This is a genomic window from Pseudomonas sp. KB_15, from assembly GCF_052114525.1.
Taxonomy (GTDB): Bacteria; Pseudomonadota; Gammaproteobacteria; order Pseudomonadales; family Pseudomonadaceae; genus Aquipseudomonas.
The window spans coordinates 1-57,671 of the sequence record NZ_JBFREX010000021.1; the positions used below are offsets into that span (position 1 = coordinate 1).

General features: G+C 56.7%; 42 protein-coding genes, 2 tRNA genes and 2 pseudogenes (1 of these 46 running past the window's edge). 23 read left to right on the forward strand and 23 right to left on the reverse strand.

All coding sequences use genetic code 11. The annotated features are described in order from the left end of the window. Positions 1-112 precede the first annotated feature (112 nt). The 3 genes from AB4Z35_RS17840 to AB4Z35_RS17850 all read right to left on the reverse strand — a co-directional run bounded on the left by AB4Z35_RS17840 (position 113) and on the right by AB4Z35_RS17850 (position 3,199). Entirely contained in the window at positions 113-1,321 is a 1,209-nt protein-coding gene (locus AB4Z35_RS17840; RefSeq protein WP_442098456.1) for a DSD1 family PLP-dependent enzyme, read from the reverse strand. A 74-nt stretch (positions 1,322-1,395) separates the two neighbouring features. Next, the gene (locus AB4Z35_RS17845) at positions 1,396-2,790 is read right to left on the reverse strand and encodes a D-arabinono-1,4-lactone oxidase (RefSeq protein WP_442098396.1); all 1,395 of its coding nucleotides are present in this window, start codon (positions 2,788-2,790) and stop codon (positions 1,396-1,398) included. A gap of 19 nt (positions 2,791-2,809) precedes the next feature. Continuing rightward, positions 2,810-3,199, reverse strand: a complete 390-nt coding sequence (locus AB4Z35_RS17850; protein WP_442098397.1) for a c-type cytochrome — start codon at positions 3,197-3,199, stop codon at positions 2,810-2,812. A 253-nt stretch (positions 3,200-3,452) separates the two neighbouring features. On the opposite strand from AB4Z35_RS17850, the gene AB4Z35_RS17855 reads away from it, so the two are divergent. Beyond that, on the forward strand, positions 3,453-5,078 hold the full coding sequence (locus AB4Z35_RS17855) for an NADP-dependent glyceraldehyde-3-phosphate dehydrogenase (RefSeq protein ID WP_442098399.1): 1,626 nt from the start codon (positions 3,453-3,455) through the stop codon (positions 5,076-5,078). Positions 5,079-5,122: 44 nt separating this feature from the next. Continuing rightward, a complete protein-coding gene (locus AB4Z35_RS17860) occupies positions 5,123-6,163 on the forward strand; it encodes an FUSC family protein (RefSeq protein WP_442098400.1) in 1,041 nt (346 codons plus the stop codon). Between the two features lie 15 nt (positions 6,164-6,178). Here AB4Z35_RS17860 and AB4Z35_RS17865 read toward each other — a convergent pair whose 3' ends face one another. Further along, complete coding sequence (locus AB4Z35_RS17865; RefSeq protein WP_442098401.1) at positions 6,179-7,072, reverse strand: DMT family transporter; 894 nt, start codon at positions 7,070-7,072, stop codon at positions 6,179-6,181. Between the two features lie 136 nt (positions 7,073-7,208). Here AB4Z35_RS17865 and AB4Z35_RS17870 point away from each other — a divergent pair, with 136 nt between their 5' ends. Further along, positions 7,209-7,646, forward strand: coding sequence for an Lrp/AsnC family transcriptional regulator (locus AB4Z35_RS17870; RefSeq protein ID WP_007987480.1), 438 nt, complete (start codon positions 7,209-7,211; stop codon positions 7,644-7,646). Between the two features lie 56 nt (positions 7,647-7,702). Next, on the forward strand, positions 7,703-8,032 hold the full coding sequence (locus AB4Z35_RS17875) for a YceK/YidQ family lipoprotein (RefSeq protein ID WP_442098403.1): 330 nt from the start codon (positions 7,703-7,705) through the stop codon (positions 8,030-8,032). Positions 8,033-8,092: 60 nt separating this feature from the next. On the opposite strand, the gene AB4Z35_RS17880 is transcribed toward AB4Z35_RS17875, so the two are convergent. Then, a complete protein-coding gene (locus AB4Z35_RS17880) occupies positions 8,093-8,764 on the reverse strand; it encodes a Bax inhibitor-1/YccA family protein (RefSeq protein WP_007995889.1) in 672 nt (223 codons plus the stop codon). Between the two features lie 123 nt (positions 8,765-8,887). Here AB4Z35_RS17880 and AB4Z35_RS17885 point away from each other — a divergent pair. The 7 genes and pseudogenes from AB4Z35_RS17885 to AB4Z35_RS17915 all read left to right on the forward strand — a co-directional run. Next, positions 8,888-8,975: transfer RNA gene (locus AB4Z35_RS17885), tRNA-Ser, on the forward strand. Positions 8,976-9,152: 177 nt separating this feature from the next. After that, positions 9,153-9,403, forward strand: a pseudogene (locus tag AB4Z35_RS17890) (hypothetical protein); the annotation flags it as partial. 92 nt (positions 9,404-9,495) lie between these two features. After that, the gene (locus AB4Z35_RS17895) at positions 9,496-9,648 is read left to right on the forward strand and encodes a hypothetical protein (RefSeq protein WP_442098405.1); all 153 of its coding nucleotides are present in this window, start codon (positions 9,496-9,498) and stop codon (positions 9,646-9,648) included. 537 nt (positions 9,649-10,185) lie between these two features. Beyond that, the gene (locus AB4Z35_RS17900) at positions 10,186-11,403 is read left to right on the forward strand and encodes a hypothetical protein (RefSeq protein ID WP_442098406.1); all 1,218 of its coding nucleotides are present in this window, start codon (positions 10,186-10,188) and stop codon (positions 11,401-11,403) included. After that, a complete protein-coding gene (locus AB4Z35_RS17905; RefSeq protein ID WP_007992499.1) occupies positions 11,400-11,861 on the forward strand; it encodes a three component ABC system middle component in 462 nt (153 codons plus the stop codon). The genes AB4Z35_RS17900 and AB4Z35_RS17905 overlap by 4 nt, the downstream gene beginning before the upstream one ends. Continuing rightward, positions 11,858-13,858 carry a DUF3732 domain-containing protein gene (locus AB4Z35_RS17910; protein WP_442098408.1) on the forward strand — a complete coding sequence of 667 codons (2,001 nt, stop codon included), beginning with the start codon at positions 11,858-11,860 and terminating at the stop codon, positions 13,856-13,858. Before AB4Z35_RS17905 ends, AB4Z35_RS17910 begins: the two co-directional genes overlap by 4 nt. Positions 13,859-14,221: 363 nt before the next feature. Next, positions 14,222-14,459 (forward strand): annotated as a pseudogene (locus AB4Z35_RS17915) (hypothetical protein); the annotation flags it as partial. A 299-nt stretch (positions 14,460-14,758) separates the two neighbouring features. On the opposite strand, the gene AB4Z35_RS17920 reads toward AB4Z35_RS17915, so the two are convergent. Continuing rightward, positions 14,759-16,153, reverse strand: coding sequence for a B12-binding domain-containing radical SAM protein (locus tag AB4Z35_RS17920; RefSeq protein WP_442098410.1), 1,395 nt, complete (start codon positions 16,151-16,153; stop codon positions 14,759-14,761). Positions 16,154-16,192: 39 nt separating this feature from the next. Between AB4Z35_RS17920 and tmk the strand changes: the two genes are divergently transcribed. Both tmk and AB4Z35_RS17930 read left to right on the forward strand, forming a co-directional pair. Continuing rightward, positions 16,193-16,825 (forward strand): dTMP kinase, encoded by a 633-nt coding sequence (tmk, locus tag AB4Z35_RS17925; protein ID WP_442098412.1) that lies wholly within the window; start codon positions 16,193-16,195, stop codon positions 16,823-16,825. Positions 16,826-16,872: 47 nt separating this feature from the next. After that, positions 16,873-19,575 (forward strand): tetratricopeptide repeat protein, encoded by a 2,703-nt coding sequence (locus AB4Z35_RS17930; protein WP_442098414.1) that lies wholly within the window; start codon positions 16,873-16,875, stop codon positions 19,573-19,575. A 361-nt stretch (positions 19,576-19,936) separates the two neighbouring features. Here the strand turns inward: AB4Z35_RS17930 and AB4Z35_RS17935 are convergent, their stop codons facing one another. The 3 genes from AB4Z35_RS17935 to AB4Z35_RS17945 all read right to left on the reverse strand — a co-directional run bounded on the left by AB4Z35_RS17935 (position 19,937) and on the right by AB4Z35_RS17945 (position 24,624). Next, positions 19,937-20,143, reverse strand: a complete 207-nt coding sequence (locus AB4Z35_RS17935) for a hypothetical protein (RefSeq protein WP_442098416.1) — start codon at positions 20,141-20,143, stop codon at positions 19,937-19,939. 298 nt (positions 20,144-20,441) lie between these two features. Beyond that, positions 20,442-22,985: a hypothetical protein gene (locus AB4Z35_RS17940; RefSeq protein ID WP_442098418.1), complete on the reverse strand. Its 2,544-nt coding sequence runs from the start codon at positions 22,983-22,985 to the stop codon at positions 20,442-20,444. Then, positions 22,978-24,624: a hypothetical protein gene (locus AB4Z35_RS17945; protein ID WP_442098420.1), complete on the reverse strand. Its 1,647-nt coding sequence runs from the start codon at positions 24,622-24,624 to the stop codon at positions 22,978-22,980. Before AB4Z35_RS17945 ends, AB4Z35_RS17940 begins: the two co-directional genes overlap by 8 nt. Positions 24,625-24,714: 90 nt before the next feature. Between AB4Z35_RS17945 and AB4Z35_RS17950 the strand changes: the two genes are divergently transcribed. Together AB4Z35_RS17950 and AB4Z35_RS17955 are read left to right on the forward strand one after the other, a co-directional pair. Further along, entirely contained in the window at positions 24,715-25,929 is a 1,215-nt protein-coding gene (locus AB4Z35_RS17950) for an OmpA family protein (RefSeq protein ID WP_442098421.1), read from the forward strand. Positions 25,930-26,039: 110 nt separating this feature from the next. Continuing rightward, positions 26,040-26,651: a hypothetical protein gene (locus AB4Z35_RS17955; RefSeq protein WP_442098423.1), complete on the forward strand. Its 612-nt coding sequence runs from the start codon at positions 26,040-26,042 to the stop codon at positions 26,649-26,651. A 271-nt stretch (positions 26,652-26,922) separates the two neighbouring features. Here the strand turns inward: AB4Z35_RS17955 and AB4Z35_RS17960 are convergent, their stop codons facing one another. Both AB4Z35_RS17960 and AB4Z35_RS17965 read right to left on the reverse strand, forming a co-directional pair. Next, a complete protein-coding gene (locus AB4Z35_RS17960; RefSeq protein ID WP_442098425.1) occupies positions 26,923-28,968 on the reverse strand; it encodes a restriction endonuclease subunit R in 2,046 nt (681 codons plus the stop codon). 48 nt (positions 28,969-29,016) lie between these two features. Then, a complete protein-coding gene (locus AB4Z35_RS17965) occupies positions 29,017-29,901 on the reverse strand; it encodes a DEAD/DEAH box helicase (protein ID WP_442098426.1) in 885 nt (294 codons plus the stop codon). A gap of 537 nt (positions 29,902-30,438) precedes the next feature. On the opposite strand from AB4Z35_RS17965, the gene AB4Z35_RS17970 reads away from it, so the two are divergent. The 4 genes from AB4Z35_RS17970 (at position 30,439) to AB4Z35_RS17985 (ending at position 42,155) form a co-directional block, all read left to right on the forward strand. Next, positions 30,439-31,281 carry a hypothetical protein gene (locus AB4Z35_RS17970; RefSeq protein WP_442098427.1) on the forward strand — a complete coding sequence of 281 codons (843 nt, stop codon included), beginning with the start codon at positions 30,439-30,441 and terminating at the stop codon, positions 31,279-31,281. A gap of 311 nt (positions 31,282-31,592) precedes the next feature. Then, on the forward strand, positions 31,593-32,771 hold the full coding sequence (locus AB4Z35_RS17975) for a hypothetical protein (RefSeq protein ID WP_442098428.1): 1,179 nt from the start codon (positions 31,593-31,595) through the stop codon (positions 32,769-32,771). A 24-nt stretch (positions 32,772-32,795) separates the two neighbouring features. Next, positions 32,796-37,046: a hypothetical protein gene (locus tag AB4Z35_RS17980; RefSeq protein ID WP_442098429.1), complete on the forward strand. Its 4,251-nt coding sequence runs from the start codon at positions 32,796-32,798 to the stop codon at positions 37,044-37,046. A 3-nt stretch (positions 37,047-37,049) separates the two neighbouring features. Then, the gene (locus AB4Z35_RS17985; RefSeq protein ID WP_442098430.1) at positions 37,050-42,155 is read left to right on the forward strand and encodes a hypothetical protein; all 5,106 of its coding nucleotides are present in this window, start codon (positions 37,050-37,052) and stop codon (positions 42,153-42,155) included. A gap of 548 nt (positions 42,156-42,703) precedes the next feature. On the opposite strand, the gene AB4Z35_RS17990 is transcribed toward AB4Z35_RS17985, so the two are convergent. The 8 genes from AB4Z35_RS17990 to AB4Z35_RS18025 form a co-directional block, all read right to left on the reverse strand. Next, positions 42,704-42,816 (reverse strand) — tRNA-Pro (locus AB4Z35_RS17990). Continuing rightward, positions 42,798-43,343 carry a tyrosine-type recombinase/integrase gene (locus AB4Z35_RS17995; RefSeq protein ID WP_442098432.1) on the reverse strand — a complete coding sequence of 182 codons (546 nt, stop codon included), beginning with the start codon at positions 43,341-43,343 and terminating at the stop codon, positions 42,798-42,800. The genes AB4Z35_RS17990 and AB4Z35_RS17995 overlap by 19 nt, the downstream gene beginning before the upstream one ends. A gap of 41 nt (positions 43,344-43,384) precedes the next feature. Then, a complete protein-coding gene (locus AB4Z35_RS18000; protein ID WP_442098433.1) occupies positions 43,385-44,059 on the reverse strand; it encodes a tyrosine-type recombinase/integrase in 675 nt (224 codons plus the stop codon). 515 nt (positions 44,060-44,574) lie between these two features. Beyond that, entirely contained in the window at positions 44,575-45,906 is a 1,332-nt protein-coding gene (locus AB4Z35_RS18005) for a dicarboxylate/amino acid:cation symporter (protein ID WP_442098434.1), read from the reverse strand. A 267-nt stretch (positions 45,907-46,173) separates the two neighbouring features. Continuing rightward, a complete protein-coding gene (locus AB4Z35_RS18010) occupies positions 46,174-47,115 on the reverse strand; it encodes a D-2-hydroxyacid dehydrogenase (RefSeq protein WP_442098435.1) in 942 nt (313 codons plus the stop codon). Continuing rightward, positions 47,112-47,507, reverse strand: coding sequence for a VOC family protein (locus AB4Z35_RS18015; RefSeq protein ID WP_442098436.1), 396 nt, complete (start codon positions 47,505-47,507; stop codon positions 47,112-47,114). The genes AB4Z35_RS18010 and AB4Z35_RS18015 overlap by 4 nt, the downstream gene beginning before the upstream one ends. Further along, the gene (locus AB4Z35_RS18020; RefSeq protein ID WP_442098437.1) at positions 47,504-48,472 is read right to left on the reverse strand and encodes a hydroxymethylglutaryl-CoA lyase; all 969 of its coding nucleotides are present in this window, start codon (positions 48,470-48,472) and stop codon (positions 47,504-47,506) included. The genes AB4Z35_RS18015 and AB4Z35_RS18020 overlap by 4 nt, the downstream gene beginning before the upstream one ends. Positions 48,473-48,486: 14 nt before the next feature. Beyond that, positions 48,487-49,677 (reverse strand): CaiB/BaiF CoA transferase family protein, encoded by a 1,191-nt coding sequence (locus AB4Z35_RS18025; RefSeq protein ID WP_442098439.1) that lies wholly within the window; start codon positions 49,675-49,677, stop codon positions 48,487-48,489. Between the two features lie 117 nt (positions 49,678-49,794). Between AB4Z35_RS18025 and AB4Z35_RS18030 the strand changes: the two genes are divergently transcribed. Further along, positions 49,795-50,697: a LysR family transcriptional regulator gene (locus tag AB4Z35_RS18030; protein WP_007995882.1), complete on the forward strand. Its 903-nt coding sequence runs from the start codon at positions 49,795-49,797 to the stop codon at positions 50,695-50,697. A gap of 28 nt (positions 50,698-50,725) precedes the next feature. Here the strand turns inward: AB4Z35_RS18030 and AB4Z35_RS18035 are convergent, their stop codons facing one another. Both AB4Z35_RS18035 and AB4Z35_RS18040 read right to left on the reverse strand, forming a co-directional pair. Further along, complete coding sequence (locus AB4Z35_RS18035) at positions 50,726-51,835, reverse strand: MFS transporter (RefSeq protein ID WP_442098457.1); 1,110 nt, start codon at positions 51,833-51,835, stop codon at positions 50,726-50,728. 111 nt (positions 51,836-51,946) lie between these two features. Beyond that, a complete protein-coding gene (locus tag AB4Z35_RS18040; RefSeq protein WP_442098441.1) occupies positions 51,947-52,888 on the reverse strand; it encodes a LysR family transcriptional regulator in 942 nt (313 codons plus the stop codon). A gap of 478 nt (positions 52,889-53,366) precedes the next feature. On the opposite strand from AB4Z35_RS18040, the gene AB4Z35_RS18045 reads away from it, so the two are divergent. Continuing rightward, the gene (locus tag AB4Z35_RS18045) at positions 53,367-54,743 is read left to right on the forward strand and encodes an MFS family transporter (RefSeq protein ID WP_442098442.1); all 1,377 of its coding nucleotides are present in this window, start codon (positions 53,367-53,369) and stop codon (positions 54,741-54,743) included. A 92-nt stretch (positions 54,744-54,835) separates the two neighbouring features. Here AB4Z35_RS18045 and AB4Z35_RS18050 read toward each other — a convergent pair whose 3' ends face one another. After that, the gene (locus tag AB4Z35_RS18050) at positions 54,836-55,654 is read right to left on the reverse strand and encodes an alpha/beta fold hydrolase (protein WP_442098458.1); all 819 of its coding nucleotides are present in this window, start codon (positions 55,652-55,654) and stop codon (positions 54,836-54,838) included. A gap of 158 nt (positions 55,655-55,812) precedes the next feature. Beyond that, on the reverse strand, positions 55,813-56,706 hold the full coding sequence (locus tag AB4Z35_RS18055; protein WP_442098443.1) for a LysR family transcriptional regulator: 894 nt from the start codon (positions 56,704-56,706) through the stop codon (positions 55,813-55,815). 105 nt (positions 56,707-56,811) lie between these two features. Here AB4Z35_RS18055 and AB4Z35_RS18060 point away from each other — a divergent pair, with 105 nt between their 5' ends. Continuing rightward, entirely contained in the window at positions 56,812-57,477 is a 666-nt protein-coding gene (locus tag AB4Z35_RS18060) for an RraA family protein (protein WP_442098445.1), read from the forward strand. Next, positions 57,477-57,671 carry the 5' portion of an RraA family protein gene (locus AB4Z35_RS18065; protein WP_442098447.1) on the forward strand. 468 nt of this gene lie beyond the right edge of the window, so the window shows 195 of its 663 coding nt (coding positions 1-195); its start codon is at positions 57,477-57,479; the stop codon falls past the right edge of the window. The genes AB4Z35_RS18060 and AB4Z35_RS18065 overlap by 1 nt, the downstream gene beginning before the upstream one ends.

Sequence of the window (57,671 nt, forward strand, 5' to 3'; positions counted from 1 at the left end):
GAACGCCGCCCGGAGCAAGCCCGCTCCCACATTTGGAATGCACTCCCCTGTGGGAGCGGGCTTGCTCCGGGCGGCGTTCCGACGAAGGCGGTGGCGCATCCACAAAAATCCTTCAGGAATACACCGGCCAGCTATCCACAATCCGCCCACCCCGAACCGCCATCAGATCCCCAAACTGCAACAACACCGATTCCGTCTGGGCAGGCCGCAAAAACACCTGATCCTCAACCGTCAGCCCCACCGCCGCCGAACCATTGACCATTTCCTGGTTCGAGCTGCGGCCATACACCCCATTGCTCTGCAACCCCGGTGGCGATTCCAACTCCGCCATCCAGTTACCGCCATAGATAAAAAACGTCTCGCGCTGATTGGTGTCCCACCAGGAAAACAGCCTGGAGCTGTCATCCAGCGCCGGAATATTCACCGCTCCGGTGCTTTTCAACACCGGCGTGGCGATATAAGCGGCTGGCACATGCTCCACCAGTGACGGCAAATCATAGTGAGTGGGCTTGAGCATTGCCGTCCCCACCGAAACTTCGCTGCTGAGCTGCTCGTGCTCATGCATGCGATAACTCGGGCTGCCGGCCGTATTGAGGGTCAGCCCTTCGTGCCACAAACCGGGGTATTGCTGACGCGCGAAATCGACGCAGCGGTTGTAAATCACCATCACTTTGGCGAACAGCTCTTCTGGCGAGCCCAGAATCCCCGGCACGCCCATGCCCACGAACGGGTCGTAGCCCATGAACCCGGCGAACTCCAGGTGCTGCGGGTGCTGGCTGATCAGCGCCAGCATCTGCCCGAGTACGCCAAGGTCGCTGACGCCACCGCGATGCAGCCCGACATCCAGTTCGATGTTCACCCGTACTCGCGTGCCCAGCCCCTGAGCCAGGGCGAGGTATTGCTGCAAACGCTCCGGCGTATCGAGCAACCATTGCAATTGCTTCGACGGGTCGAAAGGCCCCTTGTGCAACTGATAAAACAACTCGGCCGAACGCACCGGCAGCGGCTTGCCCAACAGAATGTCGGCCTCGGGAAACTGTACGGCGTCATGATTGAGAAACGGCTGGTGAAACGACATCAGGCGTTGCGTGCCGGCGCGCTTGGCGATGTAGGCCAACAGCCCCTGTGCCGGCAGTGATTTTTCCACCAGACGCAGGTATTTGCCGCTGCGCTTGACCGATTGCAGCACCACATCAATGTTGTGATCCAGCCGATCAAGATCGATCAGTATTACCGGTCGCATCGGACCGTGATCCTTGAGTTCGCGGTTCAGCGCGCGGAAATAATCGCTGTACGGCGCACCTCGGTCACCCGGCCGCAGCCACACCCCGACACCCACCAACAAGGCGCCGACGCCAGCGGCTCCGAGCAAAAAATTGCGGCGATTGACGGCCATCAGCTCACCCCCAGAATGGATGACAAATGCGCATTGAGGAATTTGCCGCCGGGGTCGAGTGCCTGCCGCACCTGAATGAACTCCTGCCAGCGCGGGTACAGCGGCTGCAGGTTCTTCGCGTTCAGCGTGTGCAACTTGCCCCAATGCGGCCGGCCGTTGTACTTCCAGAAAATCGGCTCGATGGCGGCGAAGAAGTTGTGATGATCCATCTGGTAATGCTGGTGGACCGAGATCGAACAGCTGTCGCGGCCTTCGAACATGCTCAGTGGAATGTCATCGGCTTTGACGTAACGGTATTCAATTGGAAACCAGGTGCGCAGGTCTTTGTCCTGGATCAGCTTGAGGATCTCGCGCAAACAGGCCGGCCCGTATTCGGCAGGCACGGAATATTCCATCTCGTTGAAGCGCACCGTGCGCACATTGGCGTAGATGTCGAACGAGTCGCCCACCCGGTCATCGAAACTGGCCAGGTGGCGCAGGTTATTGAGCATGGTGCGGCGCAGGTCCGGGAAGTCACTGGCGTACTTGTCGATCATCTCGATCAGCGTGACAAACCCGTTACCGCCCTCCTCATCCGCCGGAACCGGCGGTGTGGCCGGGTCGGTGGTTTCGTTCAGGGCAATCGAGAGGGCGTAGTCGGAGTGGGTCACCACGAGCATTTCCCAGTGCTGGTTTTCCCGGGTGTTTTTGTCCAGGTCTTCGAGCAACTCTTCGGTTTTGGCAATCCACTGGCGCTCCCTCAGGCGATACGCCGGACGGTTTTGCAGACGAATTTTCGTGGCTACCCCGAGTGCGCCCAGCGACACCCGCGCCGCGTTGAACACTTGCGGATGACGCGTATTGTCGCAGTCCAATACCTCGCCAGTGGCGGTCACCAACTGCAAGCCACAGACATGCGCCGAATACGATTGAAAGTGCTTGCCGGTACCGTGGGTCGAGGTCGAGATCGCGCCGGCAAGGGTCTGGTAATCGATATCGGCCATGTTTTGCAGGGCCTGGCCGATGTCCTTGAGCGGGGTGCCCATGCRTGACATCGGGGTGCCGGCGGCGAACTCGGCTTGCAGGGTTTTCGGATCGTGATCGAGCAACCCCGTGAAATAGCTCAGCGACAGCAAGGTGCCGTCGGTGGGCACCAGTGCGCTGAAGGAATGCGCCGAGCCCACTGGACGAATCTTGCCGGGGGCCTGGCGCACCACTTGAGTCAACTCATCCAGATTCTTTGGCGCCAGCCGCGCCGCCGGCAGGCAACTCTGGCCGCCCGACCAGTTGCGCCAGGGAATCAGCCGTGGCGCGCGCAGCAGCTCGGCCAGTGCCGGCGTTGAGCCGAGCGCGGTAAAGGCGCCAATGACACTCGCCCGTTGCAGCAACTGACGCCGTGTTAAATCCATCGTCATGAATCGCACCCTGCCGTTCTTATTGTTGGAATTGCTGGCCGGACATAAAGGCAATCAGCGCCATGAACTGTTCCTGCGAACACTGCATGCACATGCCCATTGGCGGCATGCCGTTGTAGCCGTTGATCGCGTGATCGAGCAGCGAGTCGGCGCCCTGCAGCACCCGTGGCTCCCAGGCCTTGATGTCGCCGGTCAGCGGTGCCCCGGCCGCCGGATTGGCGTGGCAAAGCTTGCAGCTGTTGTCGTAGACCTGCGCCAGCTCGACGTCGGCGGGCCTCGCGGCGCCTGCTTCGCTGCGGGTCGGCGGGTTTTTCGACTCTTCGCCGCACCCCGCCAGCAACGCCGCAAAGACGCCCCCCGCCAAGGCCAAACAAAGGCTAGGCTTTTCAGTTAATCGGCTTGCCCGCATGGCTGTCCTCTCAGTGGCTGCCCGGTCGGCCGGGTGCAGCTTTTTTGTTGTGATCAAGGAGAGCTCAACACTAAGGCACTCCACGCGGGCGGGTTGAGGGCATTGGGGGCCAACAAGGGGCGCTTCTGAGGCCATGACGGAGGGCACCGATAAATCCGCGAATGGCAAAACGCTGTAATGAGTCATGACAAGCGTTGCTGAGGTCTGCTAAAACGATTCATCAGTGCATCACCCAATCCAGAGGGGTAGCGACATGACCACAGCCAATATTCTCGACAATCTGTTCCCGAGCCCCGCCGACATCCCGGAAAAGTACCGCCTTGACGGCCAGACCGAGCAGCGTGAGTACCTGGTCGATGGCAAACTGAGAACCTGGAACGGGCCACTGGCCCAAGTCCGCAGCCCGGTGTACCTGACCGGCGCCAATGGCGACGAGCAAGTGATCCTCGGCAGCACGCCGCTACTGGATGCCGACACCGCACTGACCGCCCTCGACGCGGCTGTCCGCGCCTACGACCGCGGCCAGGGATTGTGGCCGACCATGCGCGTGGCCGAGCGTATCCAGCACGTCGAAACCTTCCTTGGGCGCATGCGCGAGCAGCGCGACGCCGTGGTCAAGTTGCTGATGTGGGAAATCGGCAAGAACCTCAAGGACTCGGAAAAGGAGTTCGACCGCACCTGCGACTACATCGTCGACACCATCAACGCGCTGAAAGAACTCGACCGCCGTTCCAGCCGTTTCGAACTTGAACAGGACACCCTCGGCCAGATCCGTCGTGTGCCGCTGGGCGTCGCCCTGTGCATGGGGCCTTACAACTATCCGTTGAACGAAACCTTCACCACGCTGATCCCGGCGCTGATCATGGGCAACACGGTGGTGTTCAAGCCGGCCAAACTCGGCGTGCTGCTGATTCGCCCGCTGCTGGAAGCCTTCCGCGACAGCTTCCCCGCCGGTGTGATCAACGTCATCTACGGCAGCGGCCGCGAGACGGTCAGTGCGCTGATGGCCAGCGGCAAGATCGACATCTTTGCCTTCATCGGCACCAACAAGGCCGCCAGTGACCTGAAAAAACTCCATCCAAAACCACACCGTTTGCGCGCAGCGCTGGGCCTGGATGCGAAGAACCCGGGCATCGTCCTGCCGGAAGTGGATCTGGACAACGCCGTCAGCGAAGCGGTCACCGGTTCGCTGTCTTTCAATGGCCAGCGCTGCACAGCGTTGAAAATCCTTTTTGTCCACGAAGACGTGGTCGAATCCTTCATCGAGAAATTCAATGCCAGACTGGCTACGCTCAAACCCGGCATGCCTTGGGACAGTGGCGTATCCCTGACGCCTCTGCCGGAGTCGAGCAAGGTCGACTATCTGCACTCACTGGTGACGGACGCCGAGAGCAAAGGCGCCAAGGTGGTCAACCCCAACGGCGGCGAGGCCCGAGCGTCGTTTTTCTACCCGGCGGTGCTTTACCCGGTCACGCCGCAGATGCGCGTTTATCAGGAAGAACAGTTCGGCCCTGTCGTCCCCATCGTGCCGTACCGTCATCTGGATACCGTGATCGACTACGTGCTGGAATCGGACTTCGGCCAGCAGTTGAGCATCTTCGGCACCAACCCGGTCGCCGTCGGCCGGCTGGTGGACACGTTTGCCAATCAGGTCGGCCGCATCAATCTGAATGCCCAATGCCAGCGTGGTCCCGACACATATCCATTCAATGGTCGCAAGAACTCGGCCGAGGGTACCTTGTCGGTACATGACGCACTGCGCGTGTTTTCGATCCGCACCCTGGTCGCCACCAAATTCCAGGAGACCAACAAGGACCTGATCAGCGAGATCATCAGCGGCCGCAGTTCGAGTTTCCTGACGACCGACTACATCTTCTGAGGAGCGCAAGCCTGAGCACATCCAGAGCCCATTGGCTGCCACCGTTGCTGCGCCGACTGCTGCGTCCGTTGCTGGACCCGTATCGGCGCTATCGCCACGCCCGGGTGATTCACGCCGTACGCGTGTCGCTGGGGTTGCTGGCAACGATCCTGCTGACCACCGGCATCCATCTGCCCCACGGTGAGTGGGCGTCGGTAACGATGCTGGTGGTGATCGGTGGCTTGCAGCACCACGGCAACATCGGCAAGAAAGCCGCCGAGCGCGCCATTGGTACCTTGATCGGGGCCGGCGTCGGCCTGGCGTTGGTGGCACAACAGGCCTGGCTCGGGATGCCCTGGCTGACCTATTTCGCAATGTCGGTGGTCTGCGGGTTTTTCTCGTATCACGCCATCGGCAAGGGCGGTTACACCGCACTGCTGTCGGCGATTACCGTGTTCATCGTCGCCGGGCACGGCGACAACCCGGTCACCGATGGCTTGTGGCGAGGGGTGGACATCCTGATCGGCATCGCCCTGGCCCTGGCGTTTTCCTTCGCCCTGCCGCTGTACGCGGTTTACTCCTGGCGCTACAACCTGGCCGATGCGCTGCGAGATTGCGCAAAAATTTACGGGCGCATCATTGACGGCCAGGCCATCACTGCCGAAGAACACCTCAAACTAATGACTCGCCTGAACGCGGTGATGGTGCAGTTGCGCTCACTGATGCCTTCAGTGTCCAAGGAAGTGAAGATTTCCATGACTGACCTGGATGCCATCCAGCGTAACCTGCGCATGTGCGTCAGCACCCTGGAAATCCTCGGCAATACCCGACCGGACGCCAATGACCCCGAGGCGATGACGCTCTTGCAAACGGCATTGAAAGCTGAACACCGGCAGATTCGCGTGCAATTGATCGGCATGGCCCGGGCATTGAAATCCGGCGCCTGCCAGCGGCTCGATCGCCCCATCAGTTTGTCGGCTGTCAGCCTCGACGCGCCGGTCTACAACACGCTGGACGGGTATCGCTTGTTGACTCAACAATTGGCCGCCAACATCGGCGAGATGCGCCAGCGGCTGGTCAGGAGCGCGCCGCACTGGAACATCTGATGCCTGTGTAGCGGCTTACGGCGTCACCGCGCGCCGAAATCTCAGCGACCACCCTTGCTGCATGCCGGCAGCGGCCAGCAGAATTGCCGCGACCCCGATCCATTGCAGCGCCTCCAGGCGATGGCCGAAGGCAACCCAGTCGACGAAAATCGCCGCAATCGGGTAAATGAAGGACAGCGCGCCTGTCAGCGCAGTCGGCAGTTTTTGAATCGCGCCGTACAGCAACACGTACATCACACCGGTGTGCACCATGCCCAGCGTCACCAGGCTGGCCCACGCACCCGGTGCCTGCGGCAGTGTCGAAAAATGCGCGAATGGCGCGAGCAACAACACGCCGGTGCTGACCTGGATCAGCGCGATCAAATGCGGCGGGGTTCCAGTCAGGCGCTTGATGATCAGCGCGGCAATCGCGTAGAGAAACGCCGCGCCCAACGCCAAGGCAATGCCCATCAGGTAATCGCCGCCGCTCTCGCCCTGGCTGCCATGGGCGCTGACAATGGCCAGCATCCCGAGAAACGAAACGCCCAGCCAGGCAAGTTTCTGCGTGGTGATTTTTTCATTGAGGAACAGCGCCGCCAGCCCTACCAGCATGAACGGCTGGACGTTATAAACGGCGGTGCCGATGGCAATTGACGCCCGGGAATAGGATGCGAACAACAACACCCAGTTACCGACAATCGCCACACCGCTGAGCACCGCCAGCAGGAAGGTCGTGCGAGTCAAAATGCCGGGGCGCAGAAAGCCGAAAACTGCGCAAATCAACAGCAAGGTGCCGGCACCGAACAGGCAGCGCCAGAACACCACATCCAGCACCGGTTGCCCGGACACCAGCACGAACCAGCCGATGGTGCCGGAGATCAGCATGGCGGCCGTCATTTCGAACGAGCCGCGGCGTAGGGTTTTGTCCATCATCAGACTCCTGTATTTGTGGCCAAAGTATGCCAATGCACCCGGACGCCATTCCAGAGCAAAAAGCAGGCTAAACTCTAGATCTGCCTTTTTTATCAAGGCTGTTTTGAAAAAATGCCTAACAGAGGTTTTCGCCATGACCGATGACATCGACCAGGTGCTGATCACGGCCCTGATGGAAGACTCGCGACGCTCGCTCAAGGCCCTGGCGCAAATCAGTGGTCTGTCCTCCCCCAGCGTTGCCGAGCGCCTGCGCCGCCTGGAAGAGCGTGGCGTGCTCAAGGGCTACACCGTTGAAATCGACCCGAAATGCTTTGGCTATCAACTTCAGGCCATCGTGCGTATTCGCCCGTTGCCGGGGCAATTGCAGGAAGTGGAACGGCAAATCATGGCGATTCCCGAATTCACCGAGTGCGACAAGGTGACCGGCGATGACTGTTTCATTGCGCGCCTGCATGTGCGCTCGATGGAACAACTGGACACCCTGCTCGACCGCCTCAACACCCACGCTGAAACCAATACGGCGATCGTCAAGAAAACCCCGGTCAAGCGCCGGTTGCCGCCCATGGCGTGAGTGATATTTGTTTCAGACTGAAGTAGATTGACTGTTTCCGGCGAAGGATTGACGGTATGAAAACTCAGGCAATGCTACTGGTGGCTACGATGCTTGCGGGTTGCGGCACAATTCAAACGGTTGTGCGCAGCGACGAAGTGGCCGCAAAGGGCCTGAAAGACCAAAAGAGTTATTGCGGCGCGGTACCGCGAATCTACAGCGGCGTGACCTACGACTTCTGCTACCTCAACGCGCCCCTCGAAGAGGGTCGGGATGCGCAGGTACATGGTCCCGCCCCCGCCATCGTGCTGCTCGACGTGGTCGTATCCGGGGCGATGGATACGTTGCTGCTGCCCTACACCATCTACCGGCAACAAGCCGACGGCAGCATTGTCATTACGGAGTAACCCTGGATTTCCTGTAATAAAAAACCCGCCTGAGCGGGTTTTTTAATTCAAGGCCGACGATCAGTCATCGCGACCCATGATGCCGAACAGCTGCAACAGGCTGACGAACAGGTTGTAGATCGATACATACAGGCTGATGGTGGCCATGATGTAGTTACGCTCGCCGCCATGAATGATGGCGCTGGTCTGGAACAGAATGCAGACCGAGGAGAACAGCACGAAACCTGCGCTGATCGCCAGTTGCAGGCCGCTGATCTGGAAGAACATGCCCGCCAGCGTCGCACCCAGCAGCACGAAGAAGCCTGCCGTGATGAAACCGCCAAGGAAGCTCATGTCCTTGCGGGTAATCAGCACATAGGCCGACAGGCCGCCGAACACCAGCGCGGTCATCGCGAAGGCCGAGCTGACCACTTCAGCGCCGCCCTGCATACCCAGGTAACGGTTGAGGATCGGGCCAAGCAGGAAACCCATGAAACCGGTCAGGGCAAATGCCGACACCAGGCCCCAGGCCGAATCACGGAGTTTGTTGGTGAGGAAGAAAAGACCGTAGAAGCCGATCAGCACCACGAAAATGTTCGGGTAGCCAACACGCATCTGCTGGGCAACGTAGGCCGTCACACCGCTGAATGCGAGGGTCAGGGCGAGCAAGCCGTATGTGTTGCGCAGGACGCGGCTAACCTCTAGCTGCTCAGCCTGCACGCTGTTATTAACTGCGTAATCCTGTTCGCGCATGGCGACACTCCTGTTGGTTTGAAACGTTCAGTCGCAAAGATCATAACAGACGCTCTGTAACTAGCTATGCAGAGAGTTTGACAGTGTGTTTCATTCAGGTATTATGGCGCCCGCAACGCAAACGGAGGTGTGGCCGAGTGGTTTAAGGCAACGGTCTTGAAAACCGTCGACTGTAACAGGTCCATGAGTTCGAATCCCATCGCCTCCGCCATCTTTATACGACAAAGCCCTGATTATTCAGGGCTTTGTCGTTTCTGGCTTTTGGTAATAACCTACCAGCCCATACCTTGGCTCTTGTCTTTCCATAGCTGTACGTGGAACACAAAACACAAAACAATTCATAATCGACTGTTTTTTAAGTTATTTTTTCGCACCAAATAAAATGCCGGGCGCGGCCATGATGCAGGCTTTGGGGGGCAGCCTGGACGTCGTCGACCGCGGCCAAAACCATGTGCTGGCGGGCTCGCGGGYGAGGCGCCATTACCCGCATCACGACTATGCCGAAGAGAAAAATGTGCCTAGAACCTGTTGGGTGATCGACTCAGTGCGGTACTGTCCTCAACTTACGAGCACGCGCCAAACACGTCGATGTTGTCTTTTCCAGCGTACGCGGCAACAGAGACGCGGGCACCCTCATAGGGCTGTTGCACCCTGCGTTCTCCGGAATTTAACGTCCGCGACAACCCGGTGTTGTGACCTTGAATTCGCGATGAGCAAAAGTGACAGACCGCATGTACATATTCGTGAGCTTCACCGTTGCGGAACTGTTCGACAAAGTAAGGCAAACGCCCATGGTCAAATTGACCCACGACATTGGTGCTTCCGACGTCGCCGTCGCCAAAGCTTGCCGCAAAGCCGGCATCCCTATCCCTCCCTGGCCGTGACCACTGGGCCAAATCGGAAAAGCAGCGACAACGCAAACCCGAGCCTCCTCAGGCTCCAGGTTCTCGACGTGCCCCCCCCGCCCTGCAAGACTGGAACTGATTCGAACTCACCAATAACCCGGCGTACGATTGCCCCCCCTTTCAATTGACTGAGCCCGAGGCGCTGAAACCACACCAATCTGATTATGACAATCTGGCTCGCTAGTTACCGCTCAACGGCGTAGCGCAAGATGCTGCGTGGCGAGCACACGGGATCTGAAAAGACGTGGTCCGCTCTGCATCCCTTGACCTGGCTCTGGCGGCGGAAAAGTTATTTGACGGTCGCAGAGGCATATTGATCGAGAAGTCTTTCTAACCTTTTCGACTAAAAAATAACGGCATGACTCAATCAGATGGCGTTTAGCCAGTTTGGATTGATAAGATTGCGCTCTGAAAGCATTTAACCTGTATATAAATACAGTATCGTGGATTTTCCTGGCCAGGATGGCGAAGTTAGCTACTCACTGGCCAATCTTGTTTTCCAAGATTGGAGTTGCTGTGAACGCGAAGCTCGATTTTGACGCATCAAAGCTCTACGAAGCCCTGAAGTACCAAATCCACGTAGCGATCGACTACTGCCATACCCTTGATAAGGACGATGTCCTTTGGATCGAGGTGTTTGGCGATGTCACCGTCGAAGGCCGTGATCAGGTTGAGGTTAAGGAGTACAGCGACAGCCTGACCGACAGCCATGAAAACCTCTGGAACACTCTCAATAATTGGCTAAAGCCTGATTTCAATCATCAGCAATACGCCAACCTGATCCTGCTGACGACTCAAGCCTATGGTGAGCGAGCAGCTATCAAAGATTGGCATCAGTGGAATGCTGATCAGCGTCTGGCTGCGCTGGAAAGTATCCTCCAGGATGCCGAGGCTCGCTTCGAAAAGGCCAAGCAGGAAAAAGAGGCAACTGCTGACCAAAGCGAGGAAGGTGGTACAGGAGGAAAAACTCCTGGGCCTTCTAAGGCGCTGACCCTACAGCGTAAGGTGATGGCAAAAGCCATGCGTGAATCGCTGATGGAGGCCCTGCCCAAGGTCAAGATCATCACCGAGCAACCTGACCTGCTTGGCTTGATCGCCAGGTACAAGAGAGCCCATCTTAAAAGTATCCATGAGCATCGCATGGACGACTTCTTGAATGACCTCTTTGGCTTCATGACCAGCGCCGTCAAGGTCACAGAAGGATGGCGGTTCACCACCGCGGAATTCGACAGAAAATTCACAGAGCTCACCGCCCGCTACCTGATTGGCTCGGTGAAATTTCCCCGTGTCAACACTGAGGAGATCGAGCGGGAAGCTGCTGAGATGAATGTGCGTGACCGCATTTACGCCCAAAAGCTAGATGAGATCGGCGGCGAGGAGGAGCTTATTCTTGAGGCAACTGCCGATCTGCTTCATGCCCACGAATACATTGCCGAGCTGATCAAGGACTGCACCACGTCACAGAGCGACGTGGAAAGCTACAGCAAAAACCATATGCGCACCCATAGTGCCAGCAGGGCAAAACTGATGATCGGTTGCGACGAAACCTGGTCGGTTTCGAAACTGAAGCAGGAATCCCTCAAGTTCTACTACGCGCGCTGTGAATTGGATGTCGTGGGCTTCCGAAACTACGAAGACACGCCCGTTGAATTCCGCAATGGCATCTACCACATGCTCGCAGATGCAGTGCCCGCAAGCTCAGCGAAGGAGTTTCACTGGAGGCTCTGGAAATGAGTGCAAAACCCATTGAACACCTTTTCACGCTTCAGCGTTCCCCCATCGCACTGGCACCGGTGATCCACAACTTCTTCGCCCATTCCGAACCTAGGGAACGAGACCTGCTGTTGAGCTATCTGGTTCTGCCCATGGTGCTGTACCCGGCCATGCAGACGTACCTGCTGGCCGTGAGGAAGACCAGCAACCTGCGCACGCTCTGCAAAGAGCAGTCGCGGCTGGTAGGGCTCACCTACAACACCCAGCAGTTCAAATCCCTCACCAACGCCGCTCTGCTTGTCCTTCAAGCAGAGCAAAGCATCGAGATCACCGACGACCTAACTGTGAAGTCGGTCGGGGACGTCAGGGCCTCCAATGCCAACCCCAAACAACTCGAAGCCGCCCGCCGTCTTTCCATGGTCTGCGCAGAGGCAGACGTCGTTTCCATCTACAGGACGTTAGGATTCAAGTCTCTATGAAATGCTTTCTGCGGTACATCGGCGTAGTCGACACTCAAGACAAAATTCACAAGGTGCGACTGGAGCCTGGGCTCAACGTCATCACTGGCAAGTCATCCACTGGCAAAAGTGCGATCTTGGAAATATTCGACTATTGCCTCGGCAGCACCGAAGACACAATTCCGGTGGGCACGATCACTGAGCGCGCCGAGACCTTTTTCATCGCGTTGCAATTTCCCAGCTACTTCATCGTGGCCGCACGCAAGAAAAAATCCGACCGATGCTTTTTGCTTGAGGTGCAAGGCTCCGACCCAGATCGATTGCTCCAACTAATCGAGCAACCAAAGGCCTTCTTCGATCCCAAGCACTACATGCCACTGGCAGACTTCAAGAAAAGCCTCGGGCGTTATTTTGCGATCACGCTGGAAAACATCGATGAAGACCCGTACCTGAAAGCGGCCGGCCGCAACAAATCTGCCACTCCATCGGTACGCAGTTTTTCCTCCTTCATGCTTCAGCATCAAAACCTAGTGGCCAACAAGCACGCGATTTTCTACCGTTTCGATGAGAAGGAAAAACGTGACCAGGCGATCAATCACTTCAAGATCCTGATGGGTCTTGTGGACGAAGCTTATTTTGATCTGTACCGGGATCATGAGGTTGCCAAGCACGAACTCAAAAAAATCCAGGCGCAGATTCCCAAGCAAGCGCATCGCAAAGAAGCTGCGATAGCTCGCTACAACCGTTACCTGACCGAGTTCAAGTCCTTGGCAGGTCTTCCTCTAATCGATGCCACGGCTGAGGACATCTACAGCAAACCCGCGACGATGCTGAAGATGATTTCCGGGCGCTCCGTCAAAATCGACGTGCTCTCAGATCAGGTCRAAATGCGCCGGGCTGAACTTCACGCTCAACGAATTGCTGAGCTCATCGAGAAGCGCAAGCTGCAGGGTCAGATGAGGCTGGTCAATGAGTCTCTGACCTCTGCAACACAATTCAGCTTGAGCATGACAGCTGAGACACTGCCCGATTCCATTGAGCTGTCCGAAGCTCATTGCCCGCTTTGCGAGGCTCACACCAGCACCCCCGCCATGGAAGCCAATAAGCTCGTAGGCGCTATCGAGTGGTTGAATGACGAGCTCAAGCTGTCCGCCTATGCCCGGGAGAGTTTCGCTGCAGAGCGCCGAAACATTCAGGAAGCGCTCGATAAGGTGAACGCAGAGCTGCGTCGTATCCAGACCGACATCCAGCCACTCGATGAAGAAATTGCCAAGCTCAAGACATCCAAATCGATCGATGAACAGGCCACCAAGGCCAAGCTTCGGCTTGAAATCGCCATTCAAGATCAGTTGGACAAACCTGAGTCGGAGCTGGCCACTGAAGAAAAAAATCTGCGCTCGGAGGTTGATCGCCTGGCTGGTTTACTTGAGAAATACGACATCAAGGACAGGTTGAAAACGCTAAGCAATGAGATCGACGCCAAGATGTGTGAGCTTGGCAACCACTTCGATTTCGAGGAAACGTACAAGCCTTCGAAGCTGCGCTTTGACGTTGAAACGTTCGACCTGTGGTATCAGCAAAATCATAATACCCGGGTCTATCTGCGCTCGATGGGAAGCGGTGCGAACTGGTTGTACTCCCACCTCGCCTTGTTCATGTCCCTGCACTACCAGTTCGCAGCGCTATCGAACAACGGATGCAAGATCCCTCCAATCCTGTTTCTTGATCAGCCCACCCAGGTGTACTTCCCTGCCTCACTGGATGACGCAGAGGATTTCGATGCCCAAGAGCTTTCAAAACAGGCCAAGCGTGAAGACGCAGTCGACGCAGACATGAGTGCTGTGACCAACATGTTCACCCAGTTGGCCAAGTTCTGTGATGAGACCGGCAAGAAGACAGGCGTAACTCCGCAAATCATCGTCTCGGATCATGCAGATAGGCTGACCCTAGGCGATGGTTACAAATTTCCGGATTATGTCCGGGCTACATGGAGAACGCGGGGCTTCATCGCCGACTAGGAGTCTTCATCCTGAGGGGGGGATTACTCCCCCGTTTCCTGATCAGGCCACAGTGATTGGTGCATCAATCATTACGCCTGAGAACGGTGGGGACGAAGTCCCTCTCATCCCGCTCATCGATACTCGGCCTGCTACCAGAGCTGACAACTTGTCGACAAAGTCCAAACGCGGCGCCTGGTGTAATAACGAATATTCACCGACTTGACACAGGCGTGCTTGCGACCGGATAGGACAAAAAAATGAGCTAGCCCACACGCCGACGTGCCGGCCACCGAGCTTTTCCATTACTTTGCTCTTCAGACGTGTTGACCGGCTAAATCCAGTTTTTTGAGATATTCGCGCAGCGGATCGGGCCCAGATAGATACCCGACCTACTTACCTTTGGTATCCGTGGTGCCCGCCGCCGTATTGACCAGCGGCGGCAGCGCTACCGTCATCATCACAAGTGCCCTGCTGGATGCGCTGATCGCCCGCCATTACTCTGCACAATTACTGGGCGATTACCGAAATATCTGCTTCATATATTGGTAATGTGCTTTCGATGGCGATCAGTACGGTGCTGATCGTTCCCTTTATAGATCTCCTTACTGCTTCAGGCTAATTGCGGCCTAAGCCGCGTCCGCGGTAGCAGCTAGCTCTGTAAAACCATGGCTTACGAAGACTGCTAATACCATCGAATTCGGCGAGCGAAACATCTAAACGCGCACGCTACTGATTTGGCCAGCCTGCCGCCTCCGCACTAAACCCGTCCGTGTACTCCCGCTTGGGCGCATTGCTATCTCTCATCTCGACTCCCTATACATCTGAAGCTTCCAACTTGTTGCCGTACGTGGAATCGAGGCAGGATCAGTTTGTTCACGCTCAGCGATACAGATGCCTGCCCATCGATATTTCCTCCAGTCAGGACGGGAGACGTGGAAAGGCGCGAAACGGCAACTGCGATGTATCGCCTGCCGCAACATCACGATCAAAGTCCGCACGCGTATAATCGCGCGGGTAATAAGAGAAGCTCTTCAGGTAGAAATATGCGTCTGCATCCATGTAGCGCCTAGACAATTCCAAGCTTGCGGCCTCAGCCGACTTTGCGTCGAAATCATGGCTGAGATGAATCATTGATATCCCGCTGTCGTTCGCGCTACTTGGGTCGACCGGCGCGGCACCGCTCCTCGACCATTCACATAAAAGAATGTCCGCAGTTTTCGGTGGGCCATAGGCCACGACCGGGCCAACCGAGACTCCGGTAATCGAACCCTTGTGCTCATCGAGAAACGAACGCGTTTCGTCTAAAGTCTTGGTCGTTTCCCCGGCATAAAGCAAGACATTGACCTTGGCGGCGATGCCGTGATCGCTGCATGCCTTGAGCAAAGTAGACGCTCGCTCTAAGTAGCGATCCGGATTGGGCGATTTGCGCATGTTCAGGATTTGCGTCGGTGACGCCGTTTCGAGCCCGAGATCGAGTACCTTCATACCTGCCTCGGCGAGACAGGCGATCGTTTCAGGCGTGAGCGCATCGACGCGGCTTTCCGTCCGCCACTGGACATTGAGGCCCGCTGCCCGAAAGGCATTCGCTAGGCCTGTTCCCCATTTCTCATTAGGCGCGAACATCGATGACTGGAAATAGGGTCGGATCTCGCTGTCGCCATACTGGCTAGCAACCGCCGCAAATGCACTGGCAATCTGCTCCGGCGCACGTAGCTTCTCAAGCCGGATATCTCGCTCCTCACAGAAGGCGCAGCCCATGCCGCACCCGCGCGATGCCTCGATACTCGGTTGATAGCGCTCGAAACCTGATATCAAGGGATGCTTCAGGACGAAATCTGGTGTTGGCGCAGGCAGGCGACGCAAGTCCGGCGAGTTCGTAAGGAGGCTTGCTATAAGCGGTTCTGCCAGCCCTGGGACGAGCAGGTTCGCCTCGGGCAGTTTCGCATGCAACCAGTCAGGATCCGGCCCAACTACCCAACGTCCCCCAACAATGATTCTGGCGTCTGGATCAACGCTACGCACTAGCCGGCAAAAAGTCTGCGCCCACGGAAGGGCATAGAAGCTGGGGATGGATAGCATTATTGGCAACCGAGACGGAAATACGCCTTTATCGAGCAGCACGCCAAGCACGTCGGCGGGTTCGCTGTGCTCGCCATGCAACAGCAGGGTCTCGGTCCCCATGGCATCTAGGATCGTTGCCAGCGATAATGCACCGTAGTTGAGATATAGCTGCCGGCGCGCAAGCATATGATCGCGCTTCTTCGGCGACAACATACCGGCAGATACGAATGCAACTGTATTCGAACGCTTCATTAAGTACCACTTCCTTGTGTTTGAGCAGAAAGGACGCACATGCCATTTATAAGTATCGAGGGCATCGACGGTAGCGGGAAGACCGAGCAGGTTAAGCTACTTGTTGAGCACCTGAGAAGCGCCGGTCAATCGGTGCTACAGACAAAGGAGCCGGATGGTGGACAACTGGGTGCGGAAGTGCGGGCGATCCTGACACGGCCCGACCGCCGACTCGACCCCGTAGAGCAGCTCTTGCTGGTAAGCGCTGCTCGATTTGATCACGTACAAAGTATTATCCGGCCAGCATTAGCGAATGGCCAGTGGGTCGTCTCCGACCGCTTCATCGATTCGACTTACGCGTTTCAGGTTGCGGTGTCCGACGTCGACCTGCACCAGTTGTTCCGGTCGACCCGCGACATCGTCGTGGGATCCACACTCCCGGATCTGACGATCATCCTCGACCTTCCGATCGAGGTCGCAAAGCATCGGCGGGGCCAGCGTCACGACGGCGTTGCCGACCCGGCGGAAGCGACGCGGGATTTCGCGGCCATCCAAGACGCGCTACTAACGGTGGCACTTGAGCACCCGAGACGCTGTCATCTCATCGACGCGGACCAGTCGCCAAGTGCGGTTGCGCGCGATATCTGGCAATTGATCGAATCTTTGCTGCGAGACTCTCGGGCAACGCGCTAAGCGGTCGTGGCACGTCGCCTCAGATCTACTAATACCCGGAACACTTCATGAATCCGCAAACCCGCAATCTGCTCATCCAGCGTGTGATTGACTCGCTTGGCATCTTGGCACCTGGCTCTATCTTCGAGCGTTTTGGGGTCATCCTGATTGAGCGAATGAACGATGTCAGGTTGGTGCAGCGCGGTTCGTCAGTAGGCGGCAGCCCCGTCGGGGGAGCGCTGGATGCCGTTTCCGAAGATGGCCGGATCGTCGTCGAGGCGTCGATCGTGAAGGGTTACTTTTCGGGCGCAATGAAAAAGCCTTGGAGCGATCTCGACCACACTCTCGCGCTGGCACCATTGGCCGAAGACATCTATCTGCTGAGTTCGCAGCGCGCAGAAACTGGCGCAATCGAAGCGATGGTAAATGCGGCCCTCCAGCAGGATCGCATGGTCGGGCGACGCCTCCACCTGATGGACAGCCGCGCTATCGCCGAGGCCATCATTGACACGCTGATGCTACGTGACGACGCGATCGACGACCTGGCCCAGCATCTACCCGTCCTAGCCGAGATCCGCGATGACCACCCCGCGTCATTGAACGCTCCACCGCTGAGCGCGCTTTATGTTAAGAATGAGGCGATTGACGCAGAACTGGACCGGCTCCTAGAAACAGCGCCGTGTGTCGAGATCGGCGGCATTGGCGGCATTGGCAAGTCACAAGCCGCAGCCGCCTGTCTACTGCGTAGCGAACGCCGTTTCGAGTACAGGTTCTGGGTCAGCGGTCGCGACATCGACAGTGTCGAACGGCTCTCGTCGGTTCCGGTCCAGCGCGGCGGTGCCGAGCGTAACGTCAGCGCGCTGCTGCGCAGGAACCGCACATTCCTAGTCGTAGACGATGCAAACCCGAGCCTCGTGGTCGAACAGTTAGCCGCATTATGTGGACCGAACTCTCGGATTCTGATCACACGGCAAAACCCGTCACCTGGAGCGTTCGCTATGCCTACTATGAAAGAGCTACAGGCTCGCGAATTGCTTGGTAAGGGGCTTGATACCCAGCCGTCTATGGGGGAGTTCCAGACGATCTGGCGCGCAGTCGGCGGTCATCCTCTTAGCTTGGTGATGCTTAATGCCGCCGCGTACGAGGGCGTGTCGTGGAACGAACTCGCCGAGGACTGCGCCAATGTCGCTAATCTACCGGTTGGCGGCGCACGACTTGCTGACCGTATTCTCGGACGGCTGAAACCGGCACTAGGGGAAGAGCTGTGCCTGTTCCAGTGGGCGGGCCAGAGTCACTGCGATCGCGCGTTCTTCAAGTACGTTGTCGGACCGCTGCGCTTGAGAGCATTCGAGCGTCATGGACTGACCGCGCCCGAGAGCGAAGCGTCGATCCGCATCCACGATATCGTCTTTACGGCCCTGAACTCGTTGAATTGGCTAACTGACGAGAAGGCGCGACAATTCGACGCTAAGCTCGAGGCGTTCATTCTCCAGCAGATCCGCGAGGACGGACATGGCCTACAGCTGATCGCATCGCAGTTGAAGGGCAAGATCGCCAGCAATGTCGAGACTGGTAATCGACGTCCGGCCTTCCTATACGCCTTGTCGATGGTCTGGATGGGCAGCGCCATTAAGATCCATTTGCTGCCCAACCCACTGGAAGAAGCACAGCGGCTCAAGTCGTTGAGCGCGGCCAACAACGACGTGGCCATCCTGGTGGTCCTCGAGTCGATCGAAGCAACGGAACGCTATCTGCGGCAAACGGCAGGGAACGCGGCTGCCGTCAAATGGTTGGGAACGGTCGTGCAAGCCTATGGCGACCTTGCAGCCATGGCTAACCTTGGTGCCCGTCAAGCCGCTGAAATCAAGCACCACCATGCAAAGACGCTACGCGGCTTGGGGAAACATGCTGAAGCCGAACGCTTGTTCGAGGAGGTGGTAGCCAGCCATTCGCTGAATGACGCCAAACTTCAACTGGTACGGTTTGCCGGTTTCAGGAATCAAAGCTATGAGACGGCTAAGCGATATGCGTCAGAGATCATCGCTGAGAAGCTGGACACCGGCACCGTGTCTCCCTCACTGCTGATGGCACTAGGTGATGCGCTCAATGGTGCGCGTCAATCCTGGGCGAGCGACCTCATCGAACAGCATGAGGAGCTGTTTCTGTCGGAAGCGCTGTACAGTGCCGCAATCGGTATACCGCAAGGCTATCACTCTGTCGCGAGCTTCGTCCGTGCGATGGTCTGGCACGCACCGGAGCGGGTCGAAAGCGTACTGGCGCGCCTACCCGAACCAACACCGTTGATGCTGGACGATGACCAGAGCCGCGGTTCGTATGCGGAGATCATGCTGCTCGCAGCGGGCGTCGACGACAAACCCGTTTACCTGAACCGTGCTCTAGAAGCTTTTGAGACGCTGAAAGCGCCGGCCCCCTATCAGAAGCGCAAATGGGGCGAGACGCTTTATAAACTTGGTCGCTACGCGGAGGCAGAAACTATCCTCGAAACGATCAAAGACAAGAGCGGCCGGATCTGGTTGGCTCATAATCTGTCACAGGTGAAACTCGAACTGGGTAAGTTCGAGGAAGCTCTTGCTCTCGTTAACGAGTCCGTTGCGGGGGCGACCGGCGTGAACAAAAAATACCGCAGCAGCTTCCTTCTGCAGCGCGTCAAGGTGAAGATCAAGCTAAAACAGGATCCAGCCGGAGATATCGCCGAGGGCCATCGATACACAACCAACCCTGGCCTTCTCGATCAGTTTTCCGTGTTCTAACCTAGGCGTGCCCGAACTTTGTGTAACCAGGGTTGAACTCAGTTCAGGGAATAGGTACTCCGAGCTGGATGGTAAATCGAGCGACCACGCTGCGCATACCGCCGGAGTTGATGGGCGTGGTGCCGCAGAACGCAGGGGGGCGTGACGTGACGCGACTCAGGCATTGACTATAAATTAGCTTGAGCCAAAGCAGGCGAGGCTGCTGCAGATCAATGAATGGCTGGGCCAAGTAGTAATCTGCTTTACCCCGTTCGAGGTGCATGACGGCAACGGAAACTGAGCCAGCGTAGACAGAAACGCCGCCCTCTTTGGCGGCTCGTTTCGGCGAGGCTCTGCGATAGAGGCCTAGGTCCGAGGCACCTTACACTGCAACCTCTTCCTCGGCTGTGGTTCCGCACCACTCACAGCTGTCGCCGAAGGACTCGTCGTAGGCTCCCCGGCTGACAATTTGACTATCCTCCTTGGCCAGGGAGTCCTGTTCGACGCATTCATTACACAAGGTCACGGTCGGGTATTGTTCGGCGGCACGATCGGACTGCATATCTCCAAAGACGGTACATGTTTTCATGGATATGGCTCCTAGATCGTGATGGCCCAGTGTAGCCACATTTGCGGCTTCGAGGGCACCGGGCTTTGAGAGTCTGTTGTAACCCATTCGCGTCTACCTTCTGCCGCCGGTTGGGTATCACTAGCGAGTCTTGCGCCAGAAGATTAGGCTAACGACCGCTCTTGGCCGATTCTGTTGAAAACAGTCGGGCTCGCCCAAACGGCCTGGTCATTGACTGTTAAAACGCCTTTTTAACGCTGCTACGTGAAATCTGAGTGCTCACCAATCACATTATAAGCAATTTCGCAGCCTCTCCCACTTAATGACCTGGCACCACTGCAACCACATGTTCCCGCATGAATTTCCGCTCTTGGTCAAAATCCCAAAATCCCACCGCTAGTTGAGTAACCTCCAAGACTACCCGTGGTTCCTCGTATAAACCTTTCACTCTGCAATACCCACCCACCTTCATCTCCTCACACTCCTGTGCACCTACCGACCAAGAGATACCATAGGCCATATGCCGCCTCAACCACTTCTCTGCCCGCATTGAGGCAACTGGAGTGCTTTGGATTGTTCGTTGAATGCTGTCATGCAGCCCCGTACTGGCCTGTCTGTCAGCCGCGATAGCCGGCATAAGTGCCAAAAACATAGCATTGGCCTGCAACATGGGAAGCCTTTCGTATGAGTCCCAGATGCGATTTGCATGATCCGTCAGCTCGTCCCCCAGATCCCACGCGAGCCAGACAAGCAGCGTCCGCAACTGCATTGTCTCATCAACAGAATCACCAGCGGCCTCGTCTATCGCAGCAAGCAATCGTGATTGCGAACCCAGCAGATACTTGAGGCTTTCATCGAGCAGATGGCGGCGATCGCACACTTCGACAAAAGTCAGCCCCGTGGCCGCCCAGCGTTTCTGCTTGTCCAAATGGCGCAACTCTCGAATCAGTGCTAACACCGCTATCAACTGAATTGGAGCAACGATCTGTCGCGATGTATCCCGACTTGCCAGCTCTAACTGCTGAACCATTTTCCTGCACAATGACCGTGCTTTTTTCGCGACAATAAGCGCGATGTCAGCATCTGAAAGCTTGGTCTCTTCAGTAGGGACATCAGCATCATCGTCTGACGCTTCATCCTCTTGCCCTACCTGTTCTTCTTCGGTTCGTCCATGGTGATCGACCACATTGCCTTGCACTTCGAGACCTTCATTCAAGCGTCGAATCAGCACATCGATCAGATAGGCCAAATCACCAGACTTCAGCAGACGCTGTTTGTGCTTGCCTCTTGCCATGTCATTGATACTGATCGACAGCGTATCCGGAGACGCACCAAATGCAGAACTGTCCGTCCTTGTACGATGTTCACGGATAGCTTCCACGATCTCGTGGTTCGTCTGCTCAGCAAAAATGACACGCTCAACACTCGCAATGAGTTGGGAGATATCAGCATCACTAGACCCCAACTCGCTGAGCGCTGAACGGACCAGATAATGCCTGGAAGATTGTGCAGTCGTTTCGATGACGGAGGGATGCAGAATCATCGCACGAGCAACAGGGCAATCATCTACCTCCAGTAGACAGGAGCGAATGTCAGTAAGCTCGACTGTCGCTCTGAACGCAATTTCCTCGCCGCTACAGTCGATCACATAGACCCGCTCCAGCTCTTCTTGGTTAGGACCGAGTAATACCGCAGTGGTGACAACGAGGGGAACTCCTCGTTTAGCAATACGTATCTGACCCTGTTGCGGGATGGAGTAACCAGAGAGGATCGGCCCCCCCCCCTCTTGATACGTGTTCTCACTGGGCAAATTCCGCTGACGGATCTGGGCGAAGGCCTCAAGGCTTAAATCAGGCAGATCGAACAGGCCATTCATCATCGTGGTCTTTGCGATCTCGCGGGCGCGATTACCGCTCTGTAGTAGAACGACTTCGACGTTGCCATGCCCCTCGTCGCTCATCCAGGCAGGACTACTCGGGTTGGCACTCCCACTGACAAATATATCGTCACCCGGATCGTAGCACTCGAAGTAGAAAACCTTCGCATGCAGATAGCCGACCTGCTTGATCCACAACGAACGCGCATCAACGTGCCGCGCCCCTTTGACATCACAAATGCCGGGATGCTGGACCGTTTCGGGGTCAATACCAACTACGACTTGGGCCTCAGGCCAGCGATTCTTCAATTCGTGAATCAGAAGTAGCCTGGCATCAAAGAAAGCACCCAGCACTGCAATCCTCAGCACCGGTGCCGTAACAAGCGCGGCAACTTGATCAATGAGCGATGGAGAACCTGCTCCCTGCCCTAGCACAGCCGGCGTAGTAACCGAAGGCTTGGTTGTGGCGATCAAAGGCGTGACGAAGCGATTGATCGCCAGTGCCGATTCCAGAATCGGCGCAGGCACCTTGCCATGCTCCAGATTGATCCATTGCCGAAGCATCTGCCAGAGCGATCTGAGAATAGCGGCACCCTCTCTATCCTTAACGCCATCCACCTCAACCCAATTGGTAATCTCGCGATTAAAGCCTAATCCGGACAGAGTAAGGTTGTGACTTCCAACTAGGATTGAGGCTTTCTTCGCCCCCAGCAACAGGCAGATCTTCGGGTGGAAGGCCCCATTCACACCAATTGGCAATAGCGTGTAAGCATGTCCAGCCAAACGAGGTCGGGTCGCCTGACTCTCCCAAGCAACAGCACATTGCTGTCGATCCATGAGCACCACGTTATGCCGGCATCCAGCACTCACTAACTTACGCAGCAACACTTCCTCGTAAAAGGGGAGTGTCGCGTTGAAGGTGGTGATCAGCGAAGCTTCGTACCCTCCCCGCTTGATCACGTCCAGAATCGAGACGGCTTCAGACACTGGCCGCCTCCATCAGACTCCTGCCCGAATCGGTGAGTCGTGTCTTACCTTCATCATCACGAATCAACAATCCCAGATCGCGCAAGATGCGTACTGCTTGCCGGAATCTCGGCGTTGTATGGGTGGGGGGTGGAACCTGATCGCACACAACTTCCAAACCAAGCTCCGATGGATGCAACTGGAACGTTGATCGACCTGACTGCCGAAGCTTGCGCAATGCCACACGCAGATGAGTATCCATGCACCAAAGCATCAACTCGCTCATCACCTGTTGAACGGACATCGTCTGCCAATTAGCGCAACGATTACGGAAGCTCACCAAGTTAATCGGGTAATCCCGCAACGACTCCGAAGTAATCGCCAGTCCTGAATACGGCAACTGAGTCGGATCATCGCGAGCAACGAGCATGGCCAATAACTCAAGGCATTTAGCGAGCAATAGTGTGATTTCCGCTCCACCCGCCCACCCAACAATCAACTGCTTGCCGAGTTGGATTTCATGTCCCATGTCTTCCCAATCAGCTAGGCCCGACCCTAGCTCCCTTGAGTGAGCTACAAGTTCCTCAAAGGTCTCCTGCCCTAGCACATTCAACACTTCATCCATCTTTTCCGAGCGAGCAAACCAATGAGCGAACGCTTCGATCGAGCCGAACCCCCATCGCTCATCGGACGTCTGTGGCTGTAGCTCCTGTAAGCAAACCGCGAGGATCGTCTGAAAAGCCACTGACAGAAGATCGTTTCGTACGTATACGACCCAATGTGCGCGGGTACTCTGCAGCGCCTGAGGTATAGTCCAAGGCTCACCTGCGGGCAATGCGCCGGTATAGACACAAGCACGAAAAACCCCCTCAGTGAGATCCTCGCCATCCGGAAGAGCATCCGCCAGTTGTTGGATCAGCGCCAAACTGCGGCGGCGCTGCTCGCCTTCCTCTGCATACACACCTTTACTGTCGAAAAAAATATCGGTGAGCTGCTGGCACTCCGCGCGGCTCGAAGGAATGTTGCAAGCGCAAAACTCACTCAGTTCATCCAGATTCGTCTGGGTGACTTTGTCCCCTTCCACAATCTCCCAGAAACGCTTGCCTGGAATGTAGGTATCGAAGTTCTGCGCAAGCAGAGTGCCGTACTCCTCGCTGTATCTGGCCCATGACGTTGTAGAAGACTCCATGATCAACAGATTGGCCAAGGTGCCAGCGTAGTACTGAGAAAGACCACCCAACCTGTTCACAAAGTACCGGTCCGCAGAGTTTTCGGTCGTTGCGTACTGCGACAAACATAGAGACTCACCAGCCTTCAAACGAGCCAATGCCGGAACGAGCTTGATGCGGCCAACCATCGCGATGCCATGCTGCTCACCTTCTTGATCACTAACCTGCGAGTGCCGCTCGGCAATCAAAGTGAACAGGCAATCTGCCCGCCGGAAACGCTCAACAAAATGGGCATGGTCGTCTTTCAAATAGCGCTGGTCATAAGACCAGACCAGCCAAGGGTAGAAAGAGTAGTAGCGCGCCCGATCAGTAACGTTGGTGATGCCTGGAAGCAACTGGCTATAGATCATCCCGCAGGGCGCCTGAGTCCCCAGATGATCGATTCCGGTACTGGCATAAGGCGGTTTCAACCAACCAGTGGTGAGCTTCATTGACGATTAATCCTTCAATACGCCTGGTAGCTTTCAAGGAGCGAACGGTATAGTGGCATAGCGCCACACAAAAATGACAAGGAAGTACCGTTGAAGTATCTGCTCGACCTGTTCAAAACCTATGCCACCACACTGCTACAAGTCACCATCACCCTTGGCGTTATAGTGGTTTTCGCCTACTGGGCTCTCATCATCAATTTTTACCCGACCGGCATAACGATAAGTGAAAGCTTGCTCTTCGTTTTTGCCGCCTTGATGTTCGGACTTTTCTACGGTCTCTGGTATCTGCTCGCACTGGGTGCAGTTCACGGCCTCTTCCATTGGCGCTCGGATCAGATCAAGTTCGACAGTGGTATCTTCATTCTCGGCATCGCGCTGGCATCCGTACTCGGCATCGCCGCTTGGGCTGCCCAGAATGTGAAAATATTGGCTCCACTCCTGGGTGCGATGATCCTTTTGATCATTCCCTGGTACTGGACGCCCCTGCCGCTTTACACACCAGTGGCGCAAGTGCAAAAACACCAGCGCCTAAAAATTCTGATCGTACTGACGGCAATCATTTTGCCAATGGTCTTCGTACCCGACCTCACAGCGAACATCATATCCAACTCCATGCAACGCCTCGGCTTCCGGCAGATGGATGTATCGCTGAGCCTGGATACGGCCAACCAAAACATCATAAAGAGCTTAGTGGATGAGTTAGATCTCACGCTACATAGCTGCGRCAACAGTAGTCACCCTGAACAGGTTGTGCACCATGTCAACGTCCTCTGGCATGGAATGGGCGAGCGCACTCTGATCGAAATGCCATTTCTGACCGACAGCAGCGGATCGGCATACCAATTCGAACTGAACAGATCGGGAGTGAATGTCGTTCGCCGCCCGGACAACAAGGCCGGCATTCCATTGTGCTTTACGCTAGGCAATGACTTGCTGTTCGAAAGTTTTGCTTCCACCCTGACGCCAGATAGCGACGCGGCTCTTACAGCCTTTGCAGAGAAAGTAAAAACCTATCTGGAAGAGTCCAAGCGCAAAGTCATCGCAGTCACCGTCACCGGTCACAGTGATCGGAACCCGCTGCTTGCTTCTAACGATAGTAATGAGAAGCTGTCACGCCGCCGGGCTGAGAGTGTCGTCGAAAAACTCAAAACCCTTGGCCCCGAATTGCAGTTAAAAATCAAGGCGGCAGGCTCTCACATGCCGATCTCAACCTGCGCACGCAATCTGCCCAAACAAGAACTCAAGGAATGCTTGGCGATGGATCGCCGCGTGCAGATCGTTATCCAAACGAAGGAGATACAGTAACGGGCTTGAAAAATTAAAGGGCGGGCAATCCCCGTCCCATAGATTCTGCGGGCGCGGGAAGAACGCTATCGACGAAGCGCAAACCTTTGACTCCGTAAAATAGGGAACACATGAATAAATGGTTGAAGAGCCGCGCTATGTGGCTGACAGCATTGCCGGCTGTGATAGTTCTTGTATCGGTACTGGAGACGACAGCCACCATCTCTGGCCCACTTCTGCCATACCTGTTCCCACCTAAATCACCCGACGACATCAATCCTGCACTGCTTGGAAACTGGTACCAGGAGTTCGAGTTTCCAGACCGTGGTTTCATCGTCCATTTCCAAGGCACCATCCAGTACTTCACGAACAAGACCTACAGGGTCATCGGCGACTTGAAAGCGACCAGTACCGTACCGGGCATTCCATTCGTCATCCACTACGACTATGACGGAAATGGAGAGTGGCAAGCGACCGACACTGAACTCGTGATAAAAGCTCTAAACGTAAAGGCTCCAGCATCTCGCGTAGACCGCGGAGGAACGACCATTCCAGCCAGCGATATTGGACTACCCGCAGACAGCCCTGCGCTGGACCTTGGCCCAAAAATCATGCTCGCCCAGTCACAACGATATGACATTCGCAGCACAACGAAGGACAAGATTGTCCTAGAGACCAATGGTCTGTACGAAGATACGTTCATGATCAATATGACGCGTACCAAACGCACCTACCTGCGATAACACATATACGCCAAGTAAATAACTGTCGCCGACTGACGTCGCTGAAGCATTCTCGTATTTCGGCTAGTGGAGCGAAAAGCATTGTGATCGGCCTAGACAAAATCCCGCATTGATCACATGCTGGTAGCACGCGACTGTCTGTAAAGACTGCAATTTGGAAATGCGAAGAACCGAAAGTCCACCCGGGGAGCTAAACGCTAGGCAAATCTAGGTCATCCACGATGGCGAAATACAAGAAGCGGCCGGCGTACTCCTCAGCCGCTTTGTGGAATCAATTCTCTGGTTCGTTGACCAGCCAGTAAGCCTTCGCTGCCCCTCCCTGCCTCGCGTAACTGATACAGAACGCCATAAGATCACTCAGGTGAGCATTGATCGCCGAGCGGCGAATCCCAGGCTGAACGCCGATCACGGAAAACGTGAGCTTGGTGGCCGGTGTAGTTTTCAACAGCTGAGTAACGTCGGCTCTGTTGCCGCGAACAAAGTAGGAGGGTGATGTGTGCCTTGGAAGCATCCTATCTTCCATGTGCTGAACAATCGTCGGCACGTTGCAGTAATAGACCGACTTGACCAACTGTCCTGCCACCTCGTAGACATCACCCACACGGCCTCCACTTGGTGGCCCACCCGCACCTTTGCAGTGGTAGAAGCTGACGTTAACCTCATCCTCAGCATTCTTGGTTACGCAGATATAATCGGCGGCCTCCCCCGCCCTGTGGTCGTAGAATAGTCCTTGAACATCCGGCAGGTTGACTAGGTGTCGCTCCAGGTGCTCCTGCACGGTCAGGTTTCCGGCGAGCAGGGCTCGCTTTCGCAATGTCTCGGGGGATTGATCCTGGGGTAGAAATTCGATGTGTATGCCACAGCCCCTCCAGTCGATGATCTCTGCATCGCCAGGAGCCAAACGCTCGGTTTGCAGCAACGGTGCGGCCATCAAATTCATCCCCTCAAAGGATGATTTGTCGGCGGCGTAGAACACTGGACTGTGCTCGCAGAGCCAGTCCGCCATTGCAACCCAGGAGTCGTGGGCAGACTCGATCTCGATGGAGACGTCAGGATCCAGACACGTCACCATCCGTGCGTTTGCCAAGTGAAATCGCATTGGCACCACGCCGAAGGCGCTAACCAGTAAAAAGGATAATTGCCCCGCCTGTAGGTCGCACTGAAAGTTCTGGATGTCCCATTCAACCAATCTCGAATATTGAACGCGCTGCTGGGTGGCAGCCCGAAAGCGGACTTTCGGGTTGTTTTTGAATCCGCTTTTAGGCCAGTTCGCCGCTATGACCACATCTGGTAACCGACTCAAAGGCTTGCTAGAGCGCACGATGTCTAACTGGGTTGCGCTAAAGGGTGCATTACCGGAGAGGCGTCCGTTCAGGGTTTGCACCCACTCAACGAAATCAAGGATCGAGAGGCGCTGATTGCTCCATATCCGGGAACTGCTGCTTGCGCCAATCGTTTCCTTGACCTGCCCATTCATACCGCTGCCGAAGAAGTGTCCTTGGGAGAAGACTCGACTGTCGCCGGCTGTCACTGCCCTCTCCGCCTGGGGGCCAGTGAGGGTTCGATAAGTCTCTCCCTGCGAGTTGAACGTCGTGTTCTTCAGCCCAACGTTGTAAAACTTGACCTCCTCCAAGCCCGCGCGCGCCCTGCTGGTCTGTTGGTAGCTGAGCGGTCTGCAGCCACCGGGAGAAATCGTATCCATGATGCTGAGGTAAAGCTTTTCCGTTCGACGGGTCGACCCTATGTAGCAGAGCTTTGCCACCTCGAAAAACATCAAGAGAAATACGTCATGACGCACATCGATCAGAGCATCAGAGATGGCCCAATTGGGAGACGTCTCGTCTGCCGTCAAAACCAACGAGATTGTCCCGTCTTGAGTTCCCCACTGCTTCACAATCCGCAAATGCCGCCCAATCGTGGAGTCAAGGAGCCCAAAATTCGGTGGCTCGTCACACTCGAAAACACGTACATGGGCATATAAATTAAAAGACAGTGGCGAGACAGATTCATAGTCAGATTCGGCAATCTTCCTCACGGGGAGCCTTTCCATAAACTCCTGCTCCTCCAGAGATCCCGCGAGTTGAGCGATCGCAGCCTCATCAATCATCTGCGCAAGATTTACGCCTTCCTTGAGAAGAGACGCAGTTGCCTCCTTGATACGGAAAGTTGGTGCAATCAGCGTTGGCGGGCCTGTAGTTTCGTCCATACGGGCGAAGCGTCCAATGAATTGAATTGTGGGCACCAGAGACTGGTGGGGAGCATGGAGCGCCGCCACCTTGAGTTTCGGAAAGTCATAACCCTCCCCGAACATGTCCACGCAAACGATCGCTTCCAGCGCACCGGTGCTCAGCCTTTCCTCAATCGCCTACTGCTGACGCTTCGTAAGTTTGCTGCTGATGGCCTCGACCGCTATGCCCAGGCCTTGATAGAGTGGCACTAGATCCTGCGCGGCCTTGATAGTCCCTGCGCGTATAAACAGCCTATGATCGAACCCGTTTGCCCTGTCCTCGTTAAGCTGCTGAACAGCCGCCCGAGCTATGGCTTGATCAACATGTTCATCATCGAGTTCGTCCTCGATCGGCGCCGCACAGAAGTTAATTGGCTCAAAGGCCCCCTCATCGACAGCCCGCATTACGGGATATCGATAAACGAGCTTCCCTGGAATGATGCGCCCATCTCGTCGAAAGGGCGTTGCCGTGAGAAACAAGAACCGAGCTTTTGTGAAGTGTTCGACGTAGGCCATCCAGGAATCGGCCGGGGCATGATGCGCTTCATCGAAAATCACAAAATCGAAGAGATCCGGGGGCGCACCAGGGGCTAGGTCGGGTGATGAGCTTGAAGGTGTCGAAACGACAACGTCGTAGGTTCGAAGCGATTGCCATTCTTCAAGGGACTGAGGACGGCCGATATGCAGGTGCACGTAGGGAAGCGGACAATCTTCAGACAGCGCACCAATCCGGCGCAGCGTGGACATGACCGAAATATGTGAATGCACCTGTTTTCTCAAGGAGCTTGAAGGTTCCACTATCAGTACACGCGCCGGCCCCAGCAACATGGGAAGCGCCATCATCAAGGAGGTCTTTCCATAGCCTGTGGGCAAACAGACGATGGCAGGGTCGTCCTGTACGGAGAAATGCGCCAAAACGGCGTGCAACGCACCCAACTGTCCAGGTCTGAATCCATGATTGGGAGTACGCTGCTGTTGAAACAAATTCAGCGTCCCCGCTTGCTCAACAAAAAAATTCGGCACCGCAACCCCTCCTTTGGATCCGATTGAAGCGTACCCTGGTGCCGTTTTTGTGCAAGTGATAAGGGGTGTGGATGGGTTGCGGGGCAAGTGAATTCAGCACCGACGACGGATTACCAGCGGTCTGCAAGGTTCTCCACTGGTTAGCGTGCCTGAGTTCAAGTAAGCCGAAAATCCGACTTTTTCAACAGAGTCGGCCAATAGCTGCCTCTTGGAACCGATTGAACCTAACCTAAGGTGGCCAGTCGTCCACAAATCTAGGAACAACACCCCGGACCGAGTGGCGCCTGAACATTACCGGAGGACTATTCCGTACCGATGCTGGGGCATGGCTGCTACGAGGTGCTTGCATCGGCTTGAAACACAGAGTCGAGCGGTGTGTCGGCGCGCTACGGTGGATTCTACTCTTTCCGAATCGCTTGATGGATCAAGCCGGCCCAAATACATGGTTACTTCAAACCATCTCTGGTAGGTCTTTTTTTGACCAATCGAAAGGTTCGTCTACCATCTACCAAACATTAAGGATGAGAGGAAAAAACCATGGCTGGATATGAGCTTTTGCAGCTTATCGTGATCGGTGTCATTGCCGGCGCATTTGGGCAAGGGCTACGCACGATCGTCGGTCTCAAGAAGGCGAGCGATGAAGCAGCGGCAGAAGGAACGACACTTCGCTCGGAAGGGCTGGACGTTTCTCGTTTAATCTTCAGTCTCTTTATTGGGGCGATCGCTGGCGGCATTGGCATCCTCACCATAACTGGTTTCCAAGCAAGCGCCGCTGTCAATATCTCTGCCGAGATGTTCTTCGGTGTTGTGGGTGTTGGCTATGCGGGTACCGATTTCATTGAGGGATTTGTCCGCACACAACTACCGAAATGGGGGGGGCAACCATTTGTCCCGACCATGAGTCCGCGCTCCCTGCATTCTACTACCGAGTTCTTCACCACCATCTCAAGCACAGACCGAATCAAGCAAAGCTGCGAGAAGCTTTTGAAAATCCCTGAAAACGCTTCCGATTGCTCAGGTTTCGCCAAGGCAGTAGCTCAGGAATTTGCAATCACATTGACCGGACAGGCCAATGACATTGTCGGTCAGTTGACCTCAGCCAATGGCTGGACAGAATTGGGATCGGATGCTCAGGCTGGACAAAGAGCTGCTGCAGCTGCCGCAAGAGGCGAGTTCGTGATCGGAGCGCGGAAGGAGACGGGTAACGGACACGTTGTGGTTGTTGTAGAAGGCTCCCCCCTCGCACACGGAAAGTACCCGTTTGCCTACTGGGGCAAGCTCAATGACCCGGCGAATGCCGGATTCAACAAGACAGTGAACTGGGCCTGGGATCAAGCTTCTCGCGATAGTGTTACCTACGCCAGTCGGGGCGTTGTTTAGGTGGGGCGCATCCGACGTTTTATAGGGCCAGGTCTGGTTTACATCTGAGAAGTGCAGTCCTCGAACTGGATTGCAAAGCACATTGGCATAGATTTACAGACAAGGATTGGCGTCGTCGCTTACTTTTTAATATTGCGCAGCGCTAGAAAGAACAAACCCAACAGAGCAATTTCATCCGTATTTCGTTGTTAGAAAACGACTGCCGTTCTTGGTCGGTTTACACAGACATCAATAACAGCCTGACCGAAGCTTGCCCGCTATTTAGAGAAACGATGGTGGCGAACATTTCCTGAGTTGGAACGGAGGCGATAATGAAGAACGGAGTTCTTTTTGCTGTGGTCATGGCAGTGGCTTTGACCGGATGCACAGCAAGACTTACTGGTGGAGTGGATGCACTGAATCAGCGCATCGCTTATCTGGGTTTGAACGACAAGAACTGTTGGAACCCCGACAATCAGGAATCAGCGCGCTCCTGTCAGCTTGATGTTGGAGCCGGGATGAGGATCCGCCTCGACTCAATTGCCCTCCCCTCCGGAAACGAAAAAGTAGAGCAACAAACCCTCCCTTCGTCGTACACCTACACGTTTCCTGATGTGGATGGAGCAATGACCGACGGCCTCGCTCTTGGGCGCGAAAATGCCTTCTTCATGACAACGTTGCTCTCGATGTCCGAACAGGATCGCGATGATCCGGGCGCGTGGCAGCTCATGTATGGCAACGACAGCGAATCCTATTCCAGTCGAGTGAAGACTGCGCCAGGAACCTATGCCACCAGTATTCTCAAGCCATTTCTGGAAAAAATGCGTGTCGACTATCAGTTTGTAGAGAAGAGCGGTATCCCGAGGAGAACCACGTCTCAACTTGCAAAGCGCGTGTTCTGCTCCGCCGATGCGCGAGACCATACGATAGGGAACGGCCTTGCGAGCCGGACTTTGCATGTGACACTCCCCTCCGAGAAAGACGGTACACGCACTATTGCAATTGGATCGGACGACTGGTTTTACGCCGATCAAGTTGGTGTCATCGATGCAAAACGGGGAAGCGAATTTATGAGGTACACGCTCTCTACGCCCTCGCGCGCGCGCAACAATATCGAGCTAAGTATCGCCGTTCGCCTGAGCAGCGAGGAGGGAGTACGTTATGTCCCGCCATGCACCACGGTCGCGGATATAGAGCGCATGTTCGGAGTCGAGATTGTTGGCCTCTGGCGAGAACAATCCAATTTTGCGTTAAAGGGCAAAGAGGGCGACGCAACCGCTGACGGACTCATCACTTTGAGAGGGAGCGATAAATCGACAGTGAGCCCCGACGGTTATTACTCCATCGAGCTGCGTTCTGGCGCGACAGCCGCACCCGGCGGCAAGCTGGTCGACGCAACCAATCTCTGCGCAGAGATGAACTCTTGCCCGGAAAGCGTGCTGCTCGCACACCGCGACGTCCTGCTTGTAGGCCATCGCAAACAGATCCTTGGTTCCTTCTGGGCTCAATAACGCACGGGCGGGGAAAGGAGTTCTATGTCCACTATTTCACTTCTCGGTCTCGATCTCACCGTCGAACAAGACGGAACGGTCACCCCCCCTGCGGTTCACGGCCTCACGGTGAACACTTGGGCCGTCCACATCGCCGATAAAAAACTCCAGACCGACCTCGAACTCAAGGTCCAAGCCTCATCCACAAAAATCATCATGCGCGCCACGATGCGTGTCGTGAAAAATGGTGGTACCTGGCGTCTTGAGGATGGCGTTCCGGAGTCTGTCAGTCGCCTGACGATCGAGCAAAATGGCCAAGGAAGCGGCACCCTTTCTCTCTTCGTCGCCCCACTGCAACTCGCAGGAGATGCGGCGGCAAAGAATGCAGTTACCGTGAAGGGGGGCTGGATCGGGCAAAGCTTTGGCTCGGCGGCAACCCACATCCTGAAGCCCAGCGAACTACCCTTGGAGATAAGTCTGGAGAAGGGCCGAGCCGTGCCCAACCTCGGCGCGATGTGCATCCAGCTGGAAGAAAATTTCTGTGCCGCGCAGACAGGGATCGTCGCCAAGCGTCCGGACGGTATACCTGACTGGTTGTTCGAGCGCACGCATATCTCTCGCGCGCATACTCTCGATCTATCAGCCTCCATCGGAACATTGCAACTCGAGTTCGATTCGCAGCCGGCCAAGTTCGGGTTGCCGCTCAATGCGGATATCCACGACCGGGCAGACGCTGTGTCGGCCGAAAATCCAGTATGGGTTCCGATTCGGGCGGATAACTATCGGCTGATCATCGATCTGGAGCGCAACGGCAGCGGCACGATTTTGTCGGCCGCCACGTTGGCCGGATCTGGCGGAGCCGGTGGCCCGACGATGACACTGTTCGGGCTTTTGTCGGCGGACAACAAACCGATCCAAGTAGAACTGAGTCAGCCGCTGTACTTGTCGGCCAGGCTGCATCAAAACAAGCAGATCGGCTCATTGCTGCTCGCGGCGTCACTTCCCACCGACAAAGGTGTTCGCGTCAAGCTGGTGTGCGGAGCGGTTCACGGCTTACTCGCCAAGGCGCGCGTAGAGTCGAAAGGAGTCGCCCATCTCTGTTGTGAGCATGAAACGCAATCCCACGCGTTCCCCGGCGCAGTGTTTCCGCCTGTCGCATCGCGGATGCTGCGCGATGTCACGTTGCCGTGGATCGAGTTCGATACCTGTCTTGAGCACCCCAAGGCGGGCGATGCTTACACGGCGGGTTCTGAATCTGTAGACGTCTGGAAGTTCGCGGACGGCAAGATCGGCCTCGCTTTAATTGCGGACAATCTCGCTCGTCACGCGGTAACCACAACGAACGATGTCCGCCAACTGTACTACGCCCACCTGAATGCTCGCGCCGCCACATTGTCGCATCAGCTGGGTTCTGCCAGGCACGATACCTCACTGATTGAGCGTCCGGCAGGTGGCGCACAAAGGATGATGCTGACTCAGCTCTTCGCGCCAGGAATACATTCCGCGGGAACAGTCGCAGTCGCGTCCGTGAACATTCAGGCAGACGGTTTGCAGCCCGCTGCCTATGAGGTCATTCGCGACTACGGCTTGTTCAAGGTTGAGGTAAAAATTCCGGCGGGAAAAGCGCCCGACTACCTGATTCTCCGAAAATCAGGCACTGCCGACTTCACAATCCACCCACCAGCCAAATCCTTTGCACCAGACTCGCACCGATTCCCTGAGTTAAAAGTCGGAATGCCGGTGGCTCACGATGAGCCCGAAACCGATCTTCCGCTCGCCGTGCTGAAGCTCAGCGAACGCTATTCGCTTAAAGAGATTTTCGAGCGCGAAAGCCTCGGTCTCAAGCCAGTACACGATCTCGAGATCCAAGGGCGTTCAGCAGACTTTCTAAACGACGTGGTCGATCAACCTATCAAAGCCAAGGCCTGGCTCGGACTCATCCTCTTCAACCTGGATTTCGTTTTTTCCGACCACCCAATCATTCGGTCGTTGCTGCCCGCTCCCCCTCCTGGCAGCCCCCCAACTCTTCGTTTCCGCTATCTCGCCCTGACACCGTCGAAAACAGGGGATGGGGATGGCACCAGTCTTAACGGACGGGTCTGGTACCAGAACCAAGAGGATCCGAAACTACCTGTCCAGCGGGACGACGACGAAACGACCTACAGGTTCGACTTTGTCGACGCCTTGTGGCGCGACAGTCGGCTCGTACGCTTCGATGCCGGAGCAACGCTATCTTTCCAAAGTGTCTTCGGTATGCAGCACCCGAAACATCAGGGCCAGCCCAAAGAATGGAGCAGTGTCAAGCTGCGTGGGCGCCTGGAAGTGCCACCCAGGAACGAGGGGGAGCCCCGCATCCGTTTCAGCGGCGAGATCGATCAAGAGATCCCGCTTCTTCAGCCGCGCAATCCACCTGGCCTTATTGAGCAGATCTGGTTCAAGGGGGCCGAAGTCGTTTACGACCCGGCCAACGGCTCGCGGATAGATTTCGATGGAGACATCAAGCTTGGCAAGCTTGATCTTGATCCGAAGTTCAACGATTTCTTCAACGTCGGCTCGGGCGGCAATGGCCGGATCTCATTCGAGAAGCTCGGTATCGGCCTGCCCGAAACAATGAGCCTGAACCTCAGTTGGTTACAGATCAGCTACCCCGCCATCAAGCTCGACGTCAACGTTCCGCATTTTCAGTTGTTCAACCTGCCGCAGCTCGCCCTCAAGATCCGCAGCATCGGAGTCGATTGGGAGAATAAGTTTGGGTGGGGAAAGACATTGGTTTTGAAAGGTTGGAATGTCCCCGATCCAAAGCGCATCTTCCTCGTCGACATCCGCCTCACCGCCGCCGATCTGCCAGAACTGGCAGGCAAACTTTTCGACAAACTGAACCTCGACTTCTCGCTCGGCCTTGGACAGTTGCTGTCAGGGCCCAATTTCGGCTTTTCGCCCGACGCTTTGCAGATCGGACTCTCCGCCGCCGGCTTCGATAATTTCCATCTTGATCTCGCCCGCATTATCGAACTGCATATCACGAAGCTGGCACTCGAGAAGAAAACTTACAAGGACKGCACCGAAACGCCATGGATCATCATGGAAGGCGTCGAGCTGAAGATTCTGGATAAAACCATCATCTCGGATCTCACGCTTGCATTCTTCTCAGTGCCAAAGACCGGACGCCGTGGATTTGTCTGTTTCTTCGGCAACCCCCTGGATGGAACGGCGAAACCTCCGCCGCCGGGGAACAATTTCCTGGACTTCTCCTGGCTGCTCGTCGGTAACAATTTGACGCTGGATAAAGCGCTCGCGAAGGATCTGATCAGCATTGATACCGATACCAGCGAATGGAGTACTCCGGCCGAAACCAGAACCAGAATCGCGGAAGCGATACAAGACGAAAGGATCTTCCCGCTCGACATCAATCAGAATGCGGAGCCTTGGTTATTCGCCGCCGGTTTTTCGGTTCTGAAAGGTCTTCTGGACGGCAAATTCCTGTTCCAGGATCGGGCTTTCTACGGCCTGATGTTGCGCGGCACGCTGTTCGATCAATGGTTCGGCTACCCATTCGCGATTTCCTGCCTCTATTTGAAGCGCGAGCGACCCGAGGAAGACAGCTTCATCGTTTCCTTTACGGTGCCGGCGGTCCAGACGGGGTCGTTTCGCTTCATGGGCGGTGTGGTGTCGGTTGAGATCGCAGCGAATGGCAGCTTTGTACTCGACGTCGGTTTCCCGTGGATGACACCCAACGGAATACGTGCATGGAACCGGACCTTCGGCGCGATCTGCACGCCGTTTCAGGGTTCTGGCGGCCTCTACGTTCGATATCGCAAGACAACAGTCGTCCACACTACCGACAAGCACCTCATTTTCGCTGGCGGCTACGCGCTGCAGGCGGGTCTGGGAGCAAGCTTCGGCGGTGGGATTTTCGAAGTCTGGGTGAGAGCGGGGATTTACGTCGTCGCCGAAGGCGCCGTGGTGTTCAACCTTGACAACAAAGCTCTCGAAGGGCTCCGGCTCGTCGGTGCAGTCGGCATTCTTGTAGAAGGTCATGGATCTCTACGCTGGTGGATCATCTCGGCGCATGTCTCCGTGATTGCTCAGGCGGAAGCGCGTGCGACCATTCGCTGGGGAATAGATCCGGAAAACGTCAACCTCCCCAGAGTTGACGATGTCGCCTTACAGCTCGACTTCATGCTTTCCGCGCGCGCGTCAGCAAGTGCTTGTATCGGCTCAGGCTGGTTCAAGGTTTGTCGCGGCATCAGCACTTCAATCTCGATGCCGTTCAGGCATCGCCTCGTTCTGAGGTAAAAAATGAGCCGCCCTCTTCTTCTGATCGCCTCAGACCTCTTCTTTGCCGACTGGGGGAGCCCTGTCCGCGGCGGGTTGTGGCTCTCTTTCCGGCCGCATGTGATCATTGGCGACGTCAACCATCCAGAAGCCTTCGAAGAACACTTCAAGGACTGGATCGTCGCCGGCCATACCGGCAATGGCGTCGACTACAAGATGGTCTCGGAAGTCGTGGTGCCCTACCATCCAGCACGCTTCCAGCCGGTTACGTTTCCCAGCGATGTGGACATAAAGGTTGCCATTCAATACGACGGCGGTGCGTGGTCGGAAATCGACATTGTTCAGCGATCGCAACGCCTGAGCGTCGTCGATCCCGACGAGCTTTGGCAACTGAATAAACCTGGTGTCGACGGCGAAGGCGAGAACAACATCACGTCCGCCCCCCCTCGGCCTCCGGAACAGGGGAAGCCGTTTGCCTATGGTTACATCGAGAGTCTCAAGGATGCTTTGAGCGAGAATGCGCCGCTTGCGACCCTCGCCGACGAGATGATGCGCGCTCAGACACTCGGACGGACATTTCTCGCGACCGACGCGATGATCTCGGGAGTGTCGACAGACACAGCCATCATTCCGATTACTGCACCGAGTGAAGGATTAACGGCTGCGAGCCTTCATAGCCTGCTTGGCCATACATTACGCCTGGGGTCACGATCCGACCTCGCGAAACTGAAAACCGTCACCGACCTCAAGATCACGCTCGAAAGCGCTGGTGTGGCATTGAAGGAGTTCCGTTTTTCGGCCCTCGTTACACCAGGACAGGACAGCATCGCAAGCTTCTTCGCCACTCTCGATACACAGTATCCCGGCAAGGTGGAGCTGAACTGGATGCCGGATCTTGCCAACCGCATCTACGTAAACGACGGGCTGATGACATTTCCCTATCGCGCCGCCGGTGAATGTTTCGTGCGCCGCCGCGAAGCCGCGCCCGGGATGCCCGAGAATGACCTCTCTCTGGCTGATGTCCGGCGCTTGAGGGTCGATGTCCGTTTGCCGGACGAGTTGAGCGCTAGCACACCATCAACTGCATCCGGGCTCTCGGTGATTCCGCCTCTGTTGGAGTTTCAGCCATTTGTTGCACTGCAATGTCGGCTACGCCTCTATCGCGGTTTCCCCAAGAAAGCTGGCCCGAATGGTTTCGTGCTCATGCGCCTGGTACCACATGCCGAGGATCGTGCCGATTTCCTCGCGGAGCTGGATCGCGTCACAAAAGGCCTGAGTTGGGCCGCGCAACAGGCGAGGCTACACCAGCTCTTCACCAATGAGGTTCGCTGGGAGGACGAGAACGACGTCCCCTTGGGCGCAAAGCCCGAGTTTGTCTTCTGGGGGTGGCTGCTTTGGGATGGTGTCGACGGCGATGCATTGCCGACACTTCTGTTCTTTGTAAGGCCGAAAGCAGACTCCGACTTGAACGGCAACGGGGTCACGCTACTTATCGGCAGATCCATACGACTGACCGCACAGCAGCGCTCTGCTGATCCGCCCTATTGGGAAACTCGATATCCGGTACCGCCCGGAGGCCTCGATAACACGGAAGAATTTCATCGTCTCCAGCTTGTCACGCTCGTGCCAGAAGACGAACGAAAGTACCTGATTCCGTCGATCGGATTGGCGGGGGACATCACTTTCCATTTCGCACAATCGTCAAGCCGTGTCGAGGCCGTGGCAAAGGTCACTTATCCACTCATCCACGACAATCACGATGCGATAGAAGCGGTCACGCCGTCCGAGGAGTTCCAGGACGATCTTGTGAGTTTCGTCAATTTGCGGCTTACCGGCCGTGCTTCAAGCGAACCGATTGAGGATCTGACCGGCCGAGGGAACCTCTATCCCGTCTACCAAGAGAACATTGCGGACGCGGAGTGCCGATTGCACACCTATCATTTTTCGACAGCGGCCAGAGCGATGGCCACAGATGGAAAGAAGTTGGATCTCCATTCGATTCCAGACCATTTCAAGGCGCTCTATGACCGTGCATCGTCTCTGCCCACGGCCTACACCTTGTCGCCGCGTCTTGCCCACGTACTCGGGCCCGAGCTAGTCGGACACAACGACATCTCCGGCGCAGCGAACGTCATGCTTCCAGACCTTGACGTCGCGCGCCCGCTCGACTTCCCCATCAACTTGGCGACGACTGTCCGCACCAAGGTTCAAAGCGGCGCAAGTCAGGAAGCGCTCAAGTTCCTGACTGTAAAATTCTCGAGTCCGGCAGCCGAGCCATACACGGAGGACGAGATCGCCACGCTGATTTTCAGACAACGCTTTTTGAAAGCAGATAACGTTGGCGCGAACACTGATCGGCAGGCACTTTTTGTCGAGGCCTGGAATGCGGTGGCGGAGCTTTGCGCGGCGGACAAAATTCTTCTCGCCCCTCACCTCGTCCGCTACGATTTCCGTTTCGGTCTTGGCCCGGAGGGCAAGTTCAGGTTGGGAGACACCCTCCAGCCGGTGGCGCCTGGCCAATTCGTTCATGACATCAAGACAGCGGTGCAGAGCAAACTCTCCAGGCTCTACAGCATTCGCAACGACGCCATCCCGGAAGATGATCTGGAAGTCCAGGTAGTACTTAGTCGTAGCGGTGACGCGAACCGCATCTACCGGCTTTCAAACGCGGTCGAGTTCCGGCTCAAAATCGAGCGGCCGGCGGAAAAGATTCCCGCCGGGGGGCCGTCTTCCTGGACGCTGGTGCGTCTTGTGACAACGAAAGATGACGGTAAACCGTTGCCGTTGGACGACACTTACGATCATGAAGGCCGATTGGTGCGCAACATCGATACAACGGACCCGGATGATTCGCGGATCAAAGCAGGGTTCGCAGCCTGGCTTGGCGATCTCAAGAATCGATCGGATGGCATCGACGCAGACAGCTCAGAAACGGCCGAAACACGGGTTTTTCGCAGTCTCATCGGCGGAGGCGCGGCGAGTAACGCTGATACCAGGCTCTTGCCTCAAGATGTTGTAGACGTTGACGACTGGATCGTGCCCGAGGGGCCGGTCGACCCGGCACCAGGCAAAGCGGAAATCACGCTGATGCCGATCGGATTCCGGCCACTCCAGTTTCATCCCCTCTTTGGCGCGAAAACCGACACGATGTACCGTCGTTACCTGCAGTGGATTGGATGCCTGATCAACTGCAGCAACATAGAGCTCGCGGGGGCCAACACGGCGTCAGACTGGTCGCAATACTTCAAGGCGCTTTATGACTACGGCCAGGATGCTCACGGCTATTCAGCACTTATGGATAATCTCGCCGTGCTGGCGTGGCCGATGCACGATCCGGCTTCCGCTGACCTCCAGGGCAAGCCGATTTTTCCAACAGCCATTATCGATCTTGCACGAGCAACGGCGACCGGCGGTGTTGTCCGGGCCCAGTTGGTCGCGCGTATCTCAATGGACTTCAAACGCGATCCAAGCGTATTTTTCGACTCCAAAGCCTATCTCTACTCCTGCCTCGCGGGTGATGAAGCGGCTAACAAAATACTGCCCGCAAGTTTCTTTCGAATGTCGGCTTCCAGGCAGATCGCGAAAGAGGATGGTCCTACGGCAGCCGTCGAGGATCAGGTCACACTTTCTGTGTCAGAAAGTTTTTCCCCAACCGTCGAGCAGTTCGGCTTCCTCGAACCCTTGTCCGATCGCCGCTATGACGAAGAATTCACAGTGGCCTTGCCGGTGCTTCAAACCTTCGAAGCCATCATCGATAAGTCGCTCGGCCAATTTGATAAAGACTCACCGACCGTTGCGATTCCCATCGCGCAATGCACGATTCCGAATGGGGTAATGGGAACGGCCACTAAGCCATCCATTTTCCTGGCGTCGCGAAAGCGAGTCGAGATGCCTCAACTGCTGGCGACGTTCCCGATCAAAATTGAAGAAGTGTCGCGTTGGACCAACCTCGACAGGACGAAGGTATTCGGTCTCACGGCGCTCAAACGCGGCCGCCTCGAGGGTAAAGACAAGGATGAGAACAACTCGTATCGTTGGATCGGATCCTCATCCCCAGTCACCCTGAGCAAACGACTCGACGATCCGATGGTCGCCCTCATCATGACGATCGAAGGCGACGAAGAGACGCTTATGGAAAGCCTGAACAGCGATTCCCTGCGAATCAATGTCGGCTCCGCAACGCTGGATCAACCTGAAAACTCATACCTCGCCCAGAAGACCGAAAGCGATTTCGCCAAACGGCTATCGGACACAGTCGATTTCAACGGTGCCAAGGAGGATTTCGATCTCGCAATATCCCCTGGCATCTTCAAACAGATGAGTGAAAATGCGCTGCCTGCACCAGTGCCGTCGCTACAGGAAAGCGACAAGTGGCTCGCCCTCAATTTCAAAACTTCATCGGCCGGCAATGCAATTGACATTGAGGTCGTCCGCAACGAGTGGCCGCACAAGGATGGAGGGGTGACCGCCCATCTACTGCGCAATGACACAGACGCGGCCGCACGTGTTTTCATCCTGGTCGTTCTTGCGGAGCTGCCGGTGTGGGAGAGTTACCAGGTCGAAGCCCTGCAAACCCGTAACTCGATGACTCCAGGCAGAGCTGCACCGGGGCGCATTTTTGCGCCGGACTTCGGGATGAGCAGCGAACGGCTTTCGAACACGGATCCACTGTCAATCGAAGCGGTGGTCGATGTCTATCAGAACGAACCCATCAAGTTGGCAGCAAGCTCGCTTACCATCGAGCAACTAGTCTCAGAGCTTCTGCTTACGACACACGACTTCACAAACAACAATGGCCTCAACGGCCTACACGCAATACTCACGGATGGAAGCCAGTGGCGATCACACGATCTCAGCATCACGATATCGCAAGAACAGCGCGTCGAGACACCACAAGCCTACTTCAGGAGCGATGGAAGCGAGGCTTCATCAGTTGATGTGGCGCTACCCGCGAATCGCCCATTGTTTCCATTCAGGAACGTCAACATCGACAAAGACGGGCCGGTCAATCAATTGCGCGGCTGGTGGGTGCCGGGGGTCGTCGACTATCAAGTCGAGTTTCACTGGTCCTCAACAACCAATCTTCGTTTCTTTAGCATCAAAGGAGTAAGGTGCCGAATTGAACCGTAACTGCGCCGCTCGCACTGAATTTCCTGCGCGCGCCGAATCCCCCTGCATGTTTTAGGGAGCCAATCTGAACTGGTCAAGTAATCCACAGCCAATAGCGGTCATTCATGAACGGCCGCTTTCGGGCGTTCGTCCGGAGACTGTTTCAGACCCAAAGCCCCGCGGTCCCCAGTTCGGTCACTGGGACTGCAGAGCGAAATCATTCCAGTGCTGATCATCGAACATCCAAAGCTCTATAGGCGTGAACCCAAAGTTACTTACCCTCCTCGCTACAGTTCGGTGAACTGTGAGTTGCGCAGAACATATCTTATCCGAGGTGCTATTCAGTGCGTCGGCCACCTGTTCTTTGAGTGCCTGATCGATTTACAGCATAACGTTCGGACTTGGGGCGAACCTCGAGTGGAATTTCCTACGCGCCCCCCTTTTTCAGCCGTTCCAGAAACTACGCGCGACCTAAGGCTCCACCGAGAGCCAGTCGTTTTGTAGGGGTGAAAACGCCTTAAAAATAAAAAGGGGTCGCGAGATAAAATCTCGCAACCCCTTGRATTATGTGGTCGGGACGGAGTGATTCGAACACTCGCCCCCTAGCACCCCATGCTAGTCACAACCGACCGACATCAGCAGGGATTAGTAGGAAGCTGTGCCTCAATTGGTAGCCGTCCCACTGTCTTGTACTTCCTGTATGCCACACACATATCGTGACCAGTGATCCATTAATATTTGCCGCTTGCCGAAAAGGTCTCCACGGCGATAAGCCGCCTCAACCGCACTGTCTACTGCATGTGCCAGTGCCTGCTCGCAGACCTCTCGAGGATAGTGGGTGACCTCACTCGCCCAATCCCTAAAAGTCGAGCGAAATCCGTGAGTCGTGAGATCGTTGCGCTTCATTCGACGCAACACCATCAGCATCGCCATATTGCTCAGCGGTCTCCCCTTTCGAGCACCCGGAAACAGATGATTGTTCCCCTTTACCCTTGGAAGAGCGATCAGTAGATCCAACGCCGCTTGTGACAAAGGAACCCGGTGCTCTTTCCCTGCTTTCATTCGCGACGCCGGAATGGTCCATATCCCTGCCACGAGATCAATCTCCGCCCAGGTAGCGTCAAGCACTTCACTGGTTCGGCGGGCTGTCAGGATGGTGAAGCGCAGGGCTTTGGAAATCAGATCTTGTGCTTTCTCAAGAGTTGCCACAAACGCTGGAAGCTCGATCCATGGAATGGCTGAATGATGTTTTACAGCGCGCACCTTAGGCGAGGGGGCAAAAGTTTGTCCAAGTGCCCCCGCCATCGAGCGGGGTTTTCACCATCGCGCAGCCCTTTGGCCTTTGCTGCATCAAGGACCAATTCGATTCGGTTTCGCAACCGGCTGGCGGTTTCAGGTTTTACTGTCCAAATCGGCTTAAGGATTGTCAGCACATGCTCAATGCCTACCTCCTGCGTAGGAAGCTCACCTATGACCTTGAACGCATAGGTAGCCAGCGTGTTCTCCCACTGCTGTGCATGCTTGGCATTTTTCCAGCCCGCCCTGTGGGCAGCAATATAGTCGAGAGCAACGTCTTTGAAGGGGGTTGCCTTGGCCTTGGCTGTGGCCTGAGCTAAACTCTCGGCTTCTTTTTCCAGCCGTTGCCGTTCCAACTCCTCATCCCGATGGGTGAGCGGATCGACGCCTGACTTGCTCAGCTTTCTGGCCTCTGCTGCTTTCTCACGAGCTTTCGCGAGACTTACTTCGGGGCTCCCGCCCAGGCCCATGTCTCGGCTCTTGCCAGCAATCTTGTAGCGAAAGATCCAACTGGCGCCACCGGAGCGGCCGACTTTCAAGTAGAGGCCGTCGCCATCATTGGTCATTCCAGCCAACCCGGCCTGATTATTTTCTCCACGGTTTTTGTCGTCAGTGATGCCATCTGTCACCTCCGATTTAAAGGATGATGACTGAATCTAGATGAGTCTCAGCCCATACTCCAGCCCATACCTTGGCCCCTGGCTTTCCGTGGTTGTAGGCGGAACACAAAAGACAAAACTCGTCATAACTGACTGTTTTTGCGATTGTTTTACGCTCCCAATAGAACCTTAATGGACGTCAATGAACATCAAAACAAAAGACATCGCCTCCGCCATCTTTATACGACAAAGCCCTGATTATTCAGGGCTTTGTCGTTTCTGGCTTTTGGACAAACCTGCCAGCCCATGCCTTGGCTCTTGGCTTTCCGTAGCTATACGTGGAACGATTAGCAGATTTCATTGAGTGCTTGCACGGGTCGATTCCGGCCCGTCGTGACCGGCAGAAATCGGCCAAAGCAGACGGTCAACCTGCCAAATTCAGTCGGTCGGTTTTGCGAACACCTTCAAACCACCCGATTTAGAAACCCAAAACCACCCAGCTTTCGTGGACTGAGTGGTCTTGGGGCTGTCTTGCGACAACTCGTTCAGGGCTGTGTTTCTAGCTCACGGGCACAACCCTTGTGCAATTCGGCCGCCAGTTTCTCTTCGTCCAGCGCCCCTTCCCACTTGGCAATGAACAGCGTGGCGACACCATTGCCGATGACGTTGATCAACGCCCCGCCCTCGGAAATGAACCGGTAGACCCCAAGTACTAACACCAGTCCCGCCGCCGGAATCACATCCAGGCTGCCGAGGGTGGCCGCGAGGGTAATGAATGCACCGCCGGTGACACTGGCCGCGCCTTTGGAGGTCAGCAGCAGAATCAACAACAACGTGACCTGGTGCCACAGGTCGAGGGGGATATCCAGCGCCTGGGCGATGAAGATCGCCAGCACCGTCATGTTGATACAGCTGCCATCGAGGTTGAAACAGTAACCCGAAGGTACCACCAGCCCCACCACCGATTTCTCGCATCCCAGGCGTTCAAGCTTGCCCATCAACCGAGGCAATGCCGACTCCGAAGATGAGGTACCAAGTACCAGAAACAGCTCATCACGGATGTACTTGAGAAACTGCCACAGACTGAAACCGGCCAGGCGCGCAACCAGGTTGAGAATCACGAACACAAAAAACAGCGCCGTCACGTAGTAGCAGATCAGCAAGTTGCCATACGCCCCCAGGGAACCGACGCCGTACTTGCCGATGGTAAAGGCCATGCCGCCGAAGGCCCCCAGCGGCGAGACATACATCACGATCTTGACCATACGGAAGAACGCCTGGGCCACCAAGTCGATCAGGTTCAACAGCGGCTTGCCGGCGGCACCGAGCATCTGCAAGGCAAAGGCAAACAGGATGGAAATGAACAGCACCTGGAGAATATCGCCTTCGGCAAAGGCGCCAAACACGGTACTGGGCACGATATGGGTGAGAAAACCCACCACACTCTGTTCATGGGCCAGCTTGCTGTAACTGTCGATGGCATGGCCGTCGAGGGTCGCCGGGTTGATGTGCATCCCCGTACCCGGCTGCATCAGGTTGACCCCGACCAACCCGATCACCAGCGCCAGAGTGGTCAGCACTTCAAAGTACAGCAGCGACTTGAAGCCGACCCGGCCGATGCGTTTGAGACTTTGCATGCTGGCGATACCACTGACCACGGTGCAGAAGATGATCGGTGCAATCAGCATCTTGATCAGCTTGATGAACGTGTCGCCCAAAGGCTTCATTTCTTCGCCGAGGCTGGGGTAGAAATGGCCAAAGATGATGCCCAGCACGATCGCCAGCAGCACCTGCACATACAGGTGGCGGACCACTCGGCGCAGACGCGAATGGCTCGGTGGTTTTTCGGCAATCGAGGGTGTAATTGTTGTTGTCATGATGGCTTCCTCGCAGGCGTGATGCGTTTCCCCAGGCAGCCGATCGCCCTATCGCTGCGCGACCGATCGCCAGGGAAAGATTGTTTCGGGTGATGGTTACTTCTGGACGTACCCGGAAATCTCGATCAGGTTGAGATAGGGCTCACGCCGGTACACCGAGCGAGTGGCCCCGGGGACAACGCTGCAATGAACAACGAGACAAGCTGGCGGACCGGTGTGATTGTTATTGTTTTCATGAGTGGACCTTCTTGTTGGGTGGTGAAACATTTACGACACGAGGTTGATCAGGTTCCCCGAGTGGTAGCCCTTCAGGTTTCCAAGGATGCCGTCGGCCAGCCGTTGCAGGCTGCTCTGGCTGGCCCAGGCCACGTGGGGAGTAACGATCAGGTTGGCATGGCGGCTATTGAGCAAAAGGTGGTCGGCCGGAGGTGGCTCCTGGCAAAGCACATCGAGGGCCGCGCCACCGAGGCGGCCGCTGTCCAGCGCATCGAGCACCGCCGCTTCCTCCACCAACGGTCCGCGAGCGGTATTGATCAGCAACGCGCCGGGTTTCATCTGCGCCAGTTCAGGAGCCCCGATCAGGTGTCGGGTGTGCGCTGTCAATGGACAGTGCAGAGAAATCACGTCGCTTTGCGCCAACACCGTTTCAAAAGCCTGATAACCCTTGCGCACCGGGATCACGTCACGGTGTTCGGCAAACAGCAACTGCATACCCAGGGCGCTCGCCAGACGCGCCGTGGCCAGGCCGATACCACCTCGGCCGATGATGCCCAACACGCTGCCCTGAACATCCCGGATCGGCGCGCGATGGACGCAAAAATGTCGCGAACCTGGCCAGTCCCGCAGCGCAGCGGCCTGGTAGACGAACAGCTGTCGACGCAGGGCGAAGATTGACGCAATCACCGACTCGGCGACGCTTTGCGCCGAGTAGGCCGGGACGTTACACACCGTCACGGCAAAATCGCGGCAGGCCGCCAGGTCGATGCAGTCATAACCGGTGGCCGCGACGCAAATGAATCGCAGGTTCGGCAGTTGCTCAAGTTCAGCCCGGCCGATGCGCACCTTGTTGGTGATCACGGCATCGGCATTCCGGGCGGCGTCCACCACTTGGTCCGGCGTCGTGTCGGGGCGGTCCTGCCAGTCCGTAACCCAGGCCGGCCGGGCAATGCTAACGGGCAGGCTGTCGCTGTCGAGAAACACCACTTTCATGCTGCACGCTCCGGCTGGACGGGTTCGGAAATTTCGATCAGGTTCAGGTCCGGATCACGCACATACACGGAACGGATCGGCCCGGTGGCACCGGTGCGCAACACCGGGCCTTCGATGATTGGCCAGTCGACACGGGCCAGGTGGGCAATCACCTGGTCCAGGGGGATCGAGGCGATAAGACACAGGTCCAACGCTCCCGGCACCGGCAAGTGCGCCTTGGGCTCGAACTCGCGGCCACGTACGTGCAGGTTGATTTTCTGCTGACCGAAAGCGAACGCCTTGCGCCCACCGGCGAAGGTATGCACCTGCATACCCATGACTCGCACGTAAAAGTCCTCGGCAGCCACAGGGTCGATGGTGGTCAGCACCAAATGGTCGAGATGGTCGATCATGGGCGCAGCTCCTGGGTTCGGACCGACGGCACCTGTTTTTCCAGGCTGGCGACGTGGGCGGGTATCGGGTGCAAGTCCAGGCGTTTGCCGGCCTTGAGGATCTGGCTGGGAATGTCGTGGCCGACCAAACCCGGCAACTGCGCGGCAACTGCCAGCACCCGGTCCAGATCAACCCCGGTGTTGAAGCCCATCAACTGCAGCATGTGCAACAGGTCTTCGGTGCACACATTGCCGCTGGCCCCCGGCGCATAAGGGCAACCGCCCAGGCCACCAAGGGACGAATCGAAACGATCGACCCCGGCCTCGATGGCCGCCAGCGCATTGGCCAGGCCCATGCCACGGGTATTGTGGAAATGCAGGGTCAGTTGCAGCGCCGGAAAACGCTCACGGACTGCCCGGGACAGCACCTCGACCTGACTCGGGTACGCCATGCCAGTGGTGTCACACAAGGTCACGCCGCGAGCACCCAGGTCGGCGAAGCGCTCGACCCAGTGCAACACCTCCCCCACCGGCACATCGCCCTGCATCGGGCAGCCGAACACCGTCGACAACGACACATTGATCGCCACCGGCCCCTGACCGATGACGCTGACCACTTCGCTGAGCTGGGCAAACGACTGCTCGCGGCTCATGCGCAGATTGGAACGGTTGTGCGGTTCACTGACCGACATCACCAGGTTGGCTTCATCGATGTTGCACGCCAGAGCCCGCTCGGCACCACGCACGTTAGGCACCAACACGGTGTATTCCACCGCCGGGTTGCGGCGGATGCCTTGCATCACCGCTTCAGCATCGCGCAGCGCGGTAATGGCCTTGGGTGAGGTAAACGAGGTGACCTCGATCTTGGCGAAACCACACTGACTGAGGGCGTCGATCATGGCGATCTTGTCGACGGTTTCGATAAACCGCGCTTCATTCTGGAAGCCGTCACGGGTCGCGACTTCCTGCAAAAAAAGACGTTGCATGTTCATTCTCCGGTTCAAATGATGCCGCGTTGGCGCCAGTCGGCTTGCTGCGCAGCGTCGATGCCAAGCTCACCAAGAATCTCGGCGGTATGTTGGCCCAGGGTCGGTGCCGAGCGAGTCACGCTGCCAGGCGTGGTACCCAGCTTGGGGACGATGCCGGGCAAGGTCACCGGCGTGCCGTCGTCCAGCTGGCTATCGAGCAGCATGTCGCGCGCCCGGTAATGTGGGTCCTGGGCAATGTCGGCAGCGTTGTAAATCCGGCCGGCCGGGATGCGCGCTTCAGTCAAGATCGACAAGACTTCGTCGAGGCTGAGCCGCGCGGTCCATTCGGAGATGGCGGCATCGATGCGCTCGACCTGCAGCACTCGGCCGTGGTTCTGCGCGAGCTCGGGATCGGCCCCCAGATCACGGCGACCAATCACTTCCATCAGGCGCTGATAGATGCTGTCGCCATTGCCGGCGATCAAGGCAAAACCACCGTCACGGCAGCGATAGGCATTCGTCGGGGCGATACCCGGCAAACTGCTGCCGGCGGGCTCCCGAACGACGTTGAACACCGAGTATTCGGGCAACAGGCTTTCCATCATGTTGAACACCGACTCGTACAGCGCCACGTCGATCTGCTGGCCGTCACCACCGTTCTGCTCGCGATGACGCAAGGCAAGCAAAATCCCGATCACCCCGTGCAAGGCCGACAGCGAGTCGCCAATGGAAACGCCCACCCTGACCGGCGTGCGCCCAGGCTCACCGGAAAGATGCCGCAACCCGCCCATCGCTTCACCGATCACGCCAAATCCGGGGCGGTCACGGTAAGGCCCGGTCTGGCCGTAACCGGAGACCCGCAGCATGATGAGTTTCGGATTCAGGGCGTGCAGTGTTTCCCAGCCCAGCCCCCAGCTTTCCAGGGTGCCTGGGCGGAAATTCTCGATCAGCACATCCGCATCGGCCAGCAACTGGCGCACAACCTGTTGGGCTTCACGCTGGCGCAAGTCGAGGGTCAGCGAACGTTTGTTACGAGACTGCGCGGCCCACCAGACGGAAGTACCGTCATGCAGCAGGCGCCATTTGCGCAATGGGTCACCGGTGACCGGAGGTTCGATCTTGATCACGTCGGCGCCAAATTCACCGAGCATTTTCGCCGCAAATGGCCCGGCAATCAGTTGACCGAGCTCCACGACCTTGACACCTTGCAGAGGTAACCTCATGACGTTTCCCGTTCTTGTTGAGTACTTGTGGCATGGATAATCGACACAAACCAGGCAGATGAAAATTTCATATTTCGCCACTACCCTTTCCAGAATGGAAAACCTTGGATCCTCTTGATGATCAATCCCCTGCATTTCGATCTGCTGTCGTTACGCCTGCTGATCTTCGCCGCCGAATCCGGCAACCTGACCCGCGCCGCCGAAAAGGCCAACATGACGGTCTCTGCGGCCAGCAAACGTCTGGCCGAGCTGGAGCGAACGACCCAGTGCCCGCTGTTCGTGCGTCTGCCAAGGGGGCTCGAACTGACTGCGGCGGGACAAGGGATCGTTGAACATGCCAGAACGATTCTGGAAGGTGTGAACCGGATGGCGTGCGACGCCAGTGATTACGCGGTCGGGGTGCGTGGGCATGTGCGGTTGTTCGCCAACACTTCCGCCGTCGTCCAGTTCCTGCCGGATGACCTCGCGTCGTTCCTGCGGGCGAACCCGAACGTGCGTATCGGACTGGAAGAAGCACTCAGCGAACCCATCATTCAAGCCGTGGAAAACGGGCGTGCCGACATCGGCATTTTTGCCGATAACGTACCGGCTGAGGGTCTTTACAAACTGCCCTATCGTGACGACCGACTCGTACTCCTGGTGCCGGTCGGCCATGAACTGGCCAATGAGCGCAGCGTGTCCTTTGCCGACACGCTTGGCTTCGATTATGTAGCGCTCAACCAGGGCAGCTCGTTGCTGCGCAGAATCACCGATGCCGCCGTGAGTGCGGGCAAAATCCTCAAGGTCCGAATCCAGGTCAGCAGCTTCGACGGCATCTGCCGCATGATCGAAGCCGGTTTGGGCATCGGGATTCTGCCGTTGTCATCCGTACGTGCCGAACTGCTCGGTACCCGCCTGATCGCTGTCGACTTGAGCGATGACTGGGCGCACCGTACCTTGTTCGTGGGGGTCACGAGTCAGGCGCAACTGACGCCGGAAGCGGCCAAGTTGTTTGAGTATCTGAGCAACGTGCATGGCTGACCCTGTCGCTGGTTCAACGCTGTTCTTTTCACACCAGCCGAATGAGCAACAAGACCAACAGCACATTCAATACGGCCAGAGAAGTCAGGCCAGCCAGCACACTGCCAGCACCCCAGGTCTGCAACAGGTAACCGCCCGCGATGGGGGTCAAGGCTTGTCCAATGAGCGAAGGCCGCGCCATACGCCCCATCAGCAAAACATAAAGGGTGGGCGACATCAGGGTCAGTGGCAGCAGGCCTCGAACGATCGCCCGCAAACCATTACCCGCGCCGTAGATCACCAGACCTAGCGCGGTCATTGCCGGCGCGATCGTCACCAACAGCAGACCGATTGCCACGAATACCACGGAGATCAACGTCGTCCAGATCGGGTGTCGCTTTCGCGAAAACACTTGTAGAACGCGCGAACCTACCTGGCTCGGCCCCAGCAAGGCGCTCAGTCCGATGGCAGCTGCAAGTGAGTAGCCCTGCCCCTGCAACAATGAAATCAGCTGGACCGACATCGCCGTCATGATCACTGCACCCAGCGCAAAAATCAGCGTGAGCAGCAGGTAGATCCTACGATCGATTGAGAGGTTTTCATCACCCATTGCCTGGCTTTTTGCGAGAGGCCCCGCACCTCGCGCCAGCACCCAGAGATAAAGCGGTGCCACGGCAATGACCAATAACACCCCATACGCCACGCACGTCGTGCGCCAGCCAACGTGCTCGATGACCAGTGCAACCGCGGGCCACGACAGTGTTGTCGCAAACCCTGAAATAAGCGTAATCCCGGTAATCGCACTACCCGCGCGCTCCCCGTATAGGGAACCTAAAGCGGCGAATAGCGCTTCATACAGCCCCAGCGCCATACCGACGCCAATCACTGCCCAGGACAAAAGAAACATCGGCAACGAGGTCGAGCTGGCCATCAGAAACAACCCGATGGCGACGCCCAGGCCGCTACTGGCCAGGATGGGGCGGCCACCGTAGCGGGCGATAAGCCGACTGGTCAATGGCGCCAGCATCGCAGAAACCAGAATGCTCAGAGACAGTGCGCCATACACCCATTGGCTGGCCCAACCGGTCTCTCTCATAATCGGATCGGCCATGACGGCCATCAGGAAGAACGAACCTCCCCAGACCAGAACTTGCAGCATCCCCAATATAAAAATGCCGAATACGCCAGGCAATCGCGTTTGTTGGTTCAAGACAGTGTCATCAGTGGTGAGAAACTATTACACGGAGGGGCTAACAGATCGAACGAGAATTCAAAGCATGTGTCCGGCCCAAATCTTGCGATTGACCAGGTCTGCAGCAATTTCGATGAAGACATCTCCGACGAATTTGGCAGCCGGACTGACCCGTCTGTCTGCAGGAAAGACCTGAACCAATTTGCGCATTGGAACGGGGTCGACCAAGGGGGCGGCACTGAGCACGCCAGATTCGATTTGCGTGTAAATCGATGCCAAAGGCAGAGCGGTCAAGCCGAACCCATTGCAGACCAAGGCGATCATCGCGCCAAAGGAGTCGGCTTCAACGCTGGTCTTCAGCTTGATCCCGACTTCACGCGCGCAATCATCCAGAATCACGCGAAGGCTATGTCGAGCACTCGGCAATACCAATTGCTGCTCAGCCAAAGACTCGAACGACACCGGCGTATCAAGACGCAGGTTGGCGCTGGCGGGGCCGACCAACAGCAGATTTTCCATCATCACCGGCACGATACGCAGCGTATGCAGGGGCTGGGGATCGTAAGAAATCGCCAGCTCCAATTCGCCTCGCTGCACCCAATCCAGCAGATAGCCGCTGAAGGCCGAGGAAAACCTGACAGCGAGATTCGGATGCGCTTCTTTGATCTTGCGCACCAGAGGGACTGTGACAATTTCCGCTACCGTCGGCGTCGTACCGATAACGACCGTTCCCCGAAAAGAGGTCTTTCCGCCTACAACAGAACTTCGAATGGACTCCATTTCTTCCATGATGCGGGTGGCATGCGCCAGCACTTCGCGACCGGCATCGGTAATCTCCATGCCTCGCCCATGTCGATCAAACAGGTAGGTGCCAAGCTCTTTTTCCAACAATCGAATTTGTCGGCTGAGTGCCGGTTGTGCGATGTGTAGCCGGTCGGAGGCCTTGCTGAGACTGCCCAGCTCGGCCACATGAATCAGGGTTTTGAGTTGAACGACATCCATTACCAGGCCAGTCAGCATCGGGCTCGGCGCGATATGCGTCGAAAGTGGTGTGAGTGTAATCGCATTTGCGCACCTTGGAATGCCCCGCAAACCGCGTGTCGTGAGGCCTCAAGACTTTCGAGCCGGCTGTATGCCCCAGCCCGCTGGGGCTACACGCCAAGCTATAGAATTTAGGTATATCAGTTAGGCCCGCCTGACGGCTTATTACCCTCCTGACTCTGCGGTAGCGTGCAATCAACGTCGGCGCCAAAGAGCGCTCGACTCACTACAAGAATAAGATTCGAGGGCTCGCGCCATGATGTTCAATGCTTCGTCTTACCTGACCTTACCGATTTCCCCGGGCCACATACAGTTCGCCACGCTCGTGCATCCTCCCTCCCCCCTTCTCTTCAGAAAACCGGCCGTGAGCGGGTACACGCCTTTTCGTTAAACCCAAAAAACCATCGAGTCAGTCGCGCTCCTCGTCCCCCCTCGCCTTGAAGAAAGGGTGAATAACATGTCCGCATCAATCACAGACACCAAAGATCACGCTGCCGAAGCCGCTCCGATGAGAGCACCGAACCGCGTCAAAGCCATCATGGGTGCCTGCTCGGGCAATCTGGTGGAGTGGTACGACTTTTTCATTTACGCCTACACCGCCATCTACTTTGCCGCTTCGTTTTTCCCCAAGGGAGACACCACTAGCCAGCTACTGGCGACTGCGGGCGTCTTCGCCGTCGGTTTTTTCATGCGCCCGCTCGGTGGCTGGATATTCGGCTGGATTGCTGACACTCGCGGCCGCAAGGTCTCGATGATTATCTCGGTGTTCATGATGTGCGCCGGCTCGTTGCTGATCGCCGTCATGCCGACCTACGCAACCATAGGGGTCGCGGCGCCGATCCTGCTCGTGGTTGCCAGGCTGATTCAGGGCCTGTCGGTCGGTGCGGAATACGGCACTGGCGCCACCTACATCAGCGAAATCGCGACACCGGGCCGGCGCTGTTTCTATGGCTCGTTTCAGTACTTCACCATCATTGCCGGCCAATTGCTGGCCTTGATGACCGTAGTCATTCTCCAGCAAACCCTGACCGGCGAGGAGTTGCGTGAATGGGGCTGGAGGATTCCGTTCTTCATCGGCGCCTTGAGCTCGATCGTGGTGGTGTATCTGCGCCGCGCCATGCATGAAACCGCCACCAAGAAAGACATGAGCCGCAAAGACGCCGGCTCTCTGCGCGGCATGTTCAAACACAAGCGGGCCGTTGCCCTGGTGGTGGCGTTCACCATCGGCGGTTCACTGTATTTCTATACCTTCACCACCTACATGCAAAAGTTTCTGGTGATCTCCGCCGGTTTCAACCCGGAAACGGTCAGCTTCATCATGACCGCGGCCCTGGTCGGCTTCATGTTCTGCCAGCCACTGTTTGGCTTGCTCGCTGACCGTATCGGGATCAAGGCACACATGCTGATGTTTTCCGGATTGGCCATGCTGCTGGTGATCCCCCTGCTCTATTCGCTGCAGTCAGTTAGCAGCCCGTTTACAGCGTTCCTGCTGGTGTTCGGCGGCCTGGTCATTGCGTCGCTCTACACACCGATTGCCGGGATCGTCAAAGCTGAACTGTTCCCGCCTGCGGTGCGTGCTCTGGGCGTGGGCTTTCCGTACGCTGTCGGCAATGCGGCATTCGGCGGCACCGCTGAGTACGTGGCCTTGTCACTCCGGTCCCAAGGCATTGAGGAGTATTTCTTCTTCTATGTCGCAGCCGTAGTGACCATCACTTTCATCGCCGCGATGCTGATGCCGAACCTGTCGCGCTACGGGTACATCAGCGGTTCCGGTGAGGTCGAAGAGCGCACCGGTTTGAAGGGGTGCGCAAAGTCGCACGCTGCGAGCGTTTGAAACACTGACGATTACAGCAGGTAATTGAAAAGGGCCCATGAGATCCATGGGCCCTTTTTTGCAACCGCAGGAAGCCCTCAGGACGACCAGACTCACCCGGTAAGGCTGCTCGCCTGAAAATCGGCGATCTGTTGCCACATCGCGACGGGGTTGGAATACATCGGGAAATGCCCGCAGTCAGGAATGGGCGCCAGCCGGACACCTTCGGCCTGGATATGCGAGAGATAGGACAATGAAGCGTTCTGTTCGCCGTACATGAACATCCTTGGGCATTTCAACCCGAGAAATTTGCCCATCAGATCGGCATTATCRGAGAGATCGACCATCGACTGGAAAATCCCTCGCACCGCACCAGCACGCACCTTGTGCCGCAAGCTCGCGGAATAAAGCGCACTGGCGTAGGCCGGGGCGTGCCGGGCACGTTCAATGAAGGCCACGAAAAACGCATCGGGATCGTTGCTCGGATAGTCAACGATCTGTCGGCTGAGAAAGCAGTCCTCCGGGGCGATATTGCCCTCGATATCGACGAAGCTGAGCACTCGGCCCGGGAACTGATGGGCCAGCATCAGCGCGGTCAGCCCCCCCATGGAATGGCCGACCAGATGGAAGCGTTCGATGCCAAAATGCTCGAGCACCTGCAGCGCCGTCTGCAGCAGAAAGGGAATCGATATCCTGGACAGGTCATTGCACTGGCTTTCGCCGCAACCCGGTGCGTCGTAAGCCACGAAAGGGTGACCCGCGAATGCGGGCTGCTGCACGATGTCGGCATAGTCTTCTTTGGTCGAACCAAAACCATGCAGGAACACGATCGGCGCCAGGACGCCGTCGCGATGGAGGGCGGCCACGTTCAGTTGGACACCCTCCACCGTCAGGGGGAGTTGCACGTGAGTGAACGTTTCTGGTGAGGGCAACTTGTTGACTCCTTGAGCGAAAAGGTTGGGCCGAACCTGGGTCGCCGGCAGCCAGGTTCGCAATTTCAAGGGAATCGAACCTTCTGTAAATTCCTAATACGGGAAGGCTTACATACGCCAAACCTATCACTCGTATTCACGCAAGGGCCTTGGTCAACTCACGCCCGGGATTGGAGCCGGGTGACCAGCTCCTCCACCAGCGGGTTGGGCCGATCTGCATTCCAGGCCACCGCTGTGGTCACGACATTGAGCTTCTGGCTCAGCGCTCGAAACACCACGTTGTCGGGCGCCAGTTTTTTCAGCGACGCCGGTACCAGCGCGATGCCCTGGCCGCAGCTGACAAAGGCAATTTGCGAGGCGACCGAGCGCACTTCATGCAGCACGCGCGGGGAAAAACCGCTGGCGCGGCAGGTCGCGATCAAATTGTCAAAGTAGACCGGACTGACCTTTCGGGAAAACATCACCAAGGGTTCAGTGGCCAGGCTGGACAGGCTGATTCGCGTGCGCGCAGCCAAGGGGTGATCGCTGGGCAGGGCCACAACCAGGCGGTCCTGAGTCAGCGGCAGTGATTTGATCGAGACCCCCAAATCGCCGTCCAGCCGGGCGAAGGCCAGGTCGATGTCCCCTGCTTCCAGCGCCGGCACGGCTTCGACGCTGTCGATCTCCCGTACAGAGACAGTGAGATGCGGGTAATCGCTCTTCAATTGCTCGATCAAACCCGGCAAGACATCGAACATGGCCGTGGAAATCGCGCCAATGGTCAACATCCCCGACTGCCCCGCCACCGCCTCCTCCACAGCGAGTTCCAGACGTTCCAGTTGGTCGGCAAACTTGCGCACCGCCGGCAGAATCGCCGCCCCCACCGGAGTCAGCTTCGCACCGCGTCGCGAACGGTCGAACAGCTTCACCTTGAGCGCCTGCTCCAGCACCTGGATCTGCTCGCTCAGCGGTGGCTGGGACATGCCCAAACGCTTGGCCGCGCGGCCGAAATTCTGTTCTTCGGCAACGGCCAGGAACAACCAGAGATGACGAATCAGACGAAAATTGATCATGATTAATCCATAGGTTTAACGTATCTAACGTATCTGTGATTCGTAATATACCTATGAAACTGCATCGCCGACACTGGGCGCCTCCGTCACCACAGGGGCTTCCCCATGACCCATAAGAGTTTGCTGGATCGCTTGGCGGCGCTGGATACCAACACGGTTTCCGATGCGCTCGACTTCCTCGGCCTGCCGGGCGCCACCGTTGGGCTGCGCCCATTGTGGAACTGCCCGAAGATAGTCGGCCGCGCCAGCACCGTGCTGCTGGCTCCTAAAACGGACAACGTCCCCACTGTGCACCTGATTACCCCCGTGGTGGAACAGATCGACAGTGACGATCGTGTGCTGGTGATCGCCGGYGGCATCGAAGGCATCTCCTGCTGGGGCGATATCCTCGCCAATGCAGCAGTCGGCAAGAAAGTACGCGGCACGGTAATCGACGGCTTCAGCCGCGACATCGATGGCAGCGAGTCGATTGGCTACCCGGTATATGGCCGTGGCGTCACCATGATCAGCGCGCGCAATCGGGTGGTGCAGATCGATGCCGCCGTGACGATCGATGTGGCGGGCGTCGACGTCAGCGAAGACGACTATGTCATCGCCGATAACTGCGGAACGGTGTTCGTGCCCCAGGCTTACATCGAGCAGGTAGTCGATCTTGGTGAGCGCATTACCCGTCGCCAGGACGGCATGGTGGAAGCTGTTCGCAGCGGCCGCTCAGTGGCCGAAGTGATGCATGACACCCAGTTCGAAGCTATTCAGGTGGAGCGTTCCTGATGAATCTTGAAGACCAAGCACTTGTCGCCCTGTTTGAAGGCCTGGACACCCCTGGCGTCTCCGATGCCCTGGACAAACTCGGCCTGCCCGGTCAATGCCTGGGCGTGGCACCGCTGGACAACTACTGCAAGGTCATCGTCGGACCAGCCTTCACCGTGCAGTACGTTTCGGCCAGCGTGCCGCCTGGAACCGTG

Excerpts from the sequence above, each read along its gene's own strand:
- AB4Z35_RS17985 (WP_442098430.1), top strand. The coding sequence starts at position 37,050 with ATGAGCCGCCCTCTTCTTCTGATCGCCTCAGACCTCTTCTTTGCCGAC.
- AB4Z35_RS17955 (WP_442098423.1), top strand. The coding sequence starts at position 26,040 with ATGAATAAATGGTTGAAGAGCCGCGCTATGTGGCTGACAGCATTGCCG.
- AB4Z35_RS18010 (WP_442098435.1), bottom strand. The coding sequence starts at position 47,115 with ATGAAAGTGGTGTTTCTCGACAGCGACAGCCTGCCCGTTAGCATTGCC.
- AB4Z35_RS18005 (WP_442098434.1), bottom strand. The coding sequence starts at position 45,906 with ATGACAACAACAATTACACCCTCGATTGCCGAAAAACCACCGAGCCAT.
- AB4Z35_RS17945 (WP_442098420.1), bottom strand. The coding sequence starts at position 24,624 with ATGAAGCTCACCACTGGTTGGTTGAAACCGCCTTATGCCAGTACCGGA.
- AB4Z35_RS17905 (WP_007992499.1), top strand. The coding sequence starts at position 11,400 with ATGAGTGCAAAACCCATTGAACACCTTTTCACGCTTCAGCGTTCCCCC.
- tmk (WP_442098412.1), top strand. The coding sequence starts at position 16,193 with ATGCCATTTATAAGTATCGAGGGCATCGACGGTAGCGGGAAGACCGAG.
- AB4Z35_RS17880 (WP_007995889.1), bottom strand. The coding sequence starts at position 8,764 with ATGCGCGAACAGGATTACGCAGTTAATAACAGCGTGCAGGCTGAGCAG.
- AB4Z35_RS17870 (WP_007987480.1), top strand. The coding sequence starts at position 7,209 with ATGACCGATGACATCGACCAGGTGCTGATCACGGCCCTGATGGAAGAC.
- AB4Z35_RS17850 (WP_442098397.1), bottom strand. The coding sequence starts at position 3,199 with ATGCGGGCAAGCCGATTAACTGAAAAGCCTAGCCTTTGTTTGGCCTTG.
- AB4Z35_RS17855 (WP_442098399.1), top strand. The coding sequence starts at position 3,453 with ATGACCACAGCCAATATTCTCGACAATCTGTTCCCGAGCCCCGCCGAC.
- AB4Z35_RS18045 (WP_442098442.1), top strand. The coding sequence starts at position 53,367 with ATGTCCGCATCAATCACAGACACCAAAGATCACGCTGCCGAAGCCGCT.
- AB4Z35_RS18015 (WP_442098436.1), bottom strand. The coding sequence starts at position 47,507 with ATGATCGACCATCTCGACCATTTGGTGCTGACCACCATCGACCCTGTG.
- AB4Z35_RS18055 (WP_442098443.1), bottom strand. The coding sequence starts at position 56,706 with ATGATCAATTTTCGTCTGATTCGTCATCTCTGGTTGTTCCTGGCCGTT.
- AB4Z35_RS17975 (WP_442098428.1), top strand. The coding sequence starts at position 31,593 with ATGAAGAACGGAGTTCTTTTTGCTGTGGTCATGGCAGTGGCTTTGACC.
- AB4Z35_RS17930 (WP_442098414.1), top strand. The coding sequence starts at position 16,873 with ATGAATCCGCAAACCCGCAATCTGCTCATCCAGCGTGTGATTGACTCG.
- AB4Z35_RS17875 (WP_442098403.1), top strand. The coding sequence starts at position 7,703 with ATGAAAACTCAGGCAATGCTACTGGTGGCTACGATGCTTGCGGGTTGC.
- AB4Z35_RS18020 (WP_442098437.1), bottom strand. The coding sequence starts at position 48,472 with ATGCAACGTCTTTTTTTGCAGGAAGTCGCGACCCGTGACGGCTTCCAG.
- AB4Z35_RS17970 (WP_442098427.1), top strand. The coding sequence starts at position 30,439 with ATGGCTGGATATGAGCTTTTGCAGCTTATCGTGATCGGTGTCATTGCC.
- AB4Z35_RS18030 (WP_007995882.1), top strand. The coding sequence starts at position 49,795 with ATGATCAATCCCCTGCATTTCGATCTGCTGTCGTTACGCCTGCTGATC.
- AB4Z35_RS18040 (WP_442098441.1), bottom strand. The coding sequence starts at position 52,888 with ATGCTGACTGGCCTGGTAATGGATGTCGTTCAACTCAAAACCCTGATT.
- AB4Z35_RS17865 (WP_442098401.1), bottom strand. The coding sequence starts at position 7,072 with ATGGACAAAACCCTACGCCGCGGCTCGTTCGAAATGACGGCCGCCATG.
- AB4Z35_RS18025 (WP_442098439.1), bottom strand. The coding sequence starts at position 49,677 with ATGAGGTTACCTCTGCAAGGTGTCAAGGTCGTGGAGCTCGGTCAACTG.
- AB4Z35_RS17935 (WP_442098416.1), bottom strand. The coding sequence starts at position 20,143 with ATGAAAACATGTACCGTCTTTGGAGATATGCAGTCCGATCGTGCCGCC.
- AB4Z35_RS18035 (WP_442098457.1), bottom strand. The coding sequence starts at position 51,835 with ATGCTGCAAGTTCTGGTCTGGGGAGGTTCGTTCTTCCTGATGGCCGTC.
- AB4Z35_RS17895 (WP_442098405.1), top strand. The coding sequence starts at position 9,496 with ATGTACATATTCGTGAGCTTCACCGTTGCGGAACTGTTCGACAAAGTA.
- AB4Z35_RS17920 (WP_442098410.1), bottom strand. The coding sequence starts at position 16,153 with ATGAAGCGTTCGAATACAGTTGCATTCGTATCTGCCGGTATGTTGTCG.